The following is a 57,671-nucleotide window of genomic DNA, read 5'->3' as shown; positions in this document are numbered from 1 at the left end:
GCGAGAGCACCCCCGTCCCCTCCGCGACGGCGGGAGCGACGCAGACCGAGGTCTACCGCACGGTCGACGGCACCGAGCTGACGGCCGAGATCTGCGAGCCGGAAGAGGCCTCCGCACCGGCGCCCGCCATCGTGCTGCTGCACGGGGGCGGGTTCAGCGAGGGCACGCGCTCGAGCATGCTCGAGCTGTGCGCCGAGTCGGCCGCGCAGGGCATCGTCGGCGTCACGATCGACTACCGGCTGCTTCCCGAGAACTCGTACCCCGCGCAGGTCGACGACGCGACGGCCGCCGTCGCGTGGCTCAAGGAGCCGGATGTCGCGGAGAAGTACGGCGTCGACCCCGATCGGATCGGCATGATCGGCAGCTCGGCCGGCGCCATCATCACGGCGACGCTCGCGACGCGCGACGACTCGGGCCTGTCCGCCGCAGCGGCGCTGTCCCCCGTGTCGGACATGCGGCCGAGCGGGCTCGAACTGGGCACGCCCACCGCCGCGGCGGTCGGGACGATCCTCGCCTACCTCGGCTGCACCGACATCGAGGACTGCGCGGTCGGGGCCGAGGCATCCCCTCTCCCCGCCGTGACCCCCGGCGACGTGCCGCTCTTCCTCGCCGCCGGCACGAACGAACTCGTGCCGGTCGGCCAGGTCGAGGCGCTGCACGACGCGCTCGTCGCCGCGGGGGTGCCGACCGAGATGGTCCTGCCCGCGGGGCAGCGCCACGGACTCGCGCTCCTCACGGACGAGGTGCGCGCCAAGATGTTCGCCTTCATGGTGGAACGGCTGTGATGGGGCAGCGGCACGACCGAGAACTCAACCGCACACCGACACCGGGAGGACCACGATGAGCAGCACACTGCCACCCCTCGACGCCGACACACCCCGCAAGCTTCTCCTCGCCGCATCCACGGGAGGCCATATCGCGCAACTCGTGCGCCTGGCTCCGGGACTCGGCGCGACGGACGACTCGCTCTGGATCAGCTTCGACTCGCCGCAGACGCGATCGCTGCTGGCCGGCCGGCGCACCCTCATGGTGCCCTACATCCGCCCGCGCGACTGGAAGTCCACGGCCGAGGCCTACCGCCTCATCCGCAAGGCCGTTGCGCAGGAGAGCTTCGAGGCCGCTGTGAGCACGGGCGCGGCCCTGGCCCTCGCGGCGCTCCCCGCGGCGCGCCTGGCCGGCACCCCCACGCTCTACATCGAGAGCGTGTCGCGCGTGCAGGGCCCCTCGCTCAGCGGGCGCATCCTCTATGGCGTGCGCGGCGCCGAGATGCGCTCACAGCACCGCTCGTGGGCGACAGGCCGCTGGGGCGTGCACCCGAGCGTGCTCGAGACGTTCACGACCACCCAGCGCGAGGTCGACTCCGACCGTCCGCTCAAGATCTTCGTGACGCTCGGCACGATCGAGGGCTACCGCTTCGACTCCCTCGTCGACGCCGTCCTCGCGACGGGTCTCGCAGGGCCCGAGACGACGTGGCAGCTCGGCTACACGGACCGCGCCGACGACCTGCCCGGCCGTGCCGTCTCGCAGATGGACGCCGAAGACTTCAATCGGACGGCCCGCGAGGCCGACGTCGTCATCACGCACTCGGGCGTCGGCACGATCCTGGGGATGCTCGAGATGGGCATCTACCCCGTCGCGGTCGTCCGTCGCTCGGCACGCAAGGAGCACGTCGACGACCACCAGGAGCAGATCGCGGCCCTCATCAACGAGAGCGGGATCGGCTCCGCTGTCGAGGCCGACGGCCTGACGGCCGACATCCTCCGGGATGCCGCCACCCACGCGATCCGCATCGACAGCGACGGCGTGCCCGAGCTGGCAGACCTCGGAAGCGGGAGGTCGTGATGGAGATCTACGTCCCCGGCATCGGCCAGTACGACAACATCGGCGACATCATCCTGCGCCGCCGACTGCTGCGCTGGCTCGAGCCGCTCGGTCGCCTGCACGTCTTCGTCGGCAATGCGCCGGCAGGCTACGCCGAGTCCCTCGTCGGGCCCGAGCACGTCGTGTACCGCAGCTTCACCGCGTGGTACCGCGCCGCGCTCGCGGATGCCGTCCGCGGCAAGGCGGCGTACGTCTTCAAGCCCGGTGAGATCCAGATCACGTTCGCAGGGCTCAAGGAGCACCTCAGCACGCTGCCCCTCCTCGCGGCGATCAAGCTGCGCCGCAAGCCCGTCATCCGGGTGGGCGCCGGCGCGCGCGGATTCGAGCGGATCCCCAAGCTCCTGATGCAGCCGTCGCTCGCCATGACCGACCTCATCGCCTGGCGCGACGCGCGCACCGCCGCGTTCCTCGGGCGGGGCGAGGTCATGCCCGATCTCGCCTTCGGCGAGGGCGAGGCGGAGCCCCGCGGAGACGAGAAGCGCTCGCTGCTCATCGTCTCGATGCGCAGCGACCGTGCCATCCCGTCCGACGCGTGGTTCGCCGCCGTCCGCTCCTTCGCCGACGACCGCGAGCTCGACGTCGTCTCGGTCGTGCAGGTCGAGCGCGACGCCGAGCGCTCGCGCCTGCTCGCCGACCGCCTCGGCGGCCGGTACCACGAGTGGTCGGGCGACGACCACGAGCGGCACGAGCGCGAACTGCGCGAGCTCTACCAGCAGACCTCGGTCGCCGTGAGCGACCGCCTGCACGTGCTCATCACCGCCGTCACGGAAGGCGCGGCGCCCTTCGCGCCACTCGTCGACGACAGCGACAAGATCGACCGGCACTTCGCCGCCGCCGGGATCGAGGGCGTCTCGCTCCCGACCTCAGGCGTGAGCGAGGGTGTCATCCGCGACGCGCTCGCGAAGGCCGCCGACAGCTGGCCCCGCGTGCAGTCCGCCCTCGCGACGGCGCGCACGCAGCTCGAATCCGTGCAGGCGCGCGTCACCGCGCTCCTGCGCCCCGACCTCGCCCCCGCCGTGAGCGCGCCCTCCGCGGCGCAGCCCACCGTGTGGCACGTCGGACGCAAGGGCGAGATCGCGGGCGGCATGACGCAAGTCGTGAACGCCTACCTGTCATGGCCGTTCGGCACGGTGCGTCAGCGCCTCCTCGTGAGCCGCAACGGCACCAAGGGACTCTCGGGGATGGCGCTCTTCGCCTCGGCTCTCGTGCGCACGCCGTTCCTCGGACGCCGCGACCGCACGATCGTCGCCGTGCACCTCTCGCAGCAGGGCTCCTTCGTGCGCGAAGGACTGATCCTGCGCTTCGCGAAGCGCCTCGGCTATTCGACCGTCGCGCATCTGCACGGCAGCAGCTTCGTGGACTTCGCCGCCGGGTCCCCCGCCCTCGTCCGCAAGACCCTCGGCGCGGCCGATGTCGTCGTCGCACTGAGCGCCGAGACCAAGGCGGCGGTCCTCGGCCTGCTCCCGGACGCGCGCGTCGAGCTCGTGCCCAACGCCGTCCCCGAGGGTCGCGCGCGGGCGAAGGAGCAGCTCGTCGTCTTCGGCGGCGGCGTCACGCGCCGCAAGGGCGTCGACGTCCTCGTCGAGGCGTGGAAGCGCGCCGAGCCCGACGGATGGGAGCTGCACATCGCGGGCCCCATCATCGAGTCCGACCTCGTCACGGACCTGCCTGAGGGCGTCTCCAAGCCGGGAGCACTCGAGCACGACGCGCTCATGACGCTTCTCGAGCGCTCCACGATCGCGGTGCTGCCCTCGCGCGACGAGGCGATGCCGATGTTCGTGCTGGAGGCTCTCGCGCGCAAGAACGCCGTCATCTCGACGCCCGTCGGCGGCATCCCCGGCGTGCTCGGCGGCGGCGCCGGTGTGCTGGTGACGCCGGGCGATGCGGACGAGCTCGCCACGGCGCTGCGCACCCTCATGGACGACTCCTCCGAGCTCTCTACGGTGTCGGCGGCCGGCTTCGACCGATTCTCGTCTGAGTTCTCGGCGGATGCCGTCTACCCCCGCGTCGAGCGCCTCTGGCTGAGCGTCCTCGACTGACCGATTGAGGCGTTGATCGGGCGTTCCCTGACCGTAAGACCCCCGTAACACTCGCCTCATACCATGGCGACACCGACGCACGGAGGACAAGTGCTCCACTCTGAAGGCCTCTTCGCCACCGCTCCCGCCCCTCGGCGGAGCGGTGTCGGGCGAGCCCTCCGGTCCGTCGTCGGCTACTCCGCTCTGCTGCTCGCAGTCGGGCTCAGCGCCTTCGTCGGCGTGGAGCTGCCGCTCGTCCTGTTCCTCGCCGTTGCAGGCATCGGGTTCTTCGCCCTCGCGTGGTTCCGCCCGAAGACTGCCCTCGCCCTGACGCTCATCGGCGCGCTCATCTCGCCGCAGCTGCAGGCCGCGCTCGGCAGCGTCGGCGGCATCGCGGACGAGGCGCTCATCTTCGGGACCTGCGCCGCGATCGCGGCGCGACGCCTCGTCGCCGAGAAGACGCTCGTGTGGCTCCCCGGCATGGGGTGGTTCGTCCTCTTCCTGTTCGCGGGGGCACTCGGCGCCGTGCTCTACGGGACGCCTCTGAGCATCTCGCTGCAGGGTGCGACGCTCCTCGCGAAGTGCTTCGTCTTCGCCTTCGCCGTGGCTCAAGTGCATTGGAGCCCGAAGGACCTGCAGGGTCTCGCCAAGTCGGGCTTCATCCTCGCGCTCGTCCTGATCGCGACCGGCTTCGTGAACCTCGTAATCCCCGGCCCCTGGACAGGACTGTTCGGCGGATCGCCCGTCCAGTTCACGGCCGGCATCCCGTCCATCATCGGGCCCTTCCGCCAGCCGGCCGCCTTCGGCCGGATGGCGGTCATCATCGCGGCATCCATCCTCGTCTACCAGTTCTTCGTGCGCTCGAGCTGGTTCGGGTACGCCGCCGCGTTCATCCTCGCGGGCCTCGCGCTGTTGACGTTCCGCGTCAAGTCGCTCGTCGGACTGCTCACGGTCTCGTCGGGCCTCGTCCTGCGCGCCGGACGGCCGATGCTGCTCTTCGTGATCGCGGGCGTCATCCCTGCGGCCCTCGCGATCGTCGGGCCAGGGCTCTTCCTCTACGTCTTCGGTGATGTCGACCTCTACTACGGCGAGGGTGCTGTCTCGGCGCGATCGCGTCTGACCGACGGTGGTCTCGGGGTCGCGCAGACCTACTTCCCGCTCGGCGTCGGCTTCGGCCGGTACGGCAGCGCGACGGCGGCCGACTACTACAGCCCCGAGTACATCCGCCTCGGCTTCCAGTACATCTACGGCATCGGCAGCGGCATCGGGATGGGCAAGTACCTCAACGACACGCAGTGGCCCGCCCTCCTCGGCGAGACGGGCTGGCTCGGCACGATCGCCTTCGTCATCGGCGCGATCCTCGCCGTGCGCGTCCTGTTCTTCCGCGTCGCGGACAACGAGCCGAGCATCATCCGCTGGATCCGACTGAGCGGCATCTGCTGGTTCGCGCTGATCATGCTCGACTCGGTCGCCGCCCCCGCCTTCAGCTCGCCGCCCTCGTACCTCTTCCTGTTCGCGGCGCCGGCCATCATCGCGTCGATCCGCTCCGATCTGCGCGCGGGGTCGATGGTCCTCCCGCCGCTGCTGCCTGCCCCAGTTCGCTCCACCACCTCCAGCGCCGCATCGTCGGCTGCGCTGGCCCCCGACCGCCGACGGTCCCTCGAAGCTGAGGGCATGATCGCGCCGGACGAGGAGTCCAACGCTTTCGTCAGCTCCGCCGCACGCGGCAGCGGGCGAAGGAAACCGAGATCCAACCCTGGAGATGCACCATGAACCTTGTCACGCTCGGCCGCGTCCTTCGACGCTCCTGGTGGTGGGTCGTCCTGATCCTCCTCGTCGCCTTCGTGGGCGGCTGGCTCGCGACCTCCGCAACCCCTAAGACGTACGCCGCCGAGACGCGCGTGCTGTACTCCCTCGATGCGGGCGGCTCGATCCAGAGCCAGCTCCAGGCGACGAGCCTTGCGAGCCAGCGCGCCGCGATCGACGCAGAGCTGGTGCCGACCGAGATCATCCTGGCGCCTGTCGTCGCCGAGATCGGCGACCCCGACCTCACGGTGCAGGTCGTCTCGGCCGCCACGACGGCGACGGCTACGTCGACGGTGCTCGTGGTCACCGTGACGCTCATCGACCCCGACGAGGCCGCCGCCGTGGCGAACGGCATCGTCGAGCAGCTCAACGTGCGCGCCGCGAGCGACCCCGTCGTCCTCGATCCGACCAACGTCGAGGCGCCCACCTACAACTACACCCTCACGACGCTCGTGCCGGCCATCCCGCCGACGACGCCCGCGAGCCCGAGCCTCGTGGTCAACCTCCTCATCGCCTTCGCGGTCGGCGTCTTCGCCTCCGCGATCTTCCTCGCCGTACAGGCCGGCAGGGATCGGCGCGTGTACGACCTCGCGCGCGTCCGCACACTCACGGATGCACCGGTCCTCGGCACGGTCGCGGTCACGCGCGGCTCGAAGGGCGCCCCCCTCCAGCGCGACGTCGCGGCGCTGCGCGCGGCGCTGCTCTCGCGCTCCAGCGGAGCGGCGACGTGGCTCATCACGTCGGCGGGCGCCGGCATCCCGGCCAAGCGGATCGGCGCACCGCTCGCAGCGGCCTTTGCGGCGACAGGCGAAGAGACCCTGCTCCTGTCGACCGAGGCGGACGCGTCCGATTCGGCTCTAGGCCTCACCGACTACCTCGCCGGGACGGCAAAGCCCGCCGAGATCGTCGAGGCGGCATCCATCGAGAACCTCGCCCTCGTGGGTGCGGGGACGCGGACGGATGTCTCGCACGACCTCTTCGCGAGCACGACCACCCCGAGCCTCCTTTGGAGCCTGACGGACGGCACGCGGGTCGTCATCATCACGGCCCCCGCGACGGACGAGACGGCGGATGCCGCGACCCTCGCGCGCCTCGGCGGACGCACCCTCGTGGTCGTGACGGCGGGGAAGACGACCGACGACGACCTCACCCGCACGCTCGAGTCGCTCACCGAGGCCGGCGCCGAGGTCGGCGGGGTCATCTGGGTGACCAAGGCCTGACATGCGACGGAGTGCGCCGCGTCCCGTTCGCGGGGCGCGGCGAACTCCGTCAATGTGGCGATCCTGTTAATTCTCACGTCACATCCGTAAACATCCGGGGGTCGAGACCTGTCTCGACGCCGGCGCGCGCGATGCTGGAGATGAACGATCGGCGACCGCCGCTGTGCGGGCCCAGTGGAGGGTCCGCGACGAATGCCATGGTCTGCGCCGTGGCGTTCTACCCGACAAGTAACAGAAGACACGCAACAAACTGGAGAAGCAGTGAGCTCAGAATCCTCAACCGGGGGCGGCGGCCTCAGCCGTCGCACCTTCATCGCCGGCGGCGCCGCCGCCGCGATCGGTGCCACGGCGGGCATCCTCGGCGGAGCCCTTCCGGCATCCGCCGTCGAGGAGTACACGAAGGTGCCCAAGTTGCCCGGCGAGATCTCGCGTCTGAGCAATCAGAAGACCAAGGCCGGCAAGCTGTACGAGAGCATCGACGTCTCGATCGCCGGCGACCCCACGCGCATCTTCGTGCCGCACGCGTCCCCCCCGAGCAAGACCCGGTGGGTTCCGGTGATCTGGTTCTACCACGCCACCAACAGCTCGTACACGTCGCTCAGCAGCGCGTTCCTGTACGGCGCGACGCCGGCCGTCGACGAGGGCGCCATCTGCATCTGCCCCGACTACGGCGGGCCGACATCCTTCGCGAACGCCGCGGCCGTGCAGGCGCAGGTCAACGCTGTGGCGTACGTCAACTCGCTGTGGCGCGTCTACTACAGCTTCGCCCGATCCAACTCGGGCGGTGGCGGGCTCATGTGCTGGGCGTTCGGCAACAACATGCTGCCGCGCCAGCAGGGCATGTACCTCGCAAGCTCCGTCTACGACATGTGGGATGCCTATGTGAGCGGCCCCACGCTCGTCGGCCCCGCCTATGGTTTCAACTCCGACGCGGTGCACGCCACCAATGCCGCCGAACTTCCTGAGTCGGCATGGGCGGGGAGCCGCATCCGGGCGTCGTTCAACCCCCTCGACACGCGCGTACCCCCCGAGAAGCACGCCATCGCGCTGCTCGCGAAGGCGCAGCCCGTCGCCATCGAGACGTCGTACATCACGCACGACGGCGGTGGCACCGCCACGGGCCACACGGTGCCGGGCTTCGTCAACACCGACATGCTCCAGACCTTCAAGCGCTGGGCGAACCTCTGAGAGAGGCGGCGGAGGGCAGGGGGCCGCGCGCCTCAGGCCCTCCGCCACACATGCGCTGCGGGCCCGCCCCTGCCGTGCATGTTGAAGTAACCCCCCCGTAACAGGGGGTTGGTAGGAAGAACGTAACGAAGACGGGCAACGAGGCTCGGGAACACTGAGAACCTCAAGGAGCACCACCATGCGTCTGTCTGTGATCGGTTGCGGGTACCTCGGAGCAGTCCACGCGGCGGCCATGGCGTCCATCGGCCACGAAGTGGTCGGTATCGACGTCGACGAGCGCAAGATCGAATCGCTGTCGAAGGGCCTCGCCCCCTTCTTCGAGCCCGGCCTGCAGGAGATCCTGCAGGAAGGCATCGCCTCGGGCCGCCTCACCTTCACGACCGACCTTGCGGCAGCCGCCGGCGCCAAGGTCCACTTCGTGGGTGTCGGCACGCCCCAGGTGAAGGACGGCTACGCGGCCGACCTCACCTACGTCAACGCGGCGGTCGACGGCCTCCTGCCGTACCTCAGCCCCGGCGACCTGGTCGCGGGCAAGTCGACCGTCCCCGTCGGGACGGCCGCGAGGCTCGCGGAGAGCGTCACTCCCACCGGCGCGACGCTCGTGTGGAACCCCGAGTTCCTGCGCGAGGGCTTCGCCGTCCAGGACACGGTCGACCCCGACCGCCTCGTCGCGGGCGTCCCGTCGACGAGCTCGGGAGCGGTCAGCGATGAAGGCGCGCGCGCCGCCGACATCCTGCGCGAGGTCTACCACCCCTCCGTCGCGAAGAACACGCCCTTCATCGTCACCGACTACGCGACGGCCGAGCTCGTCAAGGTCTCGGCGAATGCGTTCCTCGCGACGAAGATCTCGTTCATCAACGCGATGGCCGAGATCGCCGAGGTCACGGGCGCCGACGTCACGCAGCTCGCCGACGCGATCGGCCATGACGCGCGCATCGGACGCCGCTTCCTCGGAGCCGGCATCGGCTTCGGCGGCGGCTGCCTCCCCAAGGACATCCGCGCCTTCTCGGCACGCGCCGAGGAGCTCGGCCGCGGCGAGTCGGTCAACTTCCTCCGCGAGGTCGACGCAATCAACCTGCGCCGTCGCGACCGCGCCGTCGACCTCGTCGTCGCCGCGCTCGACGGCGTCGTGTTCGAGAAGAAGGTCGCCGTCCTCGGCGCCGCCTTCAAGCCGCACAGCGATGACATCCGCGACTCCCCCGCGCTCGACGTCGCCGTGCGCCTCAAGGGTCTCGGCGCCGACGTCGTCGTGACCGACCCGGCCGCGATCGAGAACGCCCGGCGCATCCACCCGCAGCTCACGTACAACGAAGACCTCGACGCGACCCTCAAGGACGCCGACGCCGTCATCGTCGTGACCGAGTGGGACGAGTGGCGCCGCGAGCTGGCACCCGAGCACGCCGCGTCGCTCGTCAAGGCGACGATCGTCGTCGACGGACGCAACTGCCTGGATGCCGCGGCCTGGCGCGCCGCCGGCTGGACGTACTACGGCATGGGTCGCCCCTGACCCACGCCCGAAGAAACGCCGCGGGCTCAGCTGACCGCTGAGCCCGCGGTGTTTCGCGTCTGGGACCAGCGCTGGGCGAGCAGCACGACGAGCATGCCGATCGCGGCGCCGAGCACGTTCGCGATGATGTCCGAGATCGCGGGCGTGCGCTCGGAGAGCAGCGCCGCCTGGATGGCCTCGATGGCGAAAGTCGCGCCGAGCGCGAGCGGCAGCACCCAGCGGCGCTTGCGAAGGATGAGCGTCAGCAGGATGCCGAGCGGCACGAACAGCACGATGTTGGCCGTGAACTCGATGCGCTCGTACGTGAGCCAGGGCACGATGCTCTGGATGTACGCGAGGAGCGGTCCCGCCTCGCGATCGACGGGGGACGGCCAGAACGCGATCGCGGCGAGCACGGCGACGTACACCGCGAGCCACACTCGCGCGTCGAGCACCCGCGCGAATACGGTGCGCGCCGGCAGAGATGCATCGGAGTCCACGGGTCGCCTCCCTTGTCAGGGCGCGCCGACCCTGCCGCGCATGTGCCGCGAGTCTACCCGGCGGCCACGATCCGGACACTCCCCGATGCCGCTGATACCGTGGGACACGGCGACTCGGGAGAGGACCGATCATGGCAGGGCATGTCAGACAACCGGACAAAGGCGTTTCGGACGGGACTATCGGGCGACGCGAAATCCTGAAGGCCGGGGCGTGGTCGGCGCCGGTCGTGCTCCTGGCCGCCGCCGTGCCCGCCGCCTCCGCGTCGGTGGTCGGTCCAGGCACCGTCGGCATCAACGCCAACTTGTCGATCTACACGAATGGGGTCTCGGGGAATCCGCGCCCGTATGGCTTCGACGGCGCCGAGTTCGACCCCACCAAGAATTTCCTGCAGGTGACGATCACCTCGAGCGGCGGCCTCCTCGCGAGCACGCCGACGACCACACAGCTCAACGGGTGGGTCGTGCTGTCGGCGACGCCCACGACTGCGATCCTGCAGTGGCCGGCCGGGTTGACCGGATTCGGCGTGGACACGACGACCTTCACCTATCCGTTCACGGGCGACGCCGCAGTCCAATCGATCCAGGTCAAGGGCGCGATCACCGCGACCACCGCCACCAACTTCGACGACGGCACCGTCACCGGTCCGAGCTCGGACATCTTCCTCCCCGTCTGACCCCGGCGACCGACTAGGGTGAGGCGGATGGCCGCCGCCACGATCCTGCGCCTCGACGAAGCCGTCGACCTCGGGCACGCGTGGCTCCAGTCGCTCGCGGACGAGCGGGGCATCCGGATCCTCTTCCTCAAGGGGCCCGCGCTGCACCGTCACGGCCTGCGCGCGCCGCGCACTTCGTCCGACGTCGACGTGCTCGTCGAGCCCGCGCGCTTCGCCGACTTCTGCGCCGACGTGCTCGCCGCCGGATGCACCGAGCGCGACGCGATCCTGATCAGCGAGCTCACGACGCTGCATTCGCGCACGTTCGTCCGCGACGGATGGCCGTGCGACATCGACGTCCACAGCTTCTACCCCGGGTTCCTCGCCGACCCCGCCGTCGCGTTCGGGGCGCTGTGGCGGCGACGCGTCGCCATGGAGTTCGCGCACCGCGCCTGCACCGTGCCCGACCGGGTGTCGGGCGTGCTCGTCCTCGCGCTGCACTCGCTGCGCGGCGCGAGCATCCAGGAGCGCCACGGCGACGAGCTCCAGCAGCTCGTCGCGATCGAGCTGACAGACCAGGAGAGGTCGGATGTCGCGGCCCTCGCACTCGCGACGGGCAGCGCCGCGACGCTCGAGACGGTGCTCCCGCGGCTCGGCATCGAGGTCGCCGCGCCGGCGGGCGAGGAGTCGTCGGACGAGCTGCGCCGCTGGCGGGAGCGCGTCGCAGCGGGCTCGCACGGCGCGTACTTCTGGATCTCGGCGTTCCTGACCGCTCCCCCGGCGCAGCGGCCGCGCATCGCCCTGCGCGCGCTCTGGCCGACCCGCCGCGATCTGCTGATCGCACGGCCGGACACCGTCGACAGTCTTTCCGGCCGCACGCGCGCGCGCCTCGCGCGCATGGGGCGGGGCATCCGCTGGCTGCCGCGCGCCCTGCGCGCTTTCGGTCCCGCGGCGCGCGCCCCGCGCGAACGCGCCTGAGCTCGGGGAGATCGTCCTGTGACGGGCGGTAGGTTGTGGGGGTGGATTCCCCCGAGCCTGCCGCCCGTCCGCGGTGGCGACGGGTTCTCGGCAGCTTCTGGTTCCAGCTCGTCGCGGCGTTCGTCGTCGCAGGTCTCCTGCTGACATTCGTCGCGAAGCCCTACGTCGTCCCGTCCTCCTCGATGGAGCCGACGCTCATGCCGGGTGACCGCATCCTCGTCGACCGCCTCTCCTCGTGGGGCGCGGGCCCCGCCACGGGCGACGTCGTCGTCTTCGACGCCGGGGTCGAATGGGATGCCGCTCCCCCCGCCGCCGTCGACCCGCTGCGCGGCATTCTGCGCTGGATCGGAGAGGTGAGCGGCTTCGGACCCTCCGGCGCCCACACGCTCGTCAAGCGCGTCATCGGCGCCCCCGGTCAGGCCGTCTCGTGCTGCACCGCCGGCGGTGCGGTCGTGGTCGACGGCGCACCCCTCGACGAGCCGTATGTCGTGAACGACCTGCCCTTCGACCCCGGGACGCTCGACTGCGCGACGACGCCGCGGTCGCCGCGCTGCTTCGACGAGGTCACCGTGCCGGATGACTCGTACCTCATGCTCGGCGACAACCGCTCGAACTCCGCCGACTCCGCGTACGAGTGTCGCGTCGAAGGCGCTGCGGCGGACTGCTGGCGCTGGGCCACGCGGGACGGCATCGTCGGCCGCGCCGTCGCGATCGTGTGGCCGATCGGCCGTTGGGGCGGTCTCTGACTCCGGCTCAGCGTCGCTCGGCGAGCGCCGCGGATTGGAGCGTCGTGAGGAACGCGGCGACGTCTTCGGCGACATCCTCCGGAGCGACACCCGCGGCCGCGGCGGCACGCGCCGCAACCTGATCGGCGGGTGCCGGCCCCTCGGCGAGCGCCCGCCAGATGACGGCGGCCGACCCCTCGAGCGCGAGCGGCGAGGCGGCGTCGTCCGACAGTGCGAGCGCCACGACCCGATCGTGCGAGTCCGTCCAGGCGACGTCCTCGCGGAGCGACCAGACTCCTCCGCGTACGATCACGCCCGCCTCGACCAGGCTCGCGACGGCGTCCGCCACGAGCTCGTCGGCGTCCCCGGCCTCGGGCGCACCCAGCGCGGCGACGGCCACCGCGACGAGATCGTCGAGGGATGCCGCATCCGCCGCCCTCCACAGCACCGGCGCGATGCCCGCGAGCACCCGCACGACGCCCTGCCCGTCGGCGTCGACCTGCAGCAGTGCGATCCGGTCGGGGTCGTCGAGCGCGAGGGCGTCGTGGACGGGAGCGCGCGAGTAGAGCGGGCCGTCCGCGTGCGAAGCCTGTTCCCGCGCCTGGGGCACGATGCTGCCGCCGATCGCGGCGGGCGCCACGGCGGGCTCGGTGGCGAGCGCCGCGACGACGGGCGCGAGCGAGGACGCCTCGGCGTAGGACACGCGCCGCACTCCGCCGAAGGCCTGAACCTGGGCTGCGATCGTGCGCAGCGGCGCGGGCATCGACGAGAGGTAGCTGGACTGCTCGACCAGGTCGGCCAGCACGTCCCCGAGGTCCATGAGCTCGACGGAGGGATCGCCGACGGACTCCCCGCGATCGAGCACCACGATCGCGGCGAGCCGCAGCGGCGCCTCGGGCAGCGGGCGCAGCCCCAGATCCGTGGGGGCCCGCTGGGTCTTGGGTCGATCCGGCTGCTCGATGATCGACAGCGGCTTTCGGTACGGCCAGACGCGCCCCTCGGCGTCGATCGCGACAGTCTCGTCCGAGACGTACCCGAACGCGGCGCCGAGCGTCCGCGCCGCCGTCGTCTTGCCGCGACCCGAGGGGCCCACGAGCACGACGACACGACCGTCGGATGCCGCGACCCCCGCCGCGTGCAGCATCCAGAGCTCGCCGCGACGCGCTTCGATCGCGGCGAGCGTCACCCGCTGCGACAGATCCGACAGCAGGCTCGCGATGTCGTCGGGAGCGTAGGCGGCGGCGCGTGCCGACACCGTGGCGGCGGCATCCGTCCCCTGATCCGCGGCGAGCGCATCGCGCCACGCCTCCGCGACGGCCTCGAGAGTCGCCTCGGCGTACCCGCCGAGCTCGATCGCGACTGTCGTGCCGAGGGCTTCGATCAGCAGTTTCCACGGCACACGGGGTAGTGTACGTGGGACCTGAGGGAGCCCTGTCATGGAGCTGCGCGACTACCTGCGCATTCTTCGAGCGCACTGGATCGGCATCGTGCTGCTGACCGCGCTCGGCGTCGCCGTAGCCTTCGCCTGGACCATGCTCCAGCCGCGCGTGTACACGGCGTCCGCGAGCGGCTATGTCGTCGCGAGCGGATCCTCCGGCGACAGCGGCTCCTCGCTCGTCGGCGACCAGCTGGCGCGCAGCAAGGTCACCTCCTACATCGACATCGGGTCGTGGCGCTCGGTCGCCGAGCATGCGATCGACGAGCTCGGCCTCGACACGACGCCCGAGGCGCTCGTCGTGCGTGTCGATGTCACGAACCCCCTCGACACCGTCGTCATCCACGTGACGGCGCAGGGCGACAGCCCCGAGGCCGCGCGCGACCTCGCCGAGGCATGGATCTCGGGCATGGTCACCGAGATCGACGACATCGAGGGCGACGGCACCCCCGGCTCGGCCGCCGTGACGCTCGTTCCCGGCGACTCCGCGCGCCTGCCCACGGCCCCGTCGTCGCCGAACCTGCGCCTCAACCTCGCGCTCGGCGCCCTCATCGGTCTCGCCCTCGGCGTCGGCTACGCGGTCCTTCGCCGCGTGCTCGACCGCCGCGTCCGCGACCCCCGCGACATCGAGCGGGAGTCGGGCGTCTCGGTCGTCGGCACGCTCCCCCTCGACAAGGGACTCGCGACGGCGGGGCGCCGCATCCACTTCGCAGACCCCTCCACGTCGCCGCAGATCTCCGAGGCGACACGCGAACTGCGCACGAATCTTCAGTTCATGGATGTCGACAACCCCCCTCGGGCGATCGTCATCACGAGCCCGCTCCCCGGCGACGGCAAGTCGACCCTCGCAGGCAACCTCGCGGTGAGCCTCGGCGCCGCCGGCGAGCACGTCATCCTCGTCGATGCCGACCTGCGCCGCCCCATGGTCGCGGAGCTCTTCGACCTGCCGCAGGGCGCAGGCCTCACCGACATCCTTGCGGGACGCGCCGAGGTCGTCGACGTCGTCCACAACGTGAGCCACTCGCCGAACCTCGCGGTCATCACGTCCGGGCGCATCCCCCCGAACCCGAGCGAGCTGCTCGGGTCCAAGCGCATGCGCGACCTCATCCGCACGCTCAGCGAGCACGCCTTCGTCATCATCGACGCCCCTCCCCTGCTGCCCGTGACGGATGCCGCGATCCTCTCGCACGTCACCGACGGCGCGCTCGTGGTCGTGTCGGCGGGCAAGACGACGTACGACATGCTGACGAAGGCCGTCGACAACCTCGAGAAGGCCAACGCCCGCACGCTCGGCATCGTGCTCAACCGCGTGCCGCGCCGCGGGGCCGGCTCCGGGTACTACGGATACCAGTACCAGGGCGAGTACACGTCGGCGCCCAAGGCCGAGGCCCCATCCTGAGCTCCCCATTCGGGGAACGCTCGGCGAGACCGCCTAGGGTTGTCGGGTGACGCCGTCCGCCAACCCTCGCCCCCTCCGGGTGGCGGGTGTCGTGTTCGCGTCGATCCTCGGCGCCCTCCTGATCGCCGCCGTCGCCGCGACGGCCTGGATCGGCGTGCGCGGGTTCCTCGCCTACGGCCACCTGCGCGCGGCGCAGACCGCCGCAGCCACCGCGCGCGACAGCATCGCCGACCCCACGGCCGCCGCCGGCGCGATCGACGCCGTCTCGAGCGAGACCTCGGCCGCCCGCGCGCTGACGTCGGATCCGGTCTGGTCCCTCTCCGAGCACCTGCCCTGGGTGGGTCCGCAGCTCGCGGCCACAGCGACCGTCGCCGCGTCGCTCGACGATGTAGCCGGCTCCGCCCTCGCGCCGCTCGCCCAGGTCGCCTCGACGTTCGACCTCGCGGCGCTGCGCCCGCAGGACGGGCGGATCGACCTCTCGACGTTCACGTCACTCCAGGATGCCGCGACGGCCGGCTCCGACGGGATCGCTGCGGCCGCGGCATCCGTCTCCGCCGTCGACCGCACCGCTCTCGTGACGCCGCTCCGCTCGGCCGTGAACGAGGTCTCGACGCTGCTCGACGAGGCCGAGGGCGCTGCGTCGGCGGTGTCGCGCGCGACCGTGCTGCTGCCCGCGATGCTCGGCGCCGAGGGCCCCCGCGACTACCTCGTGCTCTTCCAGAACAACGCGGAGTGGCGCTCGCTCGGCGGCATCCCCGGCGCCATGGCGCTCCTCCACACGGACGGCGGTGCGCTCACGCTCACGGCGCAGGAGTCCACGGGCGACTACCCGAGGTACGACGAGTCGGTGCTGCCGCTCGACGACGAGGTCACCGCGATCTACGGCGAGCGTCCCGGACGGTGGATGCAGAACGTCACCCAGGTGCCCGACTTCGCCGTGTCGGCGAGCCTTGCGCGCGAGATGTGGGCGCGCGAGCACGGCGGCAAGCAGGTCGACGGCGTCATCGCGCTCGATCCCGTCGCGCTCACCTACCTGCTCGGTGCGACGGGCCCCGTCACGCTGCCCACGGGCGACGTCCTGACGCCCGAGTCCACGGTGCCGCTCCTGCTCAACGAGGTGTACGCGCGCTACAGCAGCCCCGCCGATCAGGACGCCTTCTTCGCGCTCGCGGCGGCCTCGGTCTTCGAGGCGCTCTCACGAGGAGACGCCGACCCCGTTGCACTCGTATCGGCCCTCACGCGTGCGGGCGACGAGCGCCGGCTCAACCTGTGGAGCGCGCACGAGGCCGATCAGGCCGTCCTGGAGGAGACGACCCTCGCGGGAGGCCTGCCAGAGACCGACGCGGACGCCGCGCGCTTCGGCGTCTTCCTCAACGACGGCACGGGCTCGAAGATGGACTTCTATCTGACGTCCGACTCGCGCGTCGCGTGGGACCAGTGCACGACGGATGCCGCGGGCCGGGCATCCGGCACGGCGAAGCTCACGGTCACGATCGCGAGCAACGCCCCCGCCGACGCCGCGAACCTGCCGCCCTACATCACGGGCGAGGGCATCTACGGCGTGCCCCCCGGCATCGCGCGGACCGTCGTCTACGTGTACCTGCCCGAGGGCTTCGACCTCGCCGGCGCCGAGCTCAGCGACGACGGCGGATTCGGCGGCGGCATGCATGCGGGCCGCCGCGTCGTGAGCTTCACGACCGACCTCGCCCCGGGCGGATCGACGACGGCGGTCATCACGGCCGCCACCGCGACGCCGTCCGCGCCCGTGCTCGAAGCCGTCTCCACGCCGACGCTCGTGCCACAGCCCGCGGCAACGGCGGTGTGCGGGGGCTGAGCCTCGGGATTCCCCCGGTCACCCCGTGATTGGCGCGTGCTCCACAACCCCGTAGACTCAGCGGCACCATGACCCGCGCGCCTCGTATCGCCCTCGCAGCGACGATCCTCCCGCTCGTCGCCGTTCTGATGGCGGCCGCGCTGCTCTTGTCCGCGCCCGCCGCCCGCGCCGAGACGATCTACCCCCCGGCGGGGTCCTGCACGTCGACGCCCGCGACGATCGCGCCGGGTGCGGCGGTCTCGCTGCAGTGCGCGGCCGAGACCTTCTCCGCCGACGAGGACGTCACCATCACGGTGACGGGTGAGAACGGCGCCGGCGTCGCGATCGGCATGGTGCGTCTCGCGATCTCGACGGCGAGCGGGCACGCGACATCCGGTCCCGACGGATCGCTGCCGGCGGTGCGCATCGCGTTCCCCGCGGATGCCCGCGGCACCTACAACATCGAGGCGATCTCAGCGAGCTCGGCCGGCGGCACCGCCGCCGTGACGGTGACGAACCCCGACGGCAGCCTGCCGGTGACGGGACTCGACTCGAGCACCCTGACGGGCCTGTGGATCGGCGGCGGACTGCTGCTGCTCGCGGGCGCCGCCCTCGGCGTCGTCGCGTTCCTGCGCCGTCGACGCGACGCCGAATAGCCGTCCCGCCGGGCTCAGCCGTCAGGCGACGTCGACCTCGGCATCCGTCCCCTCGCCCCTGCCCGCCTTCTTCGCGGGGTGGGCCGTCACGAGGATCGGCAGGTGGTCGGAGAGACCCTGTGGCAGCGTCGTGACCTTGTCGATCTCGAACCCGACCGACGTCGCGAAGTCGTAGTGCCCGCGAAAGAACCGGTAGCGCGTGTAGGTGCGGGTGTCGCTGAGGGTCAGTTCGTAGCCCTGCTCGCGCACCTTCTGCCCGAGGTTCTCCTTGAAGACGGGGTAGTTGTAGTCGCCGACCATGATGATCGGCAGCCCCTCGCCCAGGCCGCCCAGCTCGGTGAGCGCCGTCTTGATCTGGTGGCGGCGGAGCGAATTGAGCGCCGTGAGCGGCGCCGCGTGGAACGACGCCACGATGAGCTCGCGGCCGTGGTCGATGTCGTGCAGCCGCACGCCCAGCATGCGCTCCTCGGCGGGCTTGAGCACGCGGTCGTGCAGTGATTTCTTGAGCGCCATCGAGCGCACCTCGACGGCGCGGTAGGTGTTCTCGCGGTAGTACACCGCGAGTCCGAGTCGATTGCGCTGCGTCGAGTCCGCGAGCCGCAGCCCCGAGATCGTCGAGGGGATGTCGGTCGTGTCGCACTCCTGCAGGCAGAGCACGTCGACCGCATGCTTCTCGACGAGCGTCGCGAGTTCGCGGGCGGCCCGGTGCTTGCGGAGGTTGTACGAGATGAGCTTCAGCATGCTCGTTCCAGAGTAGGACGATGGGGGCTCGGATGGGTGTCCTCCACGGGAAGCGTGAGCGCCTTCAGACTGAACCCCCAGAATCGGGTCGGCGTCACTCGCGATCGCGGCGAGCGCGCGTCTGGTCGGCGCGCGCCGCGAGCTGATCGTCGGCGGGATACCCGACTGCCGTCAGCGTGAGGCCGCGCGCCGCGAGCACCTTGATCTCGGGCACGCGCTCGCGCCCGTCGCGGATCGCCGCGACGTCCGGGACGTCGAGGCGCCCCTCCCCCACGGCGACGCATGCGCCGACGAGCGCCCGCACCATCGAGTGGCAGAAGGCGTCAGCCTTGACGTTCGCGACGAGGACGCCGTCCTCTGCGCGGTGCCAGTCGAACTCGAGGAGCGTGCGGATCGTCGTCGCCTCGTCGCGCGGCTTGCAGTAGGCCGCGAAGTCGTGCAGACCGATGAGGCTTCGGGCAGCGGCATCCATCTCGTCGACGTCGAGGTCAGCGCGCACCGTCGTGGTCCGCAGCCGCTCGAGCGGGTCGTAGCCCGACACCGAGTCCGCGACACGGTACGCGTAGCGCCGCCACACGGCCGAGAAGCGCGCATCGAAGCCCGCGGGTGCGACAGAGCTCGCCCGGACCGTCACATCGGCGTACGCGCCGAGGACGCCGCGCAGCCGGGCGGCGAGTCGCGCGGCGGGTTCGGGAGGGGTTCCGGATGCCGCATCCCGCCGCCCCGACCGTGCCATGAGCCGGTCGACCTGCGACCCGTCGAGATCCAGGTGCGCGACCTGGCCCGTCGCGTGCACACCCGCATCCGTGCGGCCCGCGACGACGAGCCGCGGCTCGCCTCCGAGCACCCGCGCGACGGCGGCCTCGAGGGTGCCCTGCACGGAGCGGAGGCCGGGCTGACGCGCCCAGCCGCGGAACTGGCTCCCGTCGTAGGCGATGTCGAGGCGGATCCGCATCCGCTCAGCCTATTGCGGCGATGCCACGGTCGCCGCCCGACGGGGTCGCCGCCCTCAGCCCATGACCCGCCGGGTCGGATCGAGCCGCTCGCCTACGGCCTCGAGCGCCGAGCGCGCGAGCCGGATGCGGTTGTCGTTCTCGCGCACGACCTCGCGGGCGAGCGAGGGGTGGCCGCGCACGATGTCGTCGAGCACGCCCACCGGGATGCGCACGACCTCGACCTCGGTCAGGGCGATCGCGCGAGAGATCGTACGGCTGCGCGTGAGGGCCGTGAGGCCGACCGCGTCGTCGCGCGTGAGTTCCGTGATCTGCACGAAGCCGGCGTCGCTCGGGACGCCGAGCATGACGCGTCCCGAGAGGATGAAGCGCGTCGCGAGCGGCAGGGTACCGGGGCGCAGCAGCACCTCGCCCTGTGCGAACCGCTCGAGCCGCGCCGTCGCGACGAGCGCCTCGGCCTCGCCGGGACGCAGGCTCAGCGCCGGCGCGATCTGACGCAGGCCCTCCAGCAGCCGCTGGGGGCTGTTCCAGTCGTCGGTGACGTCGCCGTCCAGATGCAGGTCGGCGCGACGCGCGGCGTACCAGAGCCGCGTCGTGAAGGCGTCCACGACGGCGCCCTCGTCGCCCGGCGACTGCAGCGGGATCGAGATGCGGTACTTCGCGCCGCCCGCCGTCGAGACCGAGGGCTCCCGATCCGGCGAAACGCGCGGGATGTCGCGTGCGACGTCGACGAGCATCTCGCGCACGCGCAGCGGCGGGTCGTCCGTCGCGAACTCGACCTCCGTGACGGCGGCGTACGGGTCGGCGGCGCGGCTGAGGTTCGTGAACGAGCCCTCTGCGAGCTCGGCCGTCGGCATGACGACGATGCCGTTGCCCGTGTCGAGGTGCACGGCGCGCCAGTTGACCTCGATGATCTGACCGCGCGTGCCGCCCGTCTCGATCCAGTCGCCGAGCTGGAAGGGCGCCTCGAAGATGAGGAAGAGCCCCGACACGATCGACCCGACGGCGTTCTGCAGCGCGAGGCCCACGACGATCGAGGTGATGCCGAGGGCTGCGAACACGCCCGCGACATCGGCATCCCACACCCACCAGAACACGAGCGCGATGCCGACGATGATGAACACGAACCGGATGAGGTCGCTGAAGATCGTCGGGAACCGGTCGCGCCACGACCCCTTCTCGGCCCGGTGGAACACGAGGTGGTTGACGGCGTTGATCGTGACGACGATGACGAGCAGGCCGAAGATCGTCCAGATGACGCGAGGCCAGGTGCCCGATCCCTCCCACGCGCCCGGCTGACTCAGCAGCACGAGCACCCCGGCGACCGGCACGAGGTAGTTGCGCACCATCAGGACGATCGGAGCGGCACGGCTGCCGGACCGCAGCAGCATGTTCGACAGCTCGGTCAGCCCGATCAGCATCAGCGGCAGTCCGACCGAGACGATGACGGCGGGCCAGAACCAGGGCTGCGACGCGATGTCGCTCATCGGATCACCCCTGCCCCCGCGCCGACACGCGATGCCTCATCACTCGGCGACCGTCACGGCCGTCACGACGCGCCACACGCGCTGGCTGCCGCTCTTGGTCGAGACCTCGCCCGCCGGCGCGACCGAGATGGTGTCGGGGATGCGGTCGGCGACACGCTGCGTGATGTAGATGCCGGCCTCGTCGTAGTCGCCCTGCACCCGGTAGGCGAGGTTCACGGCATCGCCCCACATGTCGTAGACGATGCGGGCGCGGCCGATGAGGCCGCTCGTCACCTGGCCCGAGTCCAGGCCCGCGCGCAGATCGAGGTCGACCCCCTGCTGCGTCGAGTACCGCTCGAGGATCGTGTGCAGCTCCATCGCGAACTCGACGGCACGGCGCGCGTTGTCGACGCGGGGGGTCCCGAGGCCGACACTCGCGACGTATGACTGGCGCGTCGTGCGCACACGCTCGACTCCGTAGCGCTCGGCGGCCTCGTCGAAGATGCGGATGAGGTCGTTGAGCCGCGTCACCGCTTCTCCGGACGACAGTGTCAGCGCGAGCTCCTCGAAGCCGACGATGTCGGCGAAGATGACCGTGACGTCGTCGTTGTCCTGCGTGATGGCGTCGTCGCCGTGCTTGTAGCGATCGGCGATCCCTTCGGGCATGAACGACAGGATCAGTGCCTCGTTGGCCTTCTCCTGCTGCTCGATGAGGTTGGACTTGACCTGCAGGCTGTGGCTCATGTCGTTGAACGCCCCAGCGACGTCCGCGAGCTCGTCGCTGGACCCCGCGTCGACCTGGACGCCCTCCTCGCCCGCCGCGATCCGCTGCGCCGCGAGCTTGAGCCGTCGGAGCGGCCGCACGAAGACCTGTGCGAGCACGAGCGAGAGCAGGCAGACGAAGATGATCATGGCGGCCGTCGAGAGGATGAGGTTGCGCGTGAAGTCCTCGACGGGCGCCATCGCCTCGCTGTAGGCCTCCTGCGCGACGATGACCCATCCGAGCGAATCGACCGCGATAGGCGAGTACGCCGTGATGGCCTCGCGCCCGAGGTAGTCCCGCTCGACGATCGCGCCGTCCTCGCCGGACAGCGCCCGCGTCACGGCGTCGCCGCTCACGAGCTGGTGCAGGAGCGTGTTGCCGTTCTGCACGCTCAGCGCGGCTGCCGCGGGCGGGAGTCCGGCGGCCACCGCCGCCTCTTCGTAGGTCTCGGGCGAAGCCTGCAGCTCGCGCGAGATCGACCGCATAGTGCCGTCGCGGCCCACGAGATAGGTCTCGCCCGTGTCGCCCAGTCCGTTGTCGGCCCATTGCCCGTCGACGGTCATGACCTCGTTGATGCGGTCGACCGGCAGCTCGATCGCGAGCGCCCCGACGATCTGGTCGTCGACCGCGATCGGCGTCACGGCCCAGCCGGCCGGGTTGCCGAGGCTCGGACTGTAGGCGGCGAAGTCCGACAGCACGACGTCGCCCACGATGTTGCGGCTCATGACCTCGCGATACGCGGCCGCGAGGTTCGACAGCCGGTAGGGGCCCTCGAGCAGGTTGGCCCCGAGATCCACGCCCTTGAAGGCCGTGTAGACGATGTTGCCCTGCGTGTCGAGCATGAGCACGTCTTCGAAGCGGTGCAGCTCCGTCATCGACCGGTAGTAGTCGTGGTACTTCGCATGCGCGGCCGACCAGGCGCTGCCGTCGCCCGCGTCGTCGACGAGGATCGCGTCCTCCCACGTCTCGTACGGGATGACGTAGTTGTACTGGAGGTACTCGGCCGCGGCATCCGTCGGCGCGAAAGCGGCTCCGTCGACGTCGACGCCCGTCGCCTCGGAGAGCTGCGTCGCGAACGTCTCGTCGTAGTAGTCGTCGACGGCGGCGGATGCTTCGGCATCGAGCCGGGCGTCCTGCAGCTGCTGGAATCCGTCGGTGAAGGCGACGATCGCCTGCTTGCTCGTGTCGTTCTTGGCCGACAGCCGCACGGAGTTCTCGATCGTCTCGAACAGCGCGACGACCTCGCGGGCGCGGTTCTCGCGGATCTCGACGAGCTTGTCGGTCGCGATCGCGCGCAGCGCCTGTGTGCCGTTGACGTAGCCGATGACGCCGACGACGATGCTCGAGAGCACGCTGACGGACAGCAGCATGATGAGCAGGATCGAGTAGATCGAGAGGCCCGCACGACGACGGGGCTGGGGTGTCCCGACCCACTGAGTCGTCACCGCAGCCTGCTCGACCTCGTCGGACCCGACGGTCCGCTCGCCGGAAATGCGCGTCACCACGCCCCCTGGAACCCCACACCCTCTTCCCCGAGGGCTGGGCTCAGACTAGCGCGTCGAGGGCCCGCAACGGCGAAACCCGCGTGAGCCGGGGCTCACGCGGGTTTCGCGATGCAGGATGCCGGTTGCCCGGCGGGGCCGTATTACTCGGCCTTCTCCGCGGGGGTCTCCTCGACGACGGCGTCCTCGGCGGCGGCCTCAGCGGCAGCGCCCTCCTCGGGCGACTCGGCGCCGGCCTCGGCTGCCTCGTCGGCCGGGGTCTCGACGACCTCGTCCTCGGCGGGCTCCTCGGCGACGGGCGCGGCGGCGGCAGGCGCAGCCTTCTTCGCCTTGGCCTTCTTGGTCACGGGCTCGAGGACGAGCTCGATGACGGCCATGGGGGCGTTGTCGCCCTTGCGGTTGCCGACCTTCGTGATGCGGGTGTAGCCACCCTCGCGCTCGGCGACGAGCGGCGCGATCTCGGTGAACAGGACGTGCACGACTTCCTTGTCACCGATGACCGACAGCACGCGACGACGCGCGTGCAGGTCGCCGCGCTTCGCGAACGTCACGAGGCGCTCGGCGAGCGGACGCACGCGCTTGGCCTTCGTCTCGGTCGTCGTGATCGACTTGTGCGTGAAGAGGGCGGCCGCGAGGTTCGCAAGCAGCAGGCGCTCGTGGGCGGGGCCGCCTCCGAGGCGGGGACCCTTCGTGGGCTTGGGCATATCAATTACTCCAGTGGGAAAAAGTCGGTCTCACGGATGCTGCGCACCCGGCTTCACGCCGGGTCTGCGGCATCCCGTCAGATGGTCTCGTCGTCGTAGCCGCCGTAGAAGTGCGCGCCGTCGAACCCGGGGACCGAGTCCTTGAGCGACAGACCGAGCGAGATGAGCTTGTCGCGCACCTCGTCGACCGACTTCTGACCGAAGTTGCGGATATTCATGAGCTGCGTCTCCGACAGGGCGACGAGCTCCGAGACCGTGTTGATGCCCTCGCGCTTGAGGCAGTTGTACGAGCGGACCGACAGATCGAGGTCCTCGATCGGCATCGACAACTCGTTGGAGAGGACCGTCTCGACCGGCGCGGGGCCGATCTCGATGCCCTCGGCCTCGACGTTGAGCTCGCGGGCCAGGCCGAAGAGCTCCGTCAGGGTGCGGCCGGCAGAGGCGACGGCGTCGCGCGGGGCGATCGACGGCTTCGACTCGACGTCCAGGACGAGCTTGTCGAAGTCGGTGCGCTCACCGGCACGGGTCGCGTCGACGCGGTAGCTGACCTTGAGCACGGGCGAGTAGATCGAGTCGACGGGGACCTGACCGGCCTCGGCGTACTCGTTGCGGTTCTGCGTCGCCGAGACGTAGCCGCGGCCACGCTCGATCGTGAGCTCGAGCTCGAACTTCGCGGTGTCGTTGAGGGTCGCGATGACGAGCTCGGGGTTGTGCACCTCGACGCCCGCGGGGGCGGAGATGTCCGCCGCCGTGACCTCGCCGGCACCCGTCTTGCGCAGGTACGCCGTGATGGGCTCATCGCGCTCGCTCGAGACGACGAGCTGCTTGATGTTGAGGATGATCTCGGTGACATCCTCCTTGACACCGGGAATGGTGCTGAACTCGTGGAGGACGCCGTCGATGCGGATGCTCGTTACGGCCGCGCCGGGGATCGACGAGAGGAGGCTGCGACGCAGCGCGTTGCCGATCGTGTAGCCGAAGCCGGGCTCGAGCGGCTCGATGACGAACCGGCTGCGGAACTCCCCGATCTTCTCCTCGGTCAGGGTGGGACGCTGTGCGATGAGCACTATGTGTTCCTTTCGATCACGTGCCCGCTATATGACACGTGCGGTGGGTGTGATGTTGAGTTTTGATGCGGGATGCCGTCGGAGACGCATCCCGATGGATCGATGTGGCCGCCTCTGACGGCCTACTCAACAACGGAGTAGGCCGCCGGGCACGCTCACGCGTGCCCAGCGGCGAAAAGCGTCAGACGCGGCGGCGCTTCGGGGGACGGCAGCCGTTGTGGGCCTGGGGGGTGACGTCCTGGATGGACCCCACCTCGAGGCCGGCGGCGGTCAGCGAGCGGATCGCGGTCTCGCGGCCCGAACCCGGGCCCTTCACGAAGACGTCGACCTTCTTGACGCCGTGCTCCTGCGCCTGGCGGGCAGCGGACTCCGCGGCCATGCCGGCGGCGTACGGCGTCGACTTGCGCGAGCCCTTGAAGCCCACGCCACCCGAGGACGCCCAGCTGATGACGGCGCCCGACGGGTCCGTGATCGAGACGATCGTGTTGTTGAACGTCGACTTGATGTGGGCCTGGCCCAGCGCGATGTTCTTCTTCTCCTTGCGGCGCGGCTTGCGCGCGGCGGACTTGGCCTGTGCCATTTCTCTGCTCTCCTAAACCCTGGGGGGCCGCGCCTTAGCGCGCCTTCTTCTTGCCGGCGACGGTGCGCTTCGGGCCCTTGCGGGTACGTGCGTTCGTCTTCGTGCGCTGACCGCGCACGGGGAGGCCACGACGGTGGCGGATGCCCTCGTACGAGCCGATCTCGACCTTGCGGCGGATGTCGGCGGCAACCTCACGGCGGAGGTCACCTTCGACCTTGAGGTTGGCCTCGATGTAGTCGCGGAGCGCGACGAGCTGGTCGTCGGTGAGGTCCTTGACGCGGATGCTCTCGTCGATCTCGGTTGCGGCGAGGATCTCGTTCGAGCGGGTACGGCCGACGCCGTAGATGTAGGTGAGGGCGATCACCACGCGCTTGTCGCGCGGGATGTCAACGCCGGCAAGACGGGCCATGCGGTTCTCCTGGGAGTGAGTGGAGGTGTGGAGCAGGATCGGTGCCCGGGCCTCCGCCCGAGGTGTCCCCGTCCTCGCGGACGGATCTGACCCTGCCTGTATGCGTATTGAGTTATGGGATCGCAGAACGGATGCCGCGGCATCCGTCGGCGTCAGCCCTGGCGCTGCTTGTGACGCGGGTTGCTCTTGCAGATGACCATGACGCGACCGTGGCGACGGATGACCTTGCAGTGGTCGCAGATGGGCTTGACGGAGGGGTTGACCTTCATGATGTTCCTGTTTCGCTGTCTTCACCGGGCAGGCGGAAGCGCCTGGGGTGTTACTTCTCGACCGGTCTAGCGGTAGCGGTAGACGATTCGGCCGCGGGTCAGGTCGTAGGGGCTGAGCTCCACGACCACGCGGTCCTCGGGGATGATGCGGATGTAGTTCTGCCGCATCTTGCCCGAGATCGTGGCGAGGACCTTGTGCCCGTTGCTCAGCTCAACGCGGAACATCGCGTTGGGCAGCGCCTCGGAGATCACGCCTTCGATCTCGATGACACCGTCTTTCTTCGCCATACGCTCGCTATCGTTTTCGTGCAGACCGGTCGATCTGCGTGGATGGGGTTTCGGTGCTGCGACACGCCAATGAAGGCGCAACGCACCAAAGATCAAGCATACGTGATATCGGATGCCTCGGCAAACCGTGCTTCACGCTCCCCCGCCTTCCCGGCCGCTTCTCAGCCGGGGCGAGGACGGGGCCTACTGCAGGGCCGCGACGAGGTCGGCCTGCGGGTCGCCCGTGAGCTCGACGAACTCGCCGTTCAGCAGCACAGTAGGTGTGCCGATCCCGCGGGCGCCCGGCTTGACGGGCGTCTTGTCGGTGATGTCTGTGACGTACTTCATGTAGCGGCCGTCGTTGACGCAGTCGTCGATCCCCGTGACTCCGACATCCGAGGCGATCGCGAGGATCTGCTCATCCGTCAGGCCCGTCGAGCCCTCTTCCGGCTGGTTCTCGTACATGGACTGCATGAACGGGAGGGATGCGTCGGCATCGGCCACCGCGACGCAGTACATGGCGCTCGCGGAGCGGGTCGAGAACTCCGTGCCCTGCGACGCGCGGTCGAGGATCGAGATCGGGTGGATGTTGAGCGTCGTCGACCCGTCGTCGACGAGGCCCTCGATCGTCTCGCCGTAGAGCTGCTCGAACTGGTTGCAGACCGGGCACATGAAGTCGATGTAGGTGTCGAGCTGGTTCGTCCCGTCGCCGACCGCGATCGCGCCGGTCTCGGCGTTGATGTTCGACGCCTTCGGTGCCTCCCCCGGCGCGGAGGACGCGCTGTTCATCCAGATGACGAGCCCCGCCACGACGACGAGAGCCACCACGACCCCGATACTGATCCAGATCGCGAACCAGTTCACCTTGCGCTCGGCCATGCCGCTCTCCTTATGCCACAGGGACGGGCGTCACGCCGAACGGCGCGAGTCCCGCCTTGCCACCGTCGGGTGCCGTGAACACCCAGATTCCGTCTTCGTGCACTGCGACGCTGTGCTCCCAGTGGGACCCCGCCGTGCCGTCGATCGTCGAAACCGTCCAGCCGTCGTCCTCGATGTGCGTCTCCTGGTCGCCGATCACGACCATGGGCTCGATCGCGAGGGCGAGACCGGGCCGCACGTCGGGGCCCGGGTCCTGGACGCGATAGTTGAAGACCGACGGAGACTCGTGCATCTTGCGCCCGATGCCGTGGCCGACGTAGTCGCGCAGGATGCCGTAGCCGTGACCCGACGCATCGATGTGCCCCTGGATCGCGGCTCCGATCTCACCGAGGCTGCGGGCCGACGTGAGCGCCGCGATCCCCGCCCACAGCGAGCCCTCCGTCACGCGGGAGAGCTCCTCGCGCTCAGCGACGATCTCGGGGCGGTCCGGGTCGGGCACGACGATCGTGAATGCAGAGTCGCCGTTCCATCCCTGGAACTCCGCCCCCGCGTCGATCGACAGGATGTCGCCGGGCTCGAGCGGGCGGCCCGAGGGGATGCCGTGCACGACCTGCTCGTTGACCGAGGCGCAGATCGTGTGGCGATACCCGCGCACCATCTGGAAGTTGGAGCGCGCGCCCCTCGAGCGGATGACGTCGTAGGCGGCGGCATCCAGCTCGAGTGTCGTCACTCCGGGGGCGACGAGCGCGCGGACCGCGTCCAGCGCCGCCGCCGTGATGAGGCCCGGCTCGACGAGCGCCCGCAGCTGGGCGGGCGACTTGTAGATCGAGCGACGCAGGGCCACGTCGTCAGGCCGCGGCCGAGCGCGCGAAGCCGCGCGCCTCGAGCGCGTCGACGATGCGACCGGCTACCTCGTCCAGCGAGCCGACTCCGTCGACCTCTGCGACGATGCCACGCGTGCCGTAGACGCCCAGGATGGGGGCCGTCTCGTTCTCGTAGATCGACAGACGCGCGGCGATGACCTCGTCCGTGTCATCCGCTCGGCCCTGCTCCGCGGCCCGCTTGTGCAGGCGCGCGATGCTCTCTTCGCGGGGGACGGCCAGCACGATGACGGCGTCGAGCTGCTCGTCGCGACCCTCGAGGTACTCGTCGAGGTGCAGCACCTGGGCGAGGTTGCGGGGGTAGCCGTCGAGCAGGAAGCCGTCCTCCGCGTCGGGCTGGGCGAGGCGGTCGCGCACGACCGCGCTCGTCAGCTCGTCGGGAACGAGGTGGCCCGCGTCGATGATGCTCTTGACCTGACGGCCGAGATCCGTGCCCTCGGCCACGTTCGCGCGGAACACGTCACCGGTCGAGATGACCGGGATGCCGAACGCCTCAGCGATCCGGACGCCCTGTGTGCCTTTGCCGGAACCCTGGGGGCCGACGATGAGAAGGCGGACGGGACGTGCTGTCATCGGAGAAGCCCTTCGTAGTGGCGCTGCTGGAGCTGCGCATCGATCTGCTTCACGGTCTCGAGACCGACACCGACGATGATCAGGATCGACGCGCCGCCGAACGGGAAGTTCTGGTTGGCGCCGACCGTCGCGAGGGCGATGAGCGGCAGGAGCGCGATGAGACCGAGGTACATCGAGCCCGGCAGCGTGATGCGCGTAAGGACGTAGTCGAGGTACTCCGCGGTCGGGCGACCCGCACGGATGCCGGGGATGAACCCGCCGTACTTCTTCATGTTGTCGGCGACCTCGACGGGGTTGAACGTGATCGCGACGTAGAAGTACGTGAAGCCGACGATGAGCAGGAAGTACAGGAGCATGTACAGCGGGTGATCGCCGCGCACCAGGTACTGCTGGATCCAGACGACCCAGGCGGGCACTTCCTCGCCGGCCTGCGGCTGGTTGAACTGCGCGATGAGCGCAGGGATGTACAGCAGCGACGAGGCGAAGATGACGGGCACGACGCCGGCCATGTTGACCTTGATCGGGATGTACGTGTTCGTTCCGCCGTAGGTGCGGCGGCCGACCATGCGCTTCGCGTACTGCACCGGGATGCGGCGCTGCGACTGTTCGACGAACACGACGAGCGCCACGACGACGACTCCGACCGCCAGGACGAGGAGGAAGACCTCGAAGCCCTTGGACTGCCAGATCGCCCACATCGAGGCGGGGAACGCGGCGGCGATCGAGGTGAAGATCAGGATCGACATGCCGTTGCCGATGCCGCGCTCGGTGACGAGCTCGGCGAACCACATGATGAGGCCCGTGCCGGCGGTGAGCGTGATGATCATGAGCAGCTGCGCCCACCACACGTCGTTCGTGAGCAGCTGCTCACAGGCCGGGATGCCGGTCGTTCCGAAGAGCTGTCCGCTGCGGGCCACCGTCACGAGGGTCGTCGACTGCAGCAGTGCGAGTGCGATCGTCAGGTAACGGGTGTACTGCGTGAGCTTCGCCTGGCCCGACTGGCCCTCCTTGTAGAGGGTCTCGAAGTGCGGGATCACGACGCGGAGCAGTTGGACGATGATCGTCGCGGTGATGTACGGCATGACGCCGAGCGCGAAGATCGAAAGCTGCAGCAGCGCGCCGCCCGAGAACAGGTTGACGAGCGAGAGCAGGCCTTCCGTGCCGGCGCTCTGTCGCAGACACTCCTGCACGTTGGGGAAGTCGACGAAGGGCGCCGGGATGTGGGCGCCGAGCCGATAGAGGGCGATGATCGCCAGGGTGAATGCGATCTTCCGACGAAGGTCGGGTGTACGGAAGACCCGCGCGATTGCGCTGAACAAGAGGCTGCCTCCAGAAGGGATGCCGGTACGCGTCACGGCGCACCGTCAACCAGAGTAACCCAGCGAGATTCCGTCGACGTTGCGAGGGGATGTGCGCCGGGGACGACAGCGGGGGTCGGAGACGAGACTCCGACCCCCGCCGGGGTACTACTTGACGGTTCCGCCCGCCGCGACGATCTTCTGCTCAGCCGAGCCGGAGACCTTGTCGACGGCCACGTTGAGCTTGACCGCGATGTCGCCGGCGCCGAGCACCTTGACCTTCTCGTTCTTGCGGACCGCACCCTTGGCGACGAGGTCGCCCACGGTGACGTCGCCGCCGGCCGGGTAGAGCTCGGCCAGCTTCTCGAGGTTCACGACCTGGTACTCGACGCGGAACGGGTTCTTGAACCCGCGCAGCTTCGGAGTGCGCATGTGCAGCGGCATCTGGCCACCCTCGAACCCGGCCTTGACCTGGTAGCGGGCCTTCTGGCCCTTGGTGCCACGGCCCGCGGTCTTGCCCTTCGAGCCCTCACCGCGACCCACGCGGGTCTTGGCGGTGTGGGCGCCGGGGACCGGACGCAGGTGGTGCACCTTGAGCACGCCGGGGCGCGAAGCAGGGGCGTCCTTCTTCACGGCGTCCTTCTTGGGAGCGGCCTTCGCCGCCTTCTCGGCTGCCGGCTTCTTGGCGGCGGCCTTCTTGGGCTCGGCGACCACGGTCGCCTCGTCCTTCTTGTTCTCGGCCTTCTCAGCCATCAGTCGATCTCCTCAACCTTCACGAGGTGCGCGACGGTCTTGACGTAGCCGCGCGTCTGCGCGTCGTCGGGACGGACGACGGAGTCGCCGATCCGCTTCAGACCGAGCGAACGCAGCGTGTCACGCTGGTTCTGCTTCTCGCTCACCTTGGACTTGACCTGGGTCACCTTCAGGCGCGATGCCATCAGACACCTGCCTTCGCAGCAGCCGCGGCCTCGGCCTCGGCGCGAACGAGACGAGCGGGGGCGACCTGATCGAACTCGAGACCGCGACGCGCGGCGACCGCACGGGGCTCCTCGAGCTGCTTCAGCGCCTCCACCGTCGCGTGGACGATGTTGATCGTGTTCGACGAACCGAGCGACTTCGACAGCACGTCGTGGATGCCGGCGCACTCGAGCACGGCGCGCACGGGACCACCCGCGATGACACCGGTACCGGCGGCGGCGGGACGCAGCAGCACGACACCGGCAGCCGCCTCACCCTGCACGGGGTGCGGGATCGTCGAGCCGACGCGGGGAACGCGGAAGAAGTTGCGCTTGGCCTCTTCGACACCCTTCGAGATGGCGAGGGGGACCTCACGGGCCTTGCCGTAGCCGACGCCCACGACGCCGTTGCCATCGCCCACGACGACGAGCGCCGTGAAGCTGAAGCGACGACCGCCCTTGACGACCTTCGACACGCGGTTGATCGTGACGACGCGCTCCAGGAACTGGCTCTTGTCTGCGTCACGCGCACCGCGGTCACGCGTCTGGCTGCGCTCGCGACCCCCGCGACGCGGCTCGCGCTCGCGCTCGGTCGGCGCCTCTGCGGCCGCAGCCGGCTCAGCGGTCGTGGTCACTTCGTTCTCCTTGATCTCACTCACAGGTTCAGACCTCCCTCACGGGCGCCGTCGGCGATCGCCGCGACACGGCCCGCGTAGCGGTTGCCACCGCGGTCGAACACAGCGTCCGAGACGCCGGCGGCCTTCGCACGCTCGGCGACGAGCTCGCCGACCTTGCGTGCCTTGGACGTCTTGTCGGCGTCAGAGGCGCGCAGGTCGACCTCGAGCGTCGAGGCGGACGCCACGGTGTGGCCCTTGCTGTCGTCGACGAGCTGCACGAAAACGTGGCGCGACGAACGCGTGACAACGAGGCGGGGACGCTCGGAAGTGCCGACGACCTTCTTGCGAAGGCGGGCGTGACGACGCGCGCGGGCGTCGGTCTTCGACTTCACAGCCATGCTTACTTACCAGCCTTTCCGGCCTTGCGCCGAACGACCTCGCCGGCGTAACGCACGCCCTTGCCCTTGTACGGCTCGGGCTTGCGGATCTTACGGATGTTCGCAGCCGCCTCGCCGACGGCCTGCTTGTCGATGCCGCTCACGGTGAGCTTGTTGTTGCCCTCGACCGTGAAGGTGATGCCTGCGGGCGGGGCGACCAGGACGGGGTGCGAGAAGCCGAGGGCGAACTCGACCGAGTCGCCCTTCTGCGCGACGCGGTAACCCGTGCCGACGACCTCGAGGCCCTTGGTGTAGCCCTGGGTGACACCGATGATGTTGTTGTTGATGAGGGTGCGCGTCAGGCCGTGCAGGGCACGCGACGCACGCTCGTCGTCGGGGCGGGTGACGAGCACCTGCGCCTCTTCGACCTTGACCTCGATGGGACGGGCCACGGCGAGCGACAGCTCGCCCTTGGGGCCCTTGACCGCGACATCCTGGCCGTCGACCGTGATGGTCACGCCGGCGGGGATGTCGATCGGGAGACGACCGATACGGGACATGTCAGATCACCACACGTAGGCGAGGACTTCCCCACCCACGCCCTTCTGCTCGGCCTGGCGGTCCGTGAGAAGACCGGAGGAGGTGGAGAGGATGGCGACGCCGAGGCCGCCGAGGACCTTGGGGATCTCGCTCGACTTCGCGTACACGCGGAGGCCGGGCTTGGAGACGCGCTTGATGCCGGCGATCGACCGCTCGCGGTTCGGGCCGTACTTGAGCGTCAGCGTGAGGGTCTGCCCGACGCGGGCGTCCTCGACGATCCACTCGGCGATGTAGCCCTCCTGCTTGAGGATCTCGGCGATGTGCGACTTGAGCTTGGAGCTCGGCAGCGACACGGAGTCGTGGTGCGCAGAGTTCGCGTTGCGCAGACGGGTCAGCAGATCTGCGACCGGGTCTGTCATTGTCATTGGTTGATTCCTTCGTTCATGAGGTTTCGGATGCCGTTACACGACAGGCGACCTTCTATGACTGGGCGATGTTCAGTTATGGGTGGACCCTCCGGCGAATGCGGGGACCTTGGGATCCCCGCACCCGCCGAAGCGTCACGCCTGGCCGTCGACCGCGCGGAACGGGAAGCCCAGGTGGCGCAGCAGCGCACGACCCTCGGCATCCGTCTTGGCGGTGGTGACGATGGTGATGTCGAAGCCGCGGACGCGATCGATCTTGTCCTGGTTGATCTCGTGGAAGACCGACTGCTCCTGGAGGCCGAACGTGTAGTTGCCGTGGCCGTCGAACTGCGCGCCCGAGAGGCCGCGGAAGTCGCGGATACGGGGCAGCGCGAGGTTCACGAGACGGTCGATGAACTCCCACGCGCGGTCGCCACGGAGGGTGACGTGCGCGCCGATGGGCTGACCCTCACGCAGCTTGAACTGCGCGATCGACTTGCGAGCCTTGGTCACGACCGGCTTCTGGCCGGTGATCTTGGTGAGGTCGTCGACCGCGCCATCGATCACCTTGCCGTCGCGAGCTGCCTCGCCGACACCGGTGTTCACGACGACCTTGACCAGTCCGGGGATCTGCATGACGTTCGCGTAGCCGAACTCTTCCTGCAGAGCCTTCTTGATCTCGCCGTTGTACTTCTGCTTCAGGCGGGGCTGGATCTTGCCAGCCTCCACGGCAGTGGGGGTGCTCATGTTCAGAGGTCCTTGCCTGACTTCTTCGCGTAGCGAACCCGGACGGTGCGCTTGACGCCGTCCTTGGTGCGCTCCTCGACACGGTGGCCGACACGCGTGGGCTTCTTCGACGAGGGGTCGACGAGAGCCACGTTGGAGATGTGGATGGGGGCTTCGAACGTCTCGATGCCACCCGTCTTGGTGCCGCGCTGGGTCTGGCCCACGCGGGTGTGCTTCGTGACGTAGTTCACGCCCTCGACGATGACGCGGTTCTGCTCGGTCAGGATCTCGAGGACCTTGCCCTGCTTGCCGCGGTCTCCGCCGCGCTCGGGCTTGGCGCCCGCGATGACCTGAACCAGGTCACCCTTCTTGATCTTCGCCATGACTAAATGACCTCCGGCGCCAGCGAGACGATCTTCATGAACTTCTTGTCACGAAGCTCGCGACCGACCGGTCCGAAGATGCGGGTGCCACGGGGCTCCCCGTCGTTCTTCAGGATGACGGCGGCGTTCTCGTCGAACTTGATGTACGAGCCGTCGGGACGGCGCGTCTCCTTCTTGGTGCGGACGACGACAGCCTTGACGACGTCGCCCTTCTTGACGTTTCCGCCGGGGATCGCGTCCTTGACCGTGGCGACGATGACGTCGCCCAGGCCGGCGTAGCGCCGGTTGGAGCCGCCGAGCACGCGGATCGTGAGCAGCTCCTTGGCGCCGGTGTTGTCGGCGACCTTGAGGCGGGATTCGTTCTGAATCACTTCTTACTCCTTGGGTTCCAAGCGAGCCCGAGGGCTTACTTGGCCTTCTCGAGGATCTCGACCAGGCGCCAGCGCTTGGTGGCGCTGAGCGGACGGGTCTCGTTGATGAGGACGAGGTCGCCGATGCCGGCGGTGTTGCCCTCGTCGTGCGCCTTGACCTTCGACGTGCGACGGATGACCTTGCCGTAGAGGGGGTGCTTAACGCGGTCCTCGACCTCGACGACGATCGTCTTGTCCATCTTGTCGCTCACGACGTAGCCACGACGCGACTTGCGGTAGCCACGCGCATCGGCGTCGCGCACGTCGTGCGCTGCCGACTCGTGACCCGCAGCCGCGACGACCTCGACGGCCTCAGCCTTCGGAGCCGCCTTCTTGGCGGGAGCCTTCTTCTCGGTGGTCTCAGCCATCACTCGGCCTCTTCCTTCACGGCCTCGTCAGCGGCATCCGCCTTCTTGGCCTTCGTCTTCTTCGCCTTCGTCGCGACCTCGACGGGCGCGGGCGTGGCACGGATGCCCAGCTCGCGCTCACGGATCACGGTGTAGAGCCGCGCGATGTCGCGCTTGACCGCACGGATGCGGCCGTGGCTCTCGAGCTGGCCGGTGGCCGACTGGAAGCGCAGGTTGAACAGCTCTTCCTTGGCCTTGCGCAGCTCCTCGACGAGGCGCTGGTCTTCGAACGTGTCGAGCTCGCTCGGGGCGAGCTGCTTGGTGCCGATCGCCATTACGCGTCGCCCTCCTCGCGCTTGATGATGCGTGCCTTGAGAGGCAGCTTGTGGATGGCACGGGTCAGGGCCTCACGAGCGAGTTCCTCGTTGACGCCGGCGACCTCGAAGAGGACGCGACCCGGCTTGACGTTCGCGACCCACCACTCGGGTGAGCCCTTGCCCGAACCCATGCGGGTTTCAGCGGGCTTCTTGGTGAGCGGACGGTCGGGGTAGATGTTGATCCACACCTTTCCACCACGCTTGATGTGACGCGTCATGGCGATACGAGCGGACTCGATCTGACGGTTGGTCACGTAAGCGGGCGTGAGGGCCTGGATGCCGAACTCGCCGAAGCTGACCTTCGTGCCGCCGGTCGCCTGACCGGAACGGCCCGGGTGGTGCTGCTTGCGGTGCTTGACCTTACGAGGGATGAGCATTACGCCGACGCTCCTTCTGCCACGGGGGCCTCGTTGCGCGGGCCACGACGACGGTCGCCGCCACGGTCATCGCGACCGCGGGGTGCCTTCGGAGCGTTGGCCTGCTCGCGTGCGAGCTCCTTGTTGGTGAGATCGCCCTTGTAGATCCACACCTTCACGCCGATGCGGCCGAAGGTGGTCTTGGCCTCGTAGAAGCCGTAGTCGATGTTCGCGCGCAGCGTGTGCAGCGGCACACGACCCTCGCGGTAGAACTCCGAGCGGCTCATCTCGGCGCCGCCGAGGCGGCCGGAGACCTGGATGCGGACACCCTTGGCGCCTGCGCGCTGTGCGCCCTGCAGACCCTTGCGCATCGCGCGGCGGAACGCCACACGAGCCGAGAGCTGCTCGGCGACACCCTGAGCGACGAGCTGGGCGTCGGCCTCGGGGTTCTTGACCTCGAGGATGTTGAGCTGGATCTGCTTGCCGGTGAGCTTCTCGAGGTCGGCGCGGATGCGCTCGGCCTCGGCGCCGCGGCGGCCGATCACGATGCCCGGACGAGCCGTGTGGATGTCGACGCGGACGCGGTCACGCGTGCGCTCGATCTCGATGCGGCTCACACCTGCGCGGTCGAGGTTCGACTGCAGGAGCTTGCGGATACGGATGTCCTCGGCGACGTAGTCGGCGTAGCGCTGGCCCGGCTTCGTCGAGTCCGAGAACCACCGCGACACGTGGTCGGTGGTGATGCCGAGGCGGAAGCCGTACGGGTTTACCTTCTGTCCCATTACTTGCTCGCCTTCTTGGTCTTGGCAGCCGGGACCGTCTCGGCGACCTCAGGGGTCGCGAGGACGATCGTGATGTGGCTGGTGCGCTTCTTGATCTGGAACGCGCGACCCTGGGCGCGGGGCTGGAAACGCTTGAGCGTCGTCCCCTCGTCCACGAAGGCGTTCTTGACGAACAGGTCCTGCTCGTCCAGGTACTCGTTGACCTGGTCGGCCTTGACCCGCGCGTTGGCGATCGCCGAAGCCACGAGCTTGTAGATCGGCTCGCTCGCGCTCTGCGGCGCGAACTTCAGGATGGCCAGGGCCTCCTGAGCCTGCTTGCCCTTGATGAGGGCGACGACACGACGAGCCTTCTGAGGGGTCACGCGGATGTGTCGCACGCGTGCGATGGACTCCACCATTTCTCTCTCCTCCTCAGTCGCCTTAGCGGCGACGGCCCTTCTTGTCGTCCTTCACGTGGCCGCGGAAGGTGCGGGTGGGCGCGAACTCGCCCAGTTTGTGGCCGACCATGGTCTCGGTCACGAACACGGGGATGTGCTTGCGACCGTCGTGGACGGCGATCGTGTGCCCGAGCATCGCGGGGATGATCATCGAGCGACGCGACCAGGTCTTGATGACGTTCTTGGTGCCGGCTTCGTTCTGGACGACGACCTTGCGAAGCAGGTGCTCGTCGACGAAGGGGCCCTTCTTAAGGCTGCGAGGCATATTCCTCTACTCCTACTTGCGCTTCTTGCCGGCGTTGCGACGACGGACGATGTACTTGTCGCTTTCCTTGTTGGCGTGACGGGTGCGACCCTCAGCCTGGCCCCAAGGAGTGACGGGGTGACGTCCACCGGAGGTCTTGCCCTCACCACCACCGTGCGGGTGGTCGACCGGGTTCATCGCGACACCGCGGACGGTCGGGCGGATGCCCTTCCAGCGGTTGCGGCCGGCCTTGCCCCAGTTGATGTTCGACTGCTCGGCGTTGCCGACCTCGCCGATCGTGGCGCGGCAGCGCGCGTCGACGTTGCGGATCTCGCCCGAGGGGAGACGCAGCTGCGCGTAGGGGCCGTCCTTGGCGACGAGACGCACCGAAGTGCCCGCCGAGCGAGCCAGCTTCGCGCCGCCGCCGGGGCGGAGCTCGATCGCGTGGATCACGGTACCGGTGGGGATGTTCTTCAGCGGCAGGTTGTTGCCCGGCTTGATGTCGGCCGAGGGGCCCGACTCGACGATGTCGCCCTGCGCCAGCTTGTTCGGCGCGATGATGTAGCGCTTCTCGCCGTCGAAGTAGTGCAGGAGCGCGATGCGCGCGGTGCGGTTGGGGTCGTACTCGATGTGAGCGACCTTGGCGTTGACGCCGTCCTTGTCATTGCGACGGAAGTCGATGACGCGGTACTGGCGCTTGTGGCCACCGCCGATGTGGCGAGTGGTGATGCGGCCCTGGTTGTTGCGGCCACCGGTCTTGCTGAGCGGGCGGAGGAGCGACTTCTCCGGCGTCGATCGGGTGATCTCGGCGAAGTCGGCCACCGACGAGCCGCGGCGACCCGGGGTCGTGGGCTTGTACTTGCGAATAGCCATAGTTCTCTAGTCCTCTGTCCCGACCGTCAGCCGACTGCCGTGAAGATGTCGATGGTGCCCGACTTGAGCGTCACGATGGCGCGCTTGGTGTCCTTGCGCTTTCCCGTGCCGAAGCGGGTGCGACGGGTCTTGCCGACGCGGTTGATCGTGTTGACCGCAGCGACCTTGACGCCGAAGATCTTCTCGATCGCGAGCTTGATCTCGGTCTTCGAGGCGCGGGGGTCCACGAGGAACGTGTACTTGCCCTCGTCGATGAGCCCGTAGCTCTTCTCGGAGACGACCGGCTTCAGGATGATGTCGCGCGGGTCCTTGTTGACGGCGATGTTCACGGTGCTCATGCCGAGACCTCCTCGGTTGCCGACTTCGACGCGACGAAGGCGTCGTAGGCGGCCTTGGTGAAGACGATGTCGTTCGAGACGAGCACGTCGTAGGCGTTCAGCTGGTCGAAGGGCAGCACGTGGACGTACGCGAGGTTGCGCACGCTCTTGATCGTGAGCTCATCGGCCCGCTCGATGACGACGAGCACGTTCTTCGTCGGGGCGAGCTCGCCGAGGACCGCGGCAGCGGCCTTCGTCGAGGGAGCACCCTCGATCGCGAACGAGTCGACGATGTGCAGGCGGTCGCCGCGGGCGCGGTCGCTGAGTGCTCCGAGGAGCGCTGCGGCGACCATCTTCTTGGGCGTGCGCTGCGAGTAGTCGCGCGGCTTGGGGCCGTGCACGATGCCACCGCCGGTCATGTGCGGCGCGCGGATCGAGCCCTGACGGGCGTTACCGGTGCCCTTCTGCTTGAAGGGCTTGCGGCCGGCGCCGGAGACCTCGCCACGACGCTTTGTCGAGTGCGTGCCCTGGCGAGCCGCCGCGAGCTGCGCGACGACGACCTGGTGGATGAGCGGGATGTTCGTCTTGACGTCGAAGAGAGCGGCGGGAAGCTCCACGGAGCCTGCCTTCTTGCCGTCTGCCTTGCGCACGTCGAGCGCGAGAGTCGAGTCAGCCATGGATATCAGGCACCCTTCACTGCGTTGCGGACGTAGACGATGCGGCCGCGCGCGCCGGGGACGGCGCCCTTGACGAGCAGCAGACCCTTCTCGGCGTCGACGGCGTGCACCGTGAGGTTGAGGACGGTCACGCGCTCGCCACCCATACGGCCGGCCATGCGCATGCCCTTGAAGACGCGGCTGGGCGTCGACGAAGCGCCGATCGAGCCGGGCTTGCGGTGGTTGCGGTGCGCACCGTGCGAAGCGGAGACACCCTTGAAGTTGTGACGCTTCATGACACCCGCGAAGCCCTTGCCCTTGCTCGTGCCGACGACGTCGACGAGCTGGCCCGCCTCGAACGTGGCGTCGACCGTGAGCTCCTGGCCGAGCGAGTAGTCGGCGGCGTCAGCGGTGCGGACCTCGGTGAGGTGGCGGCGGGGGGTCACGCCGGCAGCCTCGAAGTGGGCCGTCAGCGGCTGGTTGACCTTGCGGGGGTCGATCTTGCCGTACGCGATCTGGACGGCCTTGTAGCCGTCCTTCTCGGGCGTGCGAACCTGGGTGACCACGTTCGGGGCAATCTCGATGACGGTGACGGGAACGAGCTTGCCGTTCTCGTTCCAGACCTGGGTCATGCCGAGCTTGGTGCCCAGCAGGCCCTTCGAAACCTTGTTGTTGATGTCAGCCATGTCGGACCTCAGAGCTTGATCTCGATGTTGACATCGGCCGGCAGGTCGAGACGCATCAGCGAGTCGACGGCCTTGGGCGTCGGGTCGATGATGTCGATGAGGCGCTTGTGGGTGCGCATCTCGAAGTGCTCGCGGCTGTCCTTGTACTTGTGGGGCGACCGGATGACGCACACGACGTTCTTCTCGGTCGGAAGGGGCACGGGGCCGACGACGGTCGCACCGGCACGGGTCACGGTGTCGACGATCTTGCGCGCCGAGCTGTCGAGGCCGGCGTGGTCGTACGACTTCAGGCGAATGCGGATCTTCTGTCCCGCCATTGTCTGCTCACTCTCTTTCCGCGTCTTACCGGCCCGGGCTCCCCGGGGGCATTGGACGCACGGTGACGCTTGCGCGCCACGGCACTTGCTCCGGCTCTCACCGGGATGCTGCACCGCTGTTCTCGTGTCAAACCGGAGGCCTCGGCATCCGGCTCCCCCTCGCACGCACGCGTGTGGCCGGATCCCGGTCTCCCGGTTCCCGACCTTGTCGAGGAAGGATGTTCTGTTCTGCTGCCCGCGGCCTAGGTCTCTGCGCTTTCGCGCCGCCTATGCACTGCCCTGGCAGTGATCCGACGCACGCCAAAAGGGGCATCGGAATGTGGAACTTCCCTAGTCTACGGGTCGCCCGGGCGTGTCGCAAACCCGGGCGTGTCGCGGTCGGCTATGCAGGGCGCCTTCACAGGCACGGGATGCCGCGGCCCGCCATTCATGTCGGTCCGCGGCATCCCGGTCATGCCGAAGGGGGCGGCCACGCTCACGCGTGACCGCCCCCTTCGGACTGCAGATCGTCAGGCCCTGGCGCGGCGCTTCGCGCTGATGACCGTGATCGTGACGCCCGCGGCGAGCGCGAGAGCGCCGAGTCCGACGGCTCCCAGCGAGAACGCGCCACCGGTCACGGCGAGCGTCTCAGGGGCGCTCGGATCGGTCGGGTCCTCGGGCACGTCGGTGGTGAACAGCGACGGGCTCGCGCACAGCGCGGTCGCCTGCGGGTACTCCACCGTCGTCTCGTAGGTCGGGTTGACCTCGAACACGATCGTGACTCCGGCGCGGGTCCAGCGGTAGTTGCCGTCCGTCTCGACGTACTCACCGTCCACGAGCGCCCAGCCCGGCCACATCTTCGGCTCGTCGGCGGACGCACCCGGCCACAGGAGCGTGCCTTGAAGCGGCTGGTTCTCGACGACGTAGTCCTCGCCGTCCGGGTTCACGAAGGTGATCGTGACGGGGTCGGCGCCTGCGACGAAGCCCTCCGGCAGCGTCAGGTCGTAGCCGAGGTAGGGGACGTCGCCGACGCACTGCGACTGGATGTCACCGGGAACGAGGGGGCACGTGCCGATCTCGGACTGCGTCAGTTCGCGCTCGCGCGTCTCGAGGGCGACGGAGGACTTGCCCGTCGGCAGGCCCTGCTCGTCGAACTCGAACACCGTCGTCGTGATCTCGCGCGTCTGGATGACCGTCGTGTCACCGCACGCCCACACGCCGTCGGCCCACTCGCCGTACTCGACGGTCGTGTCGGGCGGGCAGGTCGCGAGCTCGCCCGCTGTCAGCGCGCGCGTCGCGGAGGCTGTCGTCACGACAGGCTCCTCGTCGACCCAGGCAGCGAGGGACTCCTCCCACCGGGAGGAGATCGTCGTCGTGGTGGTGGTGATCTCGGCGATTTCGCTCTCGCAGTCGAACTCGGTGACGACCTTCGTGGTCACCTTCGGGTCCGGATGCTCGGACTCGTCGCACGATGCGGTGAGCTTCTCGAGGTTAGGCACGACCCACACCGGGACGAAGCCCTCGGCGAAGGCGGCGCCCGCGCGCGGAGTGGCCGTCCATGTCGTCGCCTTGGTGACCTCGTCGACGAGGGACGACCAGTCGACGTCGTTGGTCTTGGTCACCGCGCCCGCCGTATAGCAGTCGGGCAGCGTCCATTCGAGCATCGGCGTGACGATCGTCGGCGTCGTCTCGGGCGCGTCTCCTGCGCACACGATCCAGTGCGACACGGCTGCCTGCGGACCGCCGTTCGCCCGCGGCGACGCATAGGGCGTGCCCACGGCGGGGTCCTCGACGACGTTGTTGCTCGTCGCGGCCTTGACGACCAGGACGACCCAGACCTTGCCTGCCGGCGGAGCCGACAGCGTCACCGTCTTGCTTCCATCGGTCACGGTCCCGTAAGCGGCCGCATCCTTGAAGCACTCGACGTCGAACGCGGCGTACCGGGCCTCCCAGTAGTCCGTCCCGTTGCCCTTCGCGGTCGAGGGCTCGATGGTCCCGACGGTCCCGAGCAGCGGCTCGGTCGCCGAGGCACTCGTGGCCACGAGCGGTGCGACGACGAGTGCGGCGGCAGCCGCCACACTCGCGATGGCCGTGAAAAATCGCTTGCGCACGGTCGGCACAGCGTCCCCAAACTCGGCGCGAACAGCGCCGTCTCCCAGCGGCGCACAGGCGTGCGCCGTCTCTTCCCAGTGGTGCACGGGCGCGCACCACGATGGCCGGTGACTCGAGGTCACCGCGTGCGGATCCCAGATCCGCACAATTCCCCAGACCCGTCGCTCGGGTGGCGACGGACTCACGGGCGCGAGGCCCGCGGGGGAAACAGTACCGGGAGGATCGGACACGACACGAATCGACCCCTTCCGCAACCCGGGATCGTTACCGAAACGCCGAGAAACCCCTCGGCGCGGGCTCGCCGAGGGGTTCTGGTCACTGCTCGGCGCCGGGATCTCCGCATTCGGGAGTCATCGATCCCGTCGGCGGTCGCCGCTCGAAGCGGCCCGTGCGGCTGGACCGCCGAGCGAGTGAGGAAGAGCGGGCTCTCAGGAGGGCGACCCGCTCTCCCCGTTCTCAGAGCTTGGCCTTCGCCTCTCCGCGCCGGCGGCGCATCACCACGAGGGCCAGCGTGCCGCCCAGGAGCGCGAGGAGACCCATCGCCGCGAGCGTCCACATCGGCGCACCGCCCGTGACGGGCAGCGACGAGAGCGTCACTACCGCGTCGTCTGCGTCGCGGCCGGTGTCGTCCGGGTCACCGAACGTGTGGTAGTCCACGACGCCGAGGTTGGTGATCACGCTTGATGTCGAGTTCGCAGCCACGGTGGCAGCCAGCCTGATCGTCGGCGCGCTCGAGGGTGCCTCGTTCGCGCCCGCAGGCTGCAGCTCGCCGAACAGTTCACACGTGAGCAGACCACCGAAGCCGCCGGCATCCTCCCCTGTGACGTCACACATGGTCCAGTTCGGGTAGACGTTGCTGTCGCCCTCGCCCTCCCACGTGATGTCGGTGATCTTGATGTCGCTCGGGATCTTGTCCGTCACGACGACCCCCGCCGCCGCCGAGTCGTCGCTCACGTTGGCGACCGCGAGGTCGTATGTGAAGGACTTGCCTGGGTCGGTCTTCTCGACGCTCGCCGTCTTCTCGATCTGCACGTCGGAGTGCCGTGCGACGAAGCACTCGGGCGATGCCGGGGGGTACGCCACGGCGAACGTCATCTCCGGATTGACGCTCAGCGTAACCTGCGAGTTGAATCGCCAGGCGTAGTCCAGCTCGCTCGGGTCGAGGATCAGGCCGTTGAACACGAAGGCCAGCGGACCGTTGATCGCCTCGTCCGGCGTGTACTCCAGGCCGTCCTCGGGGTTGATGAAGCCCCCGTTGGGACCGTGGTCGGCCGCCGTCAGCGGACGCCACCCGGGGTAGTCGACCGCGACCCCGGAGGGCGTGAAGAACGCCCCCGGCCACGGAATCACGCCGCTCCACTCCGCACCCACCTGCTCGCCGTCCTCACCCTCGGTGATGACGACCTCCGACGGGTCCGAATCCGGGCTCGGCGGCACGGGGACCCAGGTCAGGGTTCCGGGCAGATCCGCCACGAGCGACGACTTGCGCAGCACCCAGCCGAGGAGCGGCGCGTCACTGAGGCACGTCGCGTAGATCGCGGCGCTGATGTCACGCGTGAACACCGTCTCGTCGTCGCAGTGGTTCGCGTCGTCGTCCGTGTCGAGAGCCGAGACCACACACGCCTCGTTGTCGATCTGCTCGAGCGGGTCTGGAATCTCCGGCTGCTCCGCCGGGAACTCCGGCACCTCTCCGACGGGCGCAGGCAGGAACCTCACGTGCACCGTCACCTCGACGACCTCGCCCGGCGCAAGCGCATCGTCGATCGTGAAGTCAACGAGGTTCCCGGAGAATCCGGCCTCCGGCGTGATGGTGTGGCCGCCGACCGTGACGCCGAGGATCTCGAGCCGCTCGTGGATCGGGTCGGTGACGCGCACCTCCGTCGCCGCGCGCGTGCTCCAGTTCGTCACCTCGAGGATGTAGTCGAACTCGGTGTCCGTGTCGACCGACTCGAGCGGCTCCCCCGTCTCGGGGTCGTCCGGAAGCAGTGCGGTCTTCTCGATGCCCACGTCGTCGAACTGCACTGTCGTGCAGCCGGCATCCGTGACGGGGTCGGCGCCGAAGTCGATCGTCGCGGAGTTGAACAGGACGATGCCGGTCTCGGGCACATCAGCGCAGTCGCCGACGTCCGCAGGATCGGGCGCATCGGTGACCTGCACCGTCGTCCAGATCCGGTAGGTGTGTACGCTGTCCGCACCCTCGCCGGGCTGTTCGACGGTGCCGCTGACGATCACCCACTCGGGGTCGCCGTAGCTCCAGCTGTCGTCGGTCGGGTCGGGGGTCCCGGCGCCGTCCGCTTCAGCGTGCCACGTCTCCCCCTCCACGAGCTCGACGCCGTCGGGCAGCGCCGCCGGAGTATCCGTCAGCACGTACCCGGCGCCCACAGCGGGATCCTGGATCGTGCCGTCGTGGTCGACATTGACGACATAGCTGACAGTCCAGCTGGCATCCTCCTCGTCCTGCACCGCCGGCAGACCGTGCTTCTCGATCTCCGGGAACGCCGGCTCGGCGCAGTCCTCGTCCGTGATCGTCTGACCCAAGGACGTCAGTTCGACGGTGTTGAGGAAGCCGCCCGCCTCGCCCTCGACGCAGCTGGTCGAGCCCGCGTCGATCGCAGCCTGGGGCACGTTCGCGTGGACGGTGACGGTGTACACGTGCGTGTCCCCGTCCTCGATCTGCCGATCGGTCGCGAGGTCTGCGGTCCAGTCGGAGTCGTCGAAGTCCCCTGCGTCGCCGGGGGCGCCGCCGGGGCCCTCCCACGAAGCATCCGTCACCTCGATGTCATCGCCGAAGTCCAGCGCGTCCTCGAGCGAGTACTCCGAGTTCTCCCCCGTCTCGTTCCCGGGCAGGTTCACGACGATGTCGTACGTGATCGTCCATTCTCCGGTCTCGGGGTCCTGGACCGCCGAGGTCACCGTCTTGTCGAGGGTCGGGTAGACGGCCTGCACGACCGGGATGCACGCGTCGTCGGAGAGCGGGATCCCGCCCACCGTCATCGTCGCCGAGTTGTAGAAGCCCTCATCCGACTGCGCCTGGACGCACTCGCCGTGTGTCGACGGGAACGTCGCGACATCCACCTCCCACGTCACGAGGTACCGGTGGACGTCACCGGCCGAGATCGCGACGCTCGGGAGGATGTTGTTGCCGAGGATGTTCAGCAGCGGGAATGCCGCCAGCGGCTGGTTCAGGCCGTTCACGCGCTGAGCCGTTCCCGCGCCCACCGTGACGCCCCCCGGGAAGCCCGGGAAGTCGTCGAGCCGATAAGTGTCGTCGTAGCCGTTCGGCGTGACCGTGATGAGGTATGCCACCCGCCACTTCGACGCGTCATCGGAATCCTGCAGGGCCCCGATGGCCGTCTTGGTGATCGTCGGCAGCGCCGGCTCGGCGCAGTCGTCAGCGGTCAGAGGTACACCGGCGGCCGTCACGGTCGCGGTGTTGAGGAAGCCGCCTGCCTCGAGCGATCCCTCGGGCTGGCAATCGATCGTCTCGCCGGCGAAGTCTGCGAGCTCGACCTGTGCGAGGACCGTCACTGTGTAGTGGTGGCTGCTGTTCGCCACGAGGGGGTAGTCCGTCGCGAGTGTCGCCGTTCCGGCGGGCAGGGCGAACGAGCCGCCGCCCGTCGGGCCGGACCATGAAGACGCCGGAAGGACCGTGATGTCGCCGCCGAACTCGATGTCGTCCGTCAGGCTGTAGTTCGCGGTCAGCGCCGTCGAGTTCTTCACCTCGATGTCGTAGACGACCTGCCAGAGGCCGCCGACCAGGTGGTCGACATCTGTGACCGTCTTCGTGATCGAGACGCGCGGCGGCGTGATCTCCACGCACGCGTCGTCGTCGTCGCTCGCGGCGCCCGATGTCACGGTGGCCTCGTTGACGAGTCCACCCTGCTCGTCGCAGTCGCCCAGGGCTCCCGCACCCGCACTCGGGTCGAGCACGCCGGTCACGGTGTAGGTGTAGTGCGAGCCCGCCGGGATCGAGCCGGCGAAGAGCTGCCGCTCACCGGGCGCCAGATTGACGTCGAGGGCGGGTGTTCCCGCGCCGCTCGTGACGTGCCACGTGCCGCCGACCAGCGACCAGTTCGCCGGAGCGACCGGAAGCGCATCCTCGACCACCGTGTAGACCGCCGGGTCGCCGTCAGCCGCCGAGCCCGTCGTCGTCACGTCGATCGTGTAGCCGATCGTCCAGTTGCCGGTGGCCGGGTCCTGCGTCGGCGTCGCCGCCGACTTCACGACACTGGGGAACTCGGGCTCATCGCACGCCGTCTGCTCGGCCGGGACGCGCCCGATCGTCAGCAGGGCGGAGTTCAGGAAGCCCGTCCCCTCTTCGCCCGGCTGCAGGACGCAGTCCTGCCATGTGTCCTGAGCGCCGGGGAAAGTTGCGACCGTCGCGTGTGCGGTGACCCAGTAGGTGTGGGTCCCCGCCGCCGTGGTCAGCTGGACGTCGTTCGCGAGGATCGTCGACCACTCGGTGTCGAACGGGACCGGGACCGCGTCGGACGGACCCGTCCACGAGGCATCCTGAACCTCGACGCCGTCGCCGAACTGCAGCGAGTCGTCCAGGTCGTAGGTCAGCGTCGAGGCGACCGACGTGTTCGTCACGACGATCTTGTAGACGATCGTCCAGACCCCGTTGGAGTCCTGCGAGACGCTGTCGACCGTCTTGACGTGCGTGCCCGATGCCGGAATCGCGGTGTTCGTTATCTCGCACGTGACATTCGCCGCGAGCGGGAGCGTGACGGTGCTGCCGGCGAGGACACCCGCGGTGTCGCACGACCACGAGCCGGCGGTGTAGCCCGCGGGGCCGTTCTCGGTGAGCGCGTATCCCGCGCCCGCCTTGACGTCCTGCGTCGATGTCGTCGCCTGAGCCGCCGTGCCGCTCGTCGCGGAGGTCCAGGCCGTGGGCCCGGTCGCCGTGAGCGTCCAGTCCGTCGCGCCACTGACGCCGCCGCCCGTGGTGACGACCTTCTTGACGAGCGTCAGCTTCGGCGCGACGTCGTCGTTAGTGAAGGTGCAGACGACGTGGGATGCCGCGGCCACGGTGACGGTCGCGGGCTTGCCCGCAGCGGCGGCCGTGAAGATGCCGCCCGCGCACTCGAGCCCCGTCTGGAGGTAGCCCGCAGGGCCGCCCGTCTCGGTGAGCTCGTACGTGCCGACCGGAACGAAGGCGTCGGTTACCGCCGGGGAGCCTTCGACGCCCGATGCCGTCACGATCCCCGTCGCGTTGAGCGTCCACGCCGTGTCGGCCGCGGTGCCGCCGTCGTTCTTGACGACCGTCTTGAGCAGCGTGATCTGGCCGCGGCTGTTCGAGTTCGTGAACGTGCAGACGATGTCGCCCGCACCCGACGTGACGGTGATCTCGAAGCCCGTGCCCGTGCCCGTGCCCGGTGCGACGACCCCGCCCGGCATGCACGAGTAGCTCGAGTCGTACATGCTGCCGCTCTTGGCGTCGAGCACCTCGTCGAGGTCGATGACCTCGCCGATCCGGACGCTCGCCGTCGCGAACTTCAGGGGGTCGACCCACGAGCCCGCCTGGCCGTTGGCGGTGCTCACGACACCCGGGCCGCCGTCGATCGACAGCGTCGCGGTGTCGCCCTGGATCGCGTCGACCCACTGCTTCTGGAGCTTGACGGTGCGCTCGCGCGCCGTGTTCTGGAAGGTGCAGGTGATGTCCACCGCTGCCTTGAAGGGCGGGACCGCGGCACCGTCGACGTACGTGCCCTCAGGACCGCACTTCCACTCCGCGTCGTAGACGCCCGTGTTGCCGGCCGTCGGGGTCTCGGAGATCGAGACCATCTCGCCGATGCGGACCGGCTTGACCACCACATTCGTGTCGAGCTGGTTCGTCGTGCCGGCATCCGATCCGCCCGTCGTGCCGTTCACGTCGACCGTGACGTCGTCTCCGACGAAGGCGCCTGCCCACTGCTTGTCGACGGTCACGGTGATCTTCTTCGCCGTGTTCGTCACGGTGCAGCTGATGCCGCCTGCGCCGACGGTGAGCTCAGCCGTCGTGAGTGCGTTCGCGCCAGGGGTGGCGCCGCCCGTGCAGACCCAGCTGGTCGAGTAGGCGCCGGTGTTCTGCGAGTCGAACGCCTCGGAGAGGACGACCTTGTCGCCGACGCGGACGACCGCCGAGATCGTCTTGTCGGGCACGTCGCTCGCCGTCGACGTTCCGGCGGTCATCGTCTGCGCACCACGCTCGATCTTGAGGCCGGCCTGATCCGCGGCGAACGCGTCGACCCAGTGCTTCGTGAGCGACACCGTCACGGTGTCGGCCGTGTTCGTGTACGTGCACGTCACGTCGAAGGTAGGAACGGTGAGCGTGTGGCTGCGGTTGCTGCCCGTGAACGACGCCCCGGGCGTGCACGTGAGGACGGAGCCGTACGTCCCCGCGTTCGCCGGATTCAGAGTCTCCGACAGTGCGACGGTGTCGCCCTCGCGGATGCTCCGAGTGACCGCGTTCGCGCTGTCTGTGAACGGCGATACCGCGCTCGCGGTCGACTCGTCGGTCGTGCCGCCGAGGCTGATCGTCGCCTTGTCGTCCTGGAGCGCGTCGACCCACTTCTTCACGAGTGTGACGTCGTGCTTGACTGCCTCGTTCGTGTAGGTGCACACGACGTCACCGCCGGGGGCGGTGAAGGTCGCGGTGCGGCCGTCGACATTCTCGGCGACGCCGGTGCAGTCCACCGTCGTCGTGTAGGTGCCGGTGTTGTCGCCGAGCGTCTCGACGACGGTCACCGGCTCGCCGACGCGGACGGTCCTGACCACGACGTTCGGCATGGTCTGGAGCGCACTGCCGTTCGCGATCGCGACGCCGCCCTGTCCGTTGATCGAGAGGTTTGCGGAGTCGTTCGCGAACGCGTCCTTCCAGATCTTCCCGACCGAGACGTCGATCGTCTTGGCGGTGTTCGTGATGGTGCAGGTCACCGAGCCGGCGACGGTGATCTCAGGGATGCTGCGCCCCGAGCCGCTCGTGCCGTTGTCGCACGACCAGGTCGAGGTGTAGCGACCGGTGTTGTCGGCGTCGACGATCGACTCCGACAGAGTCACCTTCTGCCCGACGTTGACCGTCACCTGCGAGAACGTGTCGTCGACTCCGTCGACGCCCGAGGCGACCGACAGGTCGGAATCGGCGGCGGCGCCGGAGATGGCGAGGTGCGCCTCGTCATCCTTGAACGCGCCGACCCAGTTCTTCTGAAGCTTCACGGTCGCCCGCTGGCCCGTGTTGGTGAAGGTGCACGTGACGTTCTGGTTGGGCACCTTCAAGGCGAACGAGAGCGTCGTTCCGCTCGTCTGCGCCTGGTCGGTGCAGGAGTAGGACGTGCCGTACGAACCGACGTTGCCATTGCCGGCGAGCGTCTCGGACAGGGTCACGGTGTCACCGACGCGCACCGTGACGGTCGCGACATTGGTGTTGTCGACGAGGTTCGGCTGCGTCGCGATCGAGGTCTTCGGGTTCGTCGCGCTCGCGGTCGGACCCGCGTTCAGCACGGCTTTGTCGCCGGCGACGGCGTCGATCCACGTCTTCTTGACCGTGATCGTGCGCTCGACTGCGGTGTTCGTGAACGTGCACTGCACGCCCGCCTTCGACGCAGGGTAGGCCGGCACGACGATAGAGCCCGCGAGACCCGTGTTGCCCGAGACCGCGGCGCCGACGCACGTGAGGACGGAGGTGTAGGTGCCCGTGTTCGCTCCGCCGAGCACCTCGGCGAGGCTGAGGCCCGCGCCCGGCGCGACACTCACGGTGACGACGGGGCCGTCGACGGGAGCGGTGGAGGTGGCAGTGCCCGAGGCGGCGCCGCTGATCGACAGATCGGCCTTGTCGCCCGTGAACGCGTTCACCCAGTCCTTCGTGAGGGTGACGGTCGCGTACGGGATGTTGACGAAGGCCGTGGAGATCGCGGGCGCCTGCGACGCCTGCGAGATCGTGAAGGTTCGCGTCTGCGAGGCGTTCAGAATGTAGCCCGTCGGTGCCGCAGTCTCGGTCACCGAGTAGGAGCCGGTCGGGAGGTTCACGACCTTGATCTGCCCCGCGACGGGATCAGCGTCGTTGAGGCCGTTGTCGGCGACGGTCTTCGGGAACCCGCTCGCCCACGGCGCGGCGGCGGCAGCGCCGCCCGTCGCCGAGAGCTGGAAGGTCGCGCCGCCCAGGAGCTGGCCGTCGCCGTCGTGCTTGAGCCAAGTCGCCTCGCCGAGCGGATCCTTGAACGTCACCGTCTTGGACTCCGCGGTCGCGCCGAACGTCACGTCCTCCGTGACATCGGCGGGCAGCAGGTATCCGACCGGCGCCTTCGTCTCGGTGATCGTGTAGGTCTTGCTCGGCTGTACGTTCCCGCTGAACACGATCTTGCCGGTCGCGTCGCTCGTGCCCGTGGTCGAGCCTGTGCCCGTGGCAGGGTTCGGCGCGATCGTGAACTCTGCGCCCGCGAGCGGGGTGCCGGCCATGTCGGTCTTGAGGATCGTCAGCGTCGAACACGTCGAGGGGACGTTGAGGTTGACGGGCGCGATCCAGTCGGCGAGCGACGACGTGTCCTCAGGCGACGAGCTCGAGCGCACGTTGAGCACGCCGTAATTCCCGCTGCATCCCGTGTCGCCGAAGAGCGCCGTCAGGTCGATCGCCATCTCGGCGAACTCACCCGTCGCCAGGGCGGCCCCGGAGAGATTCGTCGTGCCGGCCTGGTTCACCTGACCGACGAACCCGGAGAGGTTGCCCAGCGACACCCAAGCCGAGCCGTTCCACTTGTCCGCACCGATGAGGGAGATCGTGTTGCTGCCGGTCTGCTCGATCGTCAGACGCAGGTCGTTGACCGTGCGGTTGGGGACGGGGCCGAACTGGTTCGGCTTCTGATTCAGCTCGACGTGGTACGAGACCGAGCCGCTGTTCTTGGCCCGCTCGAATCCGAGATAGGCGTAGACGTGACCGGCCACCGTCTGAGTGAAGGCGTAGACGTTTCCGATGTCGGTCTTGTCGGGCGCGGTGCCGTTTCCGCCGGTCTGACCGCCGCTCCAGGCCCAGTTGTCCTCCTTGGCCCCCTGCGTCCACTGCGTCGAGTCGCTGTAGCCGTCGTTCGTGACCGGCTGTGACCCGGCGTTCTCCCAGTCCAGGAGCGGCACGGTGTTGACGCACAGGTTGCCGTCGATCTCGAAGTTGGGGAACGGGGATGACCCGACCGGCCAGGCCGTCCCGCAGACGACCGCGGCCGCGATGAGCGGCGCCGCGAGGCTCTGCTGGTCGGCGCCCGTGCTGCCGGCATCCTTGCCGGTGTCGGGCGCCGTCTCGGCCGCGTCGGCCGTCGACGCGTCGGAGTCGCTCTCCGCGGGCGCGTCAGCCGGAGCGTCGGCCGCGGTCTCGGCGGGGGGCGCGGGCGGATCGTCCGCCGTGCTCGCGGCGGGCGTCTCGCTCGTCGCCGTGTCCGGCGCGGGAGCCACCTCCTCCGCGCTGGCGGGCGCCATTCCGGCGAACGATAGGGTCACCGCGAGCAGCGATGCCACGACTCCGCTGTACCAGCGGTGGCGGAGGATGAGGCTCCGTTCACGCTCACGCGCCTCGCGAATACTCCGACGGATCCCCTTGCGCCCAGCGTCGGACGCACCCCAAGTAACACTCATGACTTCACCCTCGTCGACTACGACTGCAGAGCGACCCCGATTGAAGGTCCCCAAGAGAGAGACCGCGCCGGTGAAATCTTTCCCCAGATCTCAGCGCGGTCTTATTCCCCCAGGGCGAACGTAGACCCCGCGTGTCGAGGCGTCAAGCAACGGGATGAAAACCGGATGCCGTGTCCCGCGCGACCCGGTGTCAGGCGATCTCCGCCCCGGCCCCGGAGAACCGAGGGCGGGCGCCACCACCCGTGTGGCGCCCGTCCGCGTCTTTCGGGCGAGTCGGGGTGCGGAGGGAGAACCCTAGGGGTCCTCCCTCCGTCACCTCAGACTCGGGCCCGAGTCTCTCCCCGCCGCCGGCGGATGATCAGGACCGTCGCACCGCCGAGCAGTGCCGCGAACCCTACGAGCAGCAGAGGCAGCGCCACGGATCCGCCCGTCACCGGGAGGCCGGACAGGAGCACCGTCGCGTCATCGGCATCGCGACCCGTGTCTTCCGGGTCCCCGAAGGTGTAGTAATCCACGACGCCGACGTTCGTGATCACGCTCGCCTTGGACGCCGGGTTGACCATGACCGTCACGGTGATGTCGGGCGCCTCGGAGTTGCCGCGCTCGGCGTTCATCGGCATGAGCGGCCCGAACAGATCGCAGACGAGGGTTCCACCGTAGCCGGCGGCATCCTCACCCGTGACCTCGCAGCTCTGCCATGTCGGGAACGTCCCCGTCGGCCACGTGATGCTCGTCATCTTGAGGTCGGCCGGGATCACGTCCGTCACGACGACGCCCGCCGCCGCCGAGTCGTCGCTCACGTTCGCGACCTCGAGGGTGTAGTTGAACGACTTGCCCGGCTCGGTCTTCTCCACGCTTGCCGTCTTGACGATCTGGACGTCGGAGTGACGCGCCTGGAAGCACTCGGGCGTCGCCGGCGGGTATTCCACCTCGAACTGCAGCGTCGGGTTGACCGACAGCGTCACGTTCGTGTTATCCCGCCAGCTGTAGTCCAGCTCGCTCGGGTCGAGGATCAGGCCGTTGAAGATGTACAGCGCGCGCTGCTCCGGCGTCATGACCGTGTTCGTCCCGGGCAGGTAGAACTCGAGCGGGTCGGATCCAGGCACGATGTCGGATGCCACGATCGGCCGCCAGCCCGGGTAGTCGATCGCGATGCCACCAGGGGTGAACACCGTGCCCGGCCACTCGACGATGTCTCCGCCGATCAGTGTGCCGCCGGGGATCGTCCGCTCGACGCTCGCCGGGTCGACGTCAGCCGGAGCACCGGCCGCCGGCGTCCAGAGGAACGAGATCGGCTCGTTGCGCAGGGCCTCGGACTTGCGCACGACCCAACCCAGGAGAGGAGCGTCGCTGAGGCACGTCGCGTAGACGGCCGCTGTGATGTCCTTCGTCGGGATGTCCTCGACGTCGCAGTCGTTGGTCGTGTCGGCGTTGAAGTCCGCGTCGACGCACGCCTCGTTGTGGAGGTTCTCCAGCGGAGCTCCCGGCTGAGGAGGCTCCTCTCCGGGGTTGACCTTCGTGACCGGAGTCGTGTTCGACGGCAGGAACTTCACCGTCACGCGAATCGTCGCAACCTGCCCCACGCCGAGCGAATCGAACTGGACCTTGATGGCATTGCCCACGGTCAGGTCGTCCGCGCCCGTGCCGCCGGTGATCGCGACGCCGGTCACCTCCAGGCGGGTGTTGAGCGAGTTGTCCGTCACCACCACGTTCGTCGCCGTCGAGGTTCCCGTGTTCGTCACCGTCAGGATGTAGTCGAACGTGTCGCCGGTTGCGACCGCCTGACCCGTCGGGATGCTCGACGTCTTCACGATCTTGACGTCGTCGTACTGCACCACGTCGCAGCCCTCATCGGAGGCGACATAGGCACCCGAGGTCACAGTCGCCTCGTTGAGGACGACGATGCCTGTGGCATCCGCGTCAGCACAGGGCGCGAGCGGCTCGGTGGGCGGCGTCGGGACGACCACCGTGGCGGACACCTCGTAGGTGTACGACGGCAGTGTCGGCGACTCCGGGTCGAGCGTGAGCTCGCCGTCCTCGACGAGTGTCCACGGAGCCACTCCATCCCAGGTCGGGTTGGTGAGCGGTCCGCCGTTCGTCGCCGAAGCGGTCCACGATGTGCCCGGCTTGAGCGTCACGCCGGCCGGGAGGTCCGGGGCGTCCGTCAGAGTGAAGGCCAGGGACTCCGGACGCGGCGACTGCGCCGTGTTCGGGTACGACACCGTCACGTCGTAGGTGATGTCCCACGAGCCGTCGGCCTGCTGCGTGCTGCCGGTTCCCGTCTTCACGATCGTCGGGAAGATCGGCTCGGCGCAGTCCCAATCCACGATCGCGGGCCGCAGTCCGGCCGTGATCGTGGCGGTGTTGAGGAACCCGCTCGCGGTCGGCGTCTGGCTCGTCGAGCAGTTGAGCCCCGGCACCGGCACACCGTCGACGAAGCCGTCCTCCGTGATCTCGGCGACGACCGTGATCGTGTAGGCGTGTGTCACTCCGGGTCCGATGATGTGGGTGCCCAGCGAGGCGCTGTTCGTCCCGAGGTCGAAGTCACCCGACGTGGGCGGCAGGAGGGGTCCTGCCGGGATGCGCGCCACCGACCACGATGCGCTGTTCACGTCGATCGCTCCACCGAAGTCGAGGTCGTCCGTGAGTGTGTAGCGCGCGAAGACGCCGTCCGGGTTCTCGGGCGTCCCGGCCGCGGCCTGGACCACGTCGATGCCGTAGACGATCGTCCACGTGCCGTCGGCGTTCTGCGTCACCGACGTCACCGTCTTGTTCATCGACGGGTAGGCGCGGGTGTCGACCGGGATGCAGGTGTCCCGCTCGGAGATCTTGTCCTCGCCCTGGTAGAGGCCTACCAGGTTGTAGAAGCTGTCCCCGGCCGAGGTCGTCTGGCACTCCGTGACCGCGGGGTCGAGCTCACCCAGGATCGACACCTGCCACGTGACGATCCAGGTCTGGACCTCGTTCGCCGCGAGCGCGACCGGCAGCGCCGGGAAGGGCAGGCCGTCGCCGATAGGCAGGACGTCCGGTGTTCCCTCGCGCTGCGCCGTGCCCGCGAGGAGCGTGACGCCGGCGGGGTAGCCCGGGTCGTCGGTGAGGCGGTAGAACGACGGGTAGTCGCCACCTGTCACCGTGATCCGGTACGTGACCGTCCACTTGTCGGGGTCGTTCTCATCCTGCGAGGCGGCCAGACCCTGCTTGGCCACGGTCGGGATGTCGGGCGTCGAGCACGCGTCTGCCGTGAGCGGCGGCTGACCCGCGGCGACCACGGTCGCCGTGTTCAGGAAGCCGCCCGCGTCGAGGCTGCCCTCGGGCTGGCACGTGAGCTCCGCGTCGGGGTCCGTCCAGCTCTCCGGCGTGATGTGCGCGTTCGCGGTGACGGTGTAGACGTCGGTGCCGTTCGCGGCGACGACGCGGCCCGTTGCGAGCGTGCTGCTCACGGTGCCCTCGGGGAACTGACCGCTGGTCGGTCCCGTCCACGACGGGCGTCCGTCGCCGGTCGTGTCGATGTCGATGCCGCCTCCGAACACGAGCGTGTCCGTCAGGTCGTACTGCGCGGGGAGCGTCGTCGAGGAGTTCTTCACGCTCACGGCGTACGTGATGGTCCACGTCCCGTCGTCGTTCTGCACGGTGCTCGACACCGACTTGGTGATGCTCACCGCCGGCCGCACGATCGTCGCGCACGCGTCATCCTCGTCCGGGATCACGCCGTTGTCGACGATCGCGAGGTTGCGGAATCCGCCGGCCTCGGACTGGCACGTGAGCGGGGCCGGGGATGCCGACGAACCGATCGTGAACTGCCGGCTCACCGTGTAGGTGTGCGTGGCCGCGGTCGAGATGAGTCCCGTCGCGACGGTGCCCGTGCCGGTCCATCCGGCCAGCGTGCCCTCGTCGACTCCCGCGACTCCGCCCGTGATGTCAGGACCCGTGGCGCTCCAGGCTCCGACCGGCGTCGCACCCGCCGGCGGGGCGGACGGAGCGTCGTCGAGCGTGTAGGCGAGCTGGATGCCGGTGCCGTTGGTCACCTGGACCCGGTAGCTGACGGTCCACCGTCCGGTGGCGGCGTCGAACGTCGAGGGGAGATCCGTCTTCAAAACGCTCGGCGACGCCGGCTGCGCGCAGCCGTAGTCGGTCGCCGTGCCGCCCGGGTAGGCGATCGACGCGTTGTTGTAGAAGGCGCCGCCCACGCGAGGCTCGCACGTCGTGCTCGGCGTCTCGACCGCGCCGTCCCTCGTCACGATGACGCGGTAGACGTAGGTGTGCACAGTAGGCGCATCCACGCTCACCGCGGCGGCGATAGGCGTGTTGGCCGCGGGCGCCGGAACCTCCTGGCTGCGGTCCGCAGGATCGCGCCAGCTCGAGCCCGCCTGGTTCCACGTCCAGCCGGAACCGGGCGCGGGCAGGTCGGTCAGGGTGTAGGTCGTGGAGGTGAAGGCCTGGTTCGTGACCTGGATCGTGTAGTCGATCTGCCACGAGCCGTCCTCGAGCTGCACGACCGTGCCGTCGCTCTTCGCGATCGAGAGCGGCGTCGGCGTGATCGAGGTGCACGCTTCGGCGTTCACCGTCGCGACGCCGTTCGACACGCTCGTCGAGTTCCAGAATCCGTCACCGGAGGTGGAGCTCTGACCGCAGACGAGGTCTTCCTTCACGGTCTCGGTGGCGAGGTCCACTGTCGAGCGCACGGTGAACACGTGCGACGTGTTCGGAAGCAGCGTGCCCGTTCCGACTGTCGTGTTCGCGCCGCCGTTCCACGCGGGCGCGGCCGGAACGAAGGTGCCGCCCGCGAGGGCCGCGGGGCCCGACACGACCCACGGCGTCGCGAGCGTCGCGCCGGCGGGCAGCGGAGCCATCGGCGTGTCGGTGAGCGTGTAGGCGACCTGCGTCGTCGCGCTCGGGTTCGACACCGTCACGGTGTACGTGAGCACCCAGGCGCCGGCCTCCTGCACGGCGTTGGCGGGTGCCGTCTTGGTGACGGTCGGGCTGGCCGGGACGCCGCAGGCGTTGGCGGGCGCCGAACCGCCCGGGTAGGTGACCAGGGCCGTGTTGTAGAACGGTCCGGACACTCCGGGTACGCACGGGTTGAGCGACACGCCTGCAGGCACGTTGACGGTCGCCGTCGCGGTGACGTTGTAGGTGTGCGTCTGTCCCGTGGAGATCGGCGCTCCCGGCTGGAGCACGGCGGGTGCCGTCGGGCTCGAGCCGTTGGTCTGCCCCGTCCAGGAGAGCCCCGTGAACGTGACGCCCTGGCCGGACGCGAAGACCGGCGTGTCGGTCAGACGGTAGGTCGTCGTGCCCTCGGTGGGCCCGAAGACCTTGACCGTGTAGGCCACGGTCCAGGACTTGTCGGCGTTCTGAGTGGCCGAGACGAACGTCTTCTCGATCGTCACGGGGAGCGGATTCACCGAGGTGCAGCCGTCGTCCGTGTCCGGCGCGATGCCGTTGGTCACTGTGGCGAGGTTGACCACGGCGATCCCGGTGCCTGATCCTTCGCCGCAGGCGCTGGCCACGGGCGTCACGGCACCCGTGAAGGCGAGCTTCGCCGTGATGGTGAAGGTGTGGTTCGTGGCTGTCGGGATCTGCTGAGACGCGATGACGTTCGGCGTCGGCCAGGTCGCCGAGGCACCGGGGCCTGTGACGGCCCAATCCGTGATCGTCGTTCCCGCGGGCGCAGCGGGCGGGGTGTCGGTCAGCGTGTAGAACAGCGTCTTGCCGCTCGTGTTGCCGACGATCACCTCGTACGAGATGTTCCACGTGCCGTCCGGGTTGACCGTCGCGGTCTTGCCCGTCTTCTCGACCGTCGGAGTTCCGGGCGTGGCGCAGCCGGTGTCGGAGACGCCGTTCTGCGGGCCGCCGGGGAAGAAGACCGTCGCGCGGTTGAAGAAGCCGCCGCCGTCGGTCAGGTCGCACACGAGAGACGGGCTGGTGACAGCCGCGTCACGCGTCACGATCATGCGGTACAGGAACGTGTGCGTCGTGTTGGCGGCGATCGGCGCCGGCGTGACCGCCGAAGGCGTCGCCGGCTGTCCGGGCGTCGCGACCGGGATCCACCCGCTCGCGGGGTCGGC

At 69.2% G+C, this 57,671-nt stretch carries 52 protein-coding genes (2 of these 52 running past the window's edge); 13 read left to right on the top strand and 39 right to left on the bottom strand.

What is annotated here, in order from left to right; all coding sequences use genetic code 11:
- The 7 genes from MJ607_RS11155 to MJ607_RS11125 all read left to right on the top strand — a co-directional run.
- Positions 1-785, top strand: the 3' portion of a protein-coding gene (locus MJ607_RS11155; protein WP_243075658.1) for an alpha/beta hydrolase. The gene continues 91 nt to the left of window position 1, outside the view; only the last 785 of its 876 coding nucleotides appear in the window; its start codon lies off the left edge, out of view; the stop codon is at positions 783-785.
- A gap of 55 nt (positions 786-840) precedes the next feature.
- Positions 841-1,842 carry a glycosyltransferase gene (locus MJ607_RS11150; RefSeq protein ID WP_243075657.1) on the top strand — a complete coding sequence of 334 codons (1,002 nt, stop codon included), beginning with the start codon at positions 841-843 and terminating at the stop codon, positions 1,840-1,842.
- Positions 1,842-3,920, top strand: a complete 2,079-nt coding sequence (locus MJ607_RS11145; RefSeq protein WP_243075656.1) for a glycosyltransferase — start codon at positions 1,842-1,844, stop codon at positions 3,918-3,920. Before MJ607_RS11150 ends, MJ607_RS11145 begins: the two co-directional genes overlap by 1 nt.
- 90 nt (positions 3,921-4,010) lie before the next feature.
- On the top strand, positions 4,011-5,672 hold the full coding sequence (locus tag MJ607_RS11140; RefSeq protein WP_243075655.1) for a hypothetical protein: 1,662 nt from the start codon (positions 4,011-4,013) through the stop codon (positions 5,670-5,672).
- On the top strand, positions 5,669-6,925 hold the full coding sequence (locus MJ607_RS11135; RefSeq protein WP_243075654.1) for a Wzz/FepE/Etk N-terminal domain-containing protein: 1,257 nt from the start codon (positions 5,669-5,671) through the stop codon (positions 6,923-6,925). The genes MJ607_RS11140 and MJ607_RS11135 overlap by 4 nt, the downstream gene beginning before the upstream one ends.
- A gap of 261 nt (positions 6,926-7,186) precedes the next feature.
- Entirely contained in the window at positions 7,187-8,113 is a 927-nt protein-coding gene (locus MJ607_RS11130; protein WP_243075653.1) for a hypothetical protein, read from the top strand.
- A gap of 178 nt (positions 8,114-8,291) precedes the next feature.
- The gene (locus MJ607_RS11125; protein WP_243075652.1) at positions 8,292-9,620 is read left to right on the top strand and encodes a UDP-glucose/GDP-mannose dehydrogenase family protein; all 1,329 of its coding nucleotides are present in this window, start codon (positions 8,292-8,294) and stop codon (positions 9,618-9,620) included.
- Positions 9,621-9,646: 26 nt separating this feature from the next.
- Here the strand turns inward: MJ607_RS11125 and MJ607_RS11120 are convergent, their stop codons facing one another.
- A complete protein-coding gene (locus MJ607_RS11120; RefSeq protein WP_243075651.1) occupies positions 9,647-10,099 on the bottom strand; it encodes a VanZ family protein in 453 nt (150 codons plus the stop codon).
- 227 nt (positions 10,100-10,326) lie between these two features.
- Here MJ607_RS11120 and MJ607_RS11115 point away from each other — a divergent pair, with 227 nt between their 5' ends.
- From MJ607_RS11115 to lepB, 3 genes are read left to right on the top strand one after another with little or no spacing between them, the layout of a single operon-like run.
- Positions 10,327-10,773, top strand: coding sequence for a hypothetical protein (locus MJ607_RS11115; protein WP_243075650.1), 447 nt, complete (start codon positions 10,327-10,329; stop codon positions 10,771-10,773).
- 27 nt (positions 10,774-10,800) lie between these two features.
- Positions 10,801-11,730 (top strand): nucleotidyltransferase family protein, encoded by a 930-nt coding sequence (locus MJ607_RS11110; RefSeq protein ID WP_243075649.1) that lies wholly within the window; start codon positions 10,801-10,803, stop codon positions 11,728-11,730.
- A gap of 41 nt (positions 11,731-11,771) precedes the next feature.
- The gene (gene lepB, locus MJ607_RS11105; protein ID WP_243075648.1) at positions 11,772-12,476 is read left to right on the top strand and encodes a signal peptidase I; all 705 of its coding nucleotides are present in this window, start codon (positions 11,772-11,774) and stop codon (positions 12,474-12,476) included.
- A 7-nt stretch (positions 12,477-12,483) separates the two neighbouring features.
- Here the strand turns inward: lepB and MJ607_RS20210 are convergent, their stop codons facing one another.
- Positions 12,484-13,854, bottom strand: coding sequence for a PqqD family peptide modification chaperone (locus MJ607_RS20210; protein WP_243075647.1), 1,371 nt, complete (start codon positions 13,852-13,854; stop codon positions 12,484-12,486).
- Positions 13,855-13,891: 37 nt separating this feature from the next.
- Here MJ607_RS20210 and MJ607_RS11095 point away from each other — a divergent pair, with 37 nt between their 5' ends.
- The 3 genes from MJ607_RS11095 to MJ607_RS11085 all read left to right on the top strand — a co-directional run bounded on the left by MJ607_RS11095 (position 13,892) and on the right by MJ607_RS11085 (position 17,758).
- Entirely contained in the window at positions 13,892-15,289 is a 1,398-nt protein-coding gene (locus MJ607_RS11095; protein ID WP_243075646.1) for a polysaccharide biosynthesis tyrosine autokinase, read from the top strand.
- A 46-nt stretch (positions 15,290-15,335) separates the two neighbouring features.
- Complete coding sequence (locus tag MJ607_RS11090) at positions 15,336-17,123, top strand: DUF4012 domain-containing protein (RefSeq protein ID WP_243075645.1); 1,788 nt, start codon at positions 15,336-15,338, stop codon at positions 17,121-17,123.
- A 68-nt stretch (positions 17,124-17,191) separates the two neighbouring features.
- Positions 17,192-17,758 (top strand): cell wall protein, encoded by a 567-nt coding sequence (locus MJ607_RS11085; RefSeq protein ID WP_243075644.1) that lies wholly within the window; start codon positions 17,192-17,194, stop codon positions 17,756-17,758.
- Between the two features lie 21 nt (positions 17,759-17,779).
- Here MJ607_RS11085 and MJ607_RS11080 read toward each other — a convergent pair whose 3' ends face one another.
- From MJ607_RS11080 to MJ607_RS10900, 37 genes are all read right to left on the bottom strand, one after another.
- Complete coding sequence (locus MJ607_RS11080) at positions 17,780-18,496, bottom strand: endonuclease/exonuclease/phosphatase family protein (protein ID WP_243075775.1); 717 nt, start codon at positions 18,494-18,496, stop codon at positions 17,780-17,782.
- A 97-nt stretch (positions 18,497-18,593) separates the two neighbouring features.
- A complete protein-coding gene (truA, locus tag MJ607_RS11075; RefSeq protein WP_243075643.1) occupies positions 18,594-19,454 on the bottom strand; it encodes a tRNA pseudouridine(38-40) synthase TruA in 861 nt (286 codons plus the stop codon).
- A 54-nt stretch (positions 19,455-19,508) separates the two neighbouring features.
- A complete protein-coding gene (locus tag MJ607_RS11070) occupies positions 19,509-20,939 on the bottom strand; it encodes a mechanosensitive ion channel domain-containing protein (protein ID WP_243075642.1) in 1,431 nt (476 codons plus the stop codon).
- A gap of 39 nt (positions 20,940-20,978) precedes the next feature.
- A complete protein-coding gene (locus MJ607_RS20205) occupies positions 20,979-23,183 on the bottom strand; it encodes an adenylate/guanylate cyclase domain-containing protein (protein ID WP_243075641.1) in 2,205 nt (734 codons plus the stop codon).
- Positions 23,184-23,326: 143 nt separating this feature from the next.
- Positions 23,327-23,887, bottom strand: a complete 561-nt coding sequence (gene rplQ, locus MJ607_RS11060) for a 50S ribosomal protein L17 (RefSeq protein ID WP_243075640.1) — start codon at positions 23,885-23,887, stop codon at positions 23,327-23,329.
- 77 nt (positions 23,888-23,964) lie between these two features.
- Positions 23,965-24,954 carry a DNA-directed RNA polymerase subunit alpha gene (locus MJ607_RS11055; protein ID WP_243075639.1) on the bottom strand — a complete coding sequence of 330 codons (990 nt, stop codon included), beginning with the start codon at positions 24,952-24,954 and terminating at the stop codon, positions 23,965-23,967.
- 181 nt (positions 24,955-25,135) lie between these two features.
- On the bottom strand, positions 25,136-25,534 hold the full coding sequence (gene rpsK / locus MJ607_RS11050; protein ID WP_018171470.1) for a 30S ribosomal protein S11: 399 nt from the start codon (positions 25,532-25,534) through the stop codon (positions 25,136-25,138).
- Between the two features lie 34 nt (positions 25,535-25,568).
- The gene (gene rpsM, locus MJ607_RS11045; protein WP_243075638.1) at positions 25,569-25,943 is read right to left on the bottom strand and encodes a 30S ribosomal protein S13; all 375 of its coding nucleotides are present in this window, start codon (positions 25,941-25,943) and stop codon (positions 25,569-25,571) included.
- A 152-nt stretch (positions 25,944-26,095) separates the two neighbouring features.
- Positions 26,096-26,212 (bottom strand): 50S ribosomal protein L36, encoded by a 117-nt coding sequence (gene rpmJ / locus MJ607_RS11040; protein ID WP_005050492.1) that lies wholly within the window; start codon positions 26,210-26,212, stop codon positions 26,096-26,098.
- A 66-nt stretch (positions 26,213-26,278) separates the two neighbouring features.
- The gene (infA, locus tag MJ607_RS11035; protein ID WP_017201569.1) at positions 26,279-26,500 is read right to left on the bottom strand and encodes a translation initiation factor IF-1; all 222 of its coding nucleotides are present in this window, start codon (positions 26,498-26,500) and stop codon (positions 26,279-26,281) included.
- A 183-nt stretch (positions 26,501-26,683) separates the two neighbouring features.
- On the bottom strand, positions 26,684-27,358 hold the full coding sequence (locus MJ607_RS11030) for a thioredoxin domain-containing protein (RefSeq protein WP_243075637.1): 675 nt from the start codon (positions 27,356-27,358) through the stop codon (positions 26,684-26,686).
- 10 nt (positions 27,359-27,368) lie between these two features.
- A complete protein-coding gene (gene map, locus MJ607_RS11025; protein ID WP_243075636.1) occupies positions 27,369-28,202 on the bottom strand; it encodes a type I methionyl aminopeptidase in 834 nt (277 codons plus the stop codon).
- Positions 28,203-28,206: 4 nt separating this feature from the next.
- On the bottom strand, positions 28,207-28,812 hold the full coding sequence (locus MJ607_RS11020; protein ID WP_243075635.1) for an adenylate kinase: 606 nt from the start codon (positions 28,810-28,812) through the stop codon (positions 28,207-28,209).
- Complete coding sequence (gene secY / locus MJ607_RS11015; RefSeq protein WP_243075634.1) at positions 28,809-30,131, bottom strand: preprotein translocase subunit SecY; 1,323 nt, start codon at positions 30,129-30,131, stop codon at positions 28,809-28,811. The genes MJ607_RS11020 and secY overlap by 4 nt, the downstream gene beginning before the upstream one ends.
- A gap of 147 nt (positions 30,132-30,278) precedes the next feature.
- Positions 30,279-30,863 (bottom strand): 50S ribosomal protein L15, encoded by a 585-nt coding sequence (rplO, locus tag MJ607_RS11010; protein WP_243075633.1) that lies wholly within the window; start codon positions 30,861-30,863, stop codon positions 30,279-30,281.
- On the bottom strand, positions 30,863-31,048 hold the full coding sequence (rpmD, locus tag MJ607_RS11005) for a 50S ribosomal protein L30 (RefSeq protein ID WP_028496517.1): 186 nt from the start codon (positions 31,046-31,048) through the stop codon (positions 30,863-30,865). Before rpmD ends, rplO begins: the two co-directional genes overlap by 1 nt.
- Positions 31,048-31,725: a 30S ribosomal protein S5 gene (gene rpsE, locus MJ607_RS11000; protein ID WP_308193825.1), complete on the bottom strand. Its 678-nt coding sequence runs from the start codon at positions 31,723-31,725 to the stop codon at positions 31,048-31,050. Before rpsE ends, rpmD begins: the two co-directional genes overlap by 1 nt.
- Entirely contained in the window at positions 31,722-32,081 is a 360-nt protein-coding gene (gene rplR, locus MJ607_RS10995) for a 50S ribosomal protein L18 (RefSeq protein ID WP_243075632.1), read from the bottom strand. Before rplR ends, rpsE begins: the two co-directional genes overlap by 4 nt.
- 2 nt (positions 32,082-32,083) lie before the next feature.
- The gene (gene rplF, locus MJ607_RS10990; RefSeq protein WP_243075631.1) at positions 32,084-32,620 is read right to left on the bottom strand and encodes a 50S ribosomal protein L6; all 537 of its coding nucleotides are present in this window, start codon (positions 32,618-32,620) and stop codon (positions 32,084-32,086) included.
- Between the two features lie 6 nt (positions 32,621-32,626).
- The gene (rpsH, locus tag MJ607_RS10985; protein ID WP_243075630.1) at positions 32,627-33,025 is read right to left on the bottom strand and encodes a 30S ribosomal protein S8; all 399 of its coding nucleotides are present in this window, start codon (positions 33,023-33,025) and stop codon (positions 32,627-32,629) included.
- Between the two features lie 135 nt (positions 33,026-33,160).
- Positions 33,161-33,751: a 50S ribosomal protein L5 gene (gene rplE, locus MJ607_RS10980; protein WP_243075629.1), complete on the bottom strand. Its 591-nt coding sequence runs from the start codon at positions 33,749-33,751 to the stop codon at positions 33,161-33,163.
- A gap of 2 nt (positions 33,752-33,753) precedes the next feature.
- Entirely contained in the window at positions 33,754-34,113 is a 360-nt protein-coding gene (rplX, locus tag MJ607_RS10975; protein WP_243075628.1) for a 50S ribosomal protein L24, read from the bottom strand.
- Positions 34,114-34,115: 2 nt separating this feature from the next.
- A complete protein-coding gene (gene rplN, locus MJ607_RS10970; protein WP_243075627.1) occupies positions 34,116-34,484 on the bottom strand; it encodes a 50S ribosomal protein L14 in 369 nt (122 codons plus the stop codon).
- Positions 34,485-34,519: 35 nt separating this feature from the next.
- Entirely contained in the window at positions 34,520-34,891 is a 372-nt protein-coding gene (gene rpsQ, locus MJ607_RS19955) for a 30S ribosomal protein S17 (RefSeq protein WP_279234561.1), read from the bottom strand.
- The gene (gene rpmC / locus MJ607_RS19950; protein WP_091703674.1) at positions 34,891-35,205 is read right to left on the bottom strand and encodes a 50S ribosomal protein L29; all 315 of its coding nucleotides are present in this window, start codon (positions 35,203-35,205) and stop codon (positions 34,891-34,893) included. The genes rpsQ and rpmC overlap by 1 nt, the downstream gene beginning before the upstream one ends.
- Entirely contained in the window at positions 35,205-35,624 is a 420-nt protein-coding gene (gene rplP, locus MJ607_RS10955; protein WP_141881980.1) for a 50S ribosomal protein L16, read from the bottom strand. The genes rpmC and rplP overlap by 1 nt, the downstream gene beginning before the upstream one ends.
- Complete coding sequence (gene rpsC, locus MJ607_RS10950; protein ID WP_243075626.1) at positions 35,624-36,385, bottom strand: 30S ribosomal protein S3; 762 nt, start codon at positions 36,383-36,385, stop codon at positions 35,624-35,626. Before rpsC ends, rplP begins: the two co-directional genes overlap by 1 nt.
- Positions 36,385-36,783, bottom strand: a complete 399-nt coding sequence (gene rplV, locus MJ607_RS10945; protein WP_243075625.1) for a 50S ribosomal protein L22 — start codon at positions 36,781-36,783, stop codon at positions 36,385-36,387. Before rplV ends, rpsC begins: the two co-directional genes overlap by 1 nt.
- Positions 36,784-36,805: 22 nt before the next feature.
- Positions 36,806-37,087 carry a 30S ribosomal protein S19 gene (gene rpsS, locus MJ607_RS10940; RefSeq protein ID WP_018171448.1) on the bottom strand — a complete coding sequence of 94 codons (282 nt, stop codon included), beginning with the start codon at positions 37,085-37,087 and terminating at the stop codon, positions 36,806-36,808.
- A 12-nt stretch (positions 37,088-37,099) separates the two neighbouring features.
- A complete protein-coding gene (gene rplB, locus MJ607_RS10935; RefSeq protein WP_243075624.1) occupies positions 37,100-37,939 on the bottom strand; it encodes a 50S ribosomal protein L2 in 840 nt (279 codons plus the stop codon).
- Between the two features lie 26 nt (positions 37,940-37,965).
- Positions 37,966-38,277 (bottom strand): 50S ribosomal protein L23, encoded by a 312-nt coding sequence (rplW, locus tag MJ607_RS10930; protein ID WP_243075623.1) that lies wholly within the window; start codon positions 38,275-38,277, stop codon positions 37,966-37,968.
- The gene (gene rplD / locus MJ607_RS10925) at positions 38,274-38,933 is read right to left on the bottom strand and encodes a 50S ribosomal protein L4 (protein WP_243075622.1); all 660 of its coding nucleotides are present in this window, start codon (positions 38,931-38,933) and stop codon (positions 38,274-38,276) included. The genes rplW and rplD overlap by 4 nt, the downstream gene beginning before the upstream one ends.
- A gap of 5 nt (positions 38,934-38,938) precedes the next feature.
- Positions 38,939-39,598, bottom strand: coding sequence for a 50S ribosomal protein L3 (rplC, locus tag MJ607_RS10920; protein ID WP_243075621.1), 660 nt, complete (start codon positions 39,596-39,598; stop codon positions 38,939-38,941).
- 8 nt (positions 39,599-39,606) lie between these two features.
- Complete coding sequence (gene rpsJ, locus MJ607_RS10915; protein ID WP_013584016.1) at positions 39,607-39,915, bottom strand: 30S ribosomal protein S10; 309 nt, start codon at positions 39,913-39,915, stop codon at positions 39,607-39,609.
- A 509-nt stretch (positions 39,916-40,424) separates the two neighbouring features.
- Positions 40,425-42,005, bottom strand: a complete 1,581-nt coding sequence (locus tag MJ607_RS10910) for a hypothetical protein (protein WP_243075620.1) — start codon at positions 42,003-42,005, stop codon at positions 40,425-40,427.
- A 457-nt stretch (positions 42,006-42,462) separates the two neighbouring features.
- Positions 42,463-51,450, bottom strand: a complete 8,988-nt coding sequence (locus MJ607_RS10905; protein WP_243075619.1) for a SpaA isopeptide-forming pilin-related protein — start codon at positions 51,448-51,450, stop codon at positions 42,463-42,465.
- Positions 51,451-51,923: 473 nt separating this feature from the next.
- Positions 51,924-57,671, bottom strand: partial view of a DUF5979 domain-containing protein gene (locus MJ607_RS10900; RefSeq protein WP_243075618.1) — the 3' portion only. 5,598 nt of this gene lie beyond the right edge of the window; the window shows 5,748 of its 11,346 coding nt (coding positions 5,599-11,346); its start codon lies beyond the right edge, outside the window; it ends in the stop codon at positions 51,924-51,926.

This window comes from Microbacterium sp. SS28, assembly GCF_022761035.1.
In the GTDB taxonomy this organism is placed as follows: Bacteria; Actinomycetota; Actinomycetes; order Actinomycetales; family Microbacteriaceae; genus Microbacterium.
The sequence above is the reverse complement of the archived record's forward strand: the minus strand, read 5'-3'. Positions and strand labels throughout refer to the sequence as shown.

Excerpts from the sequence above, each read along its gene's own strand:
- MJ607_RS11150 (WP_243075657.1), top strand. The coding sequence starts at position 841 with ATGAGCAGCACACTGCCACCCCTCGACGCCGACACACCCCGCAAGCTT.
- MJ607_RS11145 (WP_243075656.1), top strand. The coding sequence starts at position 1,842 with ATGGAGATCTACGTCCCCGGCATCGGCCAGTACGACAACATCGGCGAC.
- MJ607_RS11135 (WP_243075654.1), top strand. The coding sequence starts at position 5,669 with ATGAACCTTGTCACGCTCGGCCGCGTCCTTCGACGCTCCTGGTGGTGG.
- MJ607_RS11125 (WP_243075652.1), top strand. The coding sequence starts at position 8,292 with ATGCGTCTGTCTGTGATCGGTTGCGGGTACCTCGGAGCAGTCCACGCG.
- MJ607_RS11110 (WP_243075649.1), top strand. The coding sequence starts at position 10,801 with ATGGCCGCCGCCACGATCCTGCGCCTCGACGAAGCCGTCGACCTCGGG.
- MJ607_RS11095 (WP_243075646.1), top strand. The coding sequence starts at position 13,892 with ATGGAGCTGCGCGACTACCTGCGCATTCTTCGAGCGCACTGGATCGGC.
- MJ607_RS11085 (WP_243075644.1), top strand. The coding sequence starts at position 17,192 with ATGACCCGCGCGCCTCGTATCGCCCTCGCAGCGACGATCCTCCCGCTC.
- truA (WP_243075643.1), bottom strand. The coding sequence starts at position 19,454 with ATGCGGATCCGCCTCGACATCGCCTACGACGGGAGCCAGTTCCGCGGC.
- MJ607_RS11070 (WP_243075642.1), bottom strand. The coding sequence starts at position 20,939 with ATGAGCGACATCGCGTCGCAGCCCTGGTTCTGGCCCGCCGTCATCGTC.
- rplQ (WP_243075640.1), bottom strand. The coding sequence starts at position 23,887 with ATGCCCAAGCCCACGAAGGGTCCCCGCCTCGGAGGCGGCCCCGCCCAC.
- rpsK (WP_018171470.1), bottom strand. The coding sequence starts at position 25,534 with ATGGCACAGGCCAAGTCCGCCGCGCGCAAGCCGCGCCGCAAGGAGAAG.
- rpsM (WP_243075638.1), bottom strand. The coding sequence starts at position 25,943 with ATGGCCCGTCTTGCCGGCGTTGACATCCCGCGCGACAAGCGCGTGGTG.
- rpmJ (WP_005050492.1), bottom strand. The coding sequence starts at position 26,212 with ATGAAGGTCAACCCCTCCGTCAAGCCCATCTGCGACCACTGCAAGGTC.
- infA (WP_017201569.1), bottom strand. The coding sequence starts at position 26,500 with ATGGCGAAGAAAGACGGTGTCATCGAGATCGAAGGCGTGATCTCCGAG.
- MJ607_RS11030 (WP_243075637.1), bottom strand. The coding sequence starts at position 27,358 with ATGGCCGAGCGCAAGGTGAACTGGTTCGCGATCTGGATCAGTATCGGG.
- MJ607_RS11020 (WP_243075635.1), bottom strand. The coding sequence starts at position 28,812 with ATGACAGCACGTCCCGTCCGCCTTCTCATCGTCGGCCCCCAGGGTTCC.
- rplO (WP_243075633.1), bottom strand. The coding sequence starts at position 30,863 with ATGGCTGAGAAGGCCGAGAACAAGAAGGACGAGGCGACCGTGGTCGCC.
- rpmD (WP_028496517.1), bottom strand. The coding sequence starts at position 31,048 with ATGGCATCGCGCCTGAAGGTGACCCAGGTCAAGTCCAAGGTGAGCGAG.
- rplR (WP_243075632.1), bottom strand. The coding sequence starts at position 32,081 with ATGGCTGTGAAGTCGAAGACCGACGCCCGCGCGCGTCGTCACGCCCGC.
- rplF (WP_243075631.1), bottom strand. The coding sequence starts at position 32,620 with ATGTCCCGTATCGGTCGTCTCCCGATCGACATCCCCGCCGGCGTGACC.
- rpsH (WP_243075630.1), bottom strand. The coding sequence starts at position 33,025 with ATGACAATGACAGACCCGGTCGCAGATCTGCTGACCCGTCTGCGCAAC.
- rplE (WP_243075629.1), bottom strand. The coding sequence starts at position 33,751 with ATGAGCACCCCCACTGCCGTGGAGGCTGGCAAGATCCAGCCCCGCCTG.
- rplX (WP_243075628.1), bottom strand. The coding sequence starts at position 34,113 with ATGGCGAAGATCAAGAAGGGTGACCTGGTTCAGGTCATCGCGGGCGCC.
- rpsQ (WP_279234561.1), bottom strand. The coding sequence starts at position 34,891 with ATGGCTGAGACCACCGAGAAGAAGGCTCCCGCCAAGAAGGCGGCTCCG.
- rpmC (WP_091703674.1), bottom strand. The coding sequence starts at position 35,205 with ATGGCGATCGGCACCAAGCAGCTCGCCCCGAGCGAGCTCGACACGTTC.
- rplP (WP_141881980.1), bottom strand. The coding sequence starts at position 35,624 with ATGCTCATCCCTCGTAAGGTCAAGCACCGCAAGCAGCACCACCCGGGC.
- rpsC (WP_243075626.1), bottom strand. The coding sequence starts at position 36,385 with ATGGGACAGAAGGTAAACCCGTACGGCTTCCGCCTCGGCATCACCACC.
- rplV (WP_243075625.1), bottom strand. The coding sequence starts at position 36,783 with ATGGTGGAGTCCATCGCACGCGTGCGACACATCCGCGTGACCCCTCAG.
- rpsS (WP_018171448.1), bottom strand. The coding sequence starts at position 37,087 with ATGCCTCGCAGCCTTAAGAAGGGCCCCTTCGTCGACGAGCACCTGCTT.
- rplB (WP_243075624.1), bottom strand. The coding sequence starts at position 37,939 with ATGGCTATTCGCAAGTACAAGCCCACGACCCCGGGTCGCCGCGGCTCG.
- rplW (WP_243075623.1), bottom strand. The coding sequence starts at position 38,277 with ATGAGCACCGTGAACATCGCCGTCAACAAGGACCCGCGCGACATCATC.
- rplD (WP_243075622.1), bottom strand. The coding sequence starts at position 38,933 with ATGGCTGACTCGACTCTCGCGCTCGACGTGCGCAAGGCAGACGGCAAG.
- rplC (WP_243075621.1), bottom strand. The coding sequence starts at position 39,598 with ATGGCTGACATCAACAACAAGGTTTCGAAGGGCCTGCTGGGCACCAAG.
- rpsJ (WP_013584016.1), bottom strand. The coding sequence starts at position 39,915 with ATGGCGGGACAGAAGATCCGCATTCGCCTGAAGTCGTACGACCACGCC.
- MJ607_RS10905 (WP_243075619.1), bottom strand. The coding sequence starts at position 51,450 with ATGGCGCCCGCCAGCGCGGAGGAGGTGGCTCCCGCGCCGGACACGGCG.